Here is a 53,588-nt window from a genome sequence, read left to right on the forward strand (position 1 = left end):
CCAAGACTATAGCACGATTTTTGCAGATTGCGCAACTGGCTTTTGCCTGATTTGCTGCAATCCTTGCAATAACCGCTGGGCTCTAACTTCTGAACCCTATCGCGGCAGGCTTGGCTGAGTGTCCGTTGGGTTGCCCCGGGATGCCCTTGCTTTGCCTGTTGTGCTTGCTTGGCCCCGCTGTTCAAAAAACTGCCTGAACTGCGAAGGAGCGAGACTATAGCACAGAAAAATCGCTGTTCCTGGCAAGCATGACGCCCGCGTTGCAGAAACATGAATTTTTTAGGGACACACCCGAGCCAAGGGCGGCGGACGCTCTATATATAGAGCGTCCGCCGCATACCTATGCCGGGCCACCCCGTGTTGTCAGGACCGCGTGGGGGTAACAACTCCTTCCTTCCTATATAGAGACCGCCCTATCAGATCCGCAGCTCCGTGGTTTCCTTGATCTGCTGGAGGGCGAAGAACGATCGCATGTCGATGACCGCGGGGTGGCGCATCAGCGTGTCCATGGCGAAACGGGAAAAGTGAGCAAGGTCGGCCACCTGAATCCGCAGCAGGTAGTCCATGTCGCCGGACATGGCATAGCACTCGACCACTTCCGGCCAAAGCTGCACGTCGCGGGCGAAGTCGCTCATTGGGGCATGGCTCGACCCGCTGTGCTTATTCAGGCGGATGTTCACGTAGGCCAGCAGCCCCAAGCCCACCTTTTCGGCGTCGATCAGCGCAACGTACTTCTTGATGAAACCTTTTTCTTCCAACCGCCGAACCCGGCGCAGGCAAGGGCTAGGCGACAGGGAGACGCGGTCTGCCAATTCCTGGTTACTGAGGCGTCCATCACGCTGCAATTCAGCCAGAATCCTGAGATCTGTCCGATCTAGCTCTATATCCGACATTTTTAGCCCTTATATTTTCCAATACGGCAATATTATTGCCCAGAACACCCGGTTTCACGACATGTTTGCAATTGTCTGCCTGACGTTCCTTCCTACAATGTCTGCCTAGACTTGAACAACAAGTCGTCCTGAAAAATGATGCAAGGGAGCAAACACATGAGCAGCGCTTTCCAACCCTGGGACAACCCGATGGGCACCGCCGGGTTCGAGTTCATCGAGTACGCCGCGCCGGATCCCGCCGCGCTGCGCAAAGTATTCGAACTGTTGGGCTTCAAAGCCATCGCAAAACACCGCCACAAGGATGTGACCCTGTACCGTCAAGGCGGCGTCAACTTCCTGATCAATGCCGAACCCGATTCCTTCGCCCAACGTTTCGCTCGCCTGCACGGCCCGTCGATCTGTGCGATTGGCTTCCGCGTTCAGGACGCTAATGCCGCCTACAAGCGCGCGCTGGAATTGGGCGCCTGGGGTTTCGACTCCCACAGCGGCCCGATGGAATTGAACATTCCGGCCATCAAGGGAATCGGGGACTCGCTGATTTATCTGGTTGACCGCTGGACGGGCAAGGAAGGCCACGGCGGCATTGGCGACATCAGCATCTATGACGTGGACTTCGTGCCGGTCGATCCGGGCAACGCGCAAGCCGACCTGAATCACCGCGGCGCCGGCCTGACGCTGGTGGATCACCTGACGCACAACGTGCACAAGGGCCGCATGGCGGAGTGGTCGGAATTCTACGAACGCCTCTTCAACTTCCGCGAAGTGCGCTACTTCGATATCGAAGGCAAGGTGACGGGCGTGAAGTCCAAGGCGATGACCTCGCCCTGCGGCAATATCCGCATTCCCATCAATGAGGAAGGTACGGAGGAAAAGGGCCAGATCCAGGAATACCTGGACCTGTACCGCGGCGAGGGCATCCAGCACATCGCCATGGCCACCGAAGACATCTACAGCACGATCGAAGCGCTGCGGGAATCGGGCGTAGTGTTCCTGGACACCCCGGAAACCTACTACGAACTGCTGGACCGCCGCCTGCCCAACCACGGTGAAGACGTCGCGCGCCTGCAGAAGAACCGCATCCTGCTTGACGGCGCCCCCGGCGGCGGCCTGCTCTTGCAGATATTCACCGAAAACCAGATCGGACCGATCTTCTTCGAGATCATCCAGCGCAAAGGCAACGATGGTTTTGGCGAAGGCAATTTCAAGGCTCTGTTCGAATCGATCGAACTGGACCAGATGCGCCGTGGCGTGGTGAAGAACGTCGACTAACTGCTTCCCCCGCCGGCGTTCGGTGCCTGGCACTGGCGCCGGCTTTGAAGCCTCACCTGGTGGTGAGGTTTTTTTTGTCCAAAAAAAAGCCCCCTTGCGGGGGCCAGCGAGCATGCGCGCCATGGGCGCTTTTTTTCCGTCGGGCCGCTGGGATTCAGCGCTGCAGGCGGTCCTGGAACTGCTTGCGGAACTTGGTCACCTTGGGCGCGATCACGAACTGGCAGTAGCCTTGTTCGGGATGCAGGGCGAAATAATTGCTGTGGTAGTCCTCTGCCTGCCAGAACTTGACGGGGGCCAACAGCTTGGTGACGATCGGCGCGTCATAGACCTTCTGGGCCTGGACTTCGGCGATCACGGCCTCGGCTTGTTCACGTTGGGACTCGTTCTGCCAGAAGATCGCCGACTCGTACTGCGGGCCGACATCATTGCCTTGGCGCCCCGGGGTGGTGGGATCGTGAGTGGCGAAGAAGACGCGGAGCAGGTCGCTGTACGAAAGTACCGAGGGGTCGAATTCCACACGCGCGACCTCGATGTGGCCGGTGTCTTTGCCACACACTTGCTCGTAGGTGGGATTGTCCACGTGGCCTCCGCTATAGCCGGGCAGCACGCTTTTGACGCCCTTCAATTCGGTGAAAACCGCTTCGACGCACCAGAAGCAGCCGCCGCCAAGAACGGCGACTTCATTGCCCGGAGATGCTTGTTCTGCCATGACGATTCCTTTCTGTAGACGGCCGCTTGCCTGCGGCCGGCACCCCCGGCTTCATGCGCGGGGCATAGACAATAAGACTACTGCTTGGGCGGCGCCAGCGACAAGATCCATTCGGCCAGCAGACGGGCGTCTTCCTGGCTGACATGCGTTTGCGCTGGCATGGGCACGGCGCCCCAGGCGCCGCGGCCGCCCCCGCGGATCTTGCCGGCCAGGTAATCCACCATGGCGTCGCCCTGCCCCGCATAGCGTTCGGCCACGCTCTTCAAGGGTGGGCCGACGCGTTTGGCCTCCACTTGATGGCAGGCCATACAGGCTTTGCTCTTGGCCAGGTCCAGACCAGTGGTTTGCGCCTGAACCACGCCAGCGCCCAAGACGCCGGCCATAGCCACCCACAGACTAATCTTCAAATGCATCGGTTACTGCCCCACGGCTCGCGGTGCTGGCGAGCTTGCCGAACTTGGCGAGCACACCGCGTGTATAACGCGGCTTGGGTTGAACCCAGGCCTGTCGACGAGCCGCCAGGTCTTCGTCGCTGATATTGAGCTGCAACAGCAGCTTGTGGGCATCGATGGTAACCGAATCGCCTTCCTGTATCAGCGCGATCGGACCGCCCACGAAGGCCTCTGGCGCGACGTGGCCGACGACCATGCCCCAGGTGCCGCCGGAGAAGCGACCGTCAGTGATCAGGCCCACGGTTTCACCCAGGCCCTGCCCGACCAGCGCGGAGGTGGGCGCCAGCATTTCGCGCATGCCCGGACCGCCTTTGGGGCCTTCGTAGCGGATGACCACCACGTCGCCGTCCTTGATCTGGCGCGCCATGATGGCCGTCATGGCGTCGTCTTCGGAATCGAAAACGCGCGCAGGGCCGGTCATGACGGGATTCTTCAGGCCGGTGATCTTGGCCACGCAGCCTTCCGGCGACAGATTGCCTTTCAGGATGGCCAGATGCCCTTGGGGATACAGCGCGCGGTCCAGCGGCATGATGACGTCTTGATCCGCGCGGGGCGCATCCGGCACATCCGCCAAGGTTTCCGCGATCGTCTTGCCGCTGATGGTGATGCAGTCGCCATGCAGCAGCCCGGCGTTGAGCAGCACCTTCATGACCTGGGGGATGCCGCCCGCGCGGTGGAGATCGGTCGCGACATATTTGCCGGATGGCTTCAGGTCGCACAGTACGGGGACACGCCTGCGGATGCATTCGAAATCATCGATGGTCCACGGCACTTCGGCGGCATGCGCAATGGCCAGGAAATGCAGCACGGCATTGGTGGAACCGCCGGTAGCCATGATGACGGAGACCGCGTTTTCAATGGACTCACGCGTGATGATGTCGCGCGGGCGCAGGTTGCGCCGGACCGCGTCCACCAACACCCGCGCCGATTCCGCAGCCGAGACGACTTTCTCGTCGTCTTCGTTGGCCATCGTGCTGGAGTACGGCAGGCTCATGCCCATGGCCTCGAACGCCGAGCTCATGGTGTTGGCCGTGTACATGCCGCCGCAAGAGCCGGAGCCGGGAATGGCGCATTTCTCGATCTGCTTGAAATCCGCTTCGGGCATGCGGCCCATCGTGTATTCGCCCACGGCTTCGAAGACCGAAACGATGGTGAGATCGTTGCCCTTGTAATGGCCCGGCTTGATCGTGCCGCCATAGACGTAGATGCCTGGCACATTGGTGCGCGCCAGCGCGATCATGCCGCCCGGCATGTTCTTGTCGCAGCCCCCGATCACCACCACGCCATCCATCCACTGGCCCTGCGCGGCGGTTTCAATACAGTCTGCGATGACCTCGCGGGAGACCAGCGAGTACTTCATGCCCTCGGTGCCCATCGACATGCCGTCGGAAATGGTGGGTGTGCCGAATACCTGGGGATTGGCCCGCGAGGCCCGGATGGCATCGATGGCCGCGTCCGCCAGACGCTGCAGGCCGCTGTTGCACGGCGTGATGGTCGAATGGCCGTTGGCCACGCCGATCATGGGGTTTTCGAAATCGGCTTCCTGATAACCCAGCGCGTAATACATGGCGCGATTGGGCGCGCGCGCGACGCCGTGGGTGATATGGCGGGAACGTTCGTTGTTCGGCATGGTCTGTCTCTCCTATCGGCCGTCGGGGCGCGGACATGGCGAACGCGCCCAAGGAAGCTGGCTCGCTTGCCTGCATGCGAATCTTCAGTGCTCGCCGGTTATTATCATTCAACTTTATTGTGTCGGGCAGAACATGCTGCAATATCCAAAATTCGACCCCATCGCCTTGCAGATCGGGCCGCTTGCCATCCACTGGTACGGCCTGATGTACCTGGCGGGCTTTGCCCTGGTGTATTTGCTTGGCCGACGCCGCATCACCAGCGGCCACACTACGTCGCTGAACGTGCGGGACCTGGAAGACCTGATCTTCTATAGCGTGCTGGGCGTGGTGCTGGGCGGCCGGTTGGGATATGTGCTGTTCTACAAACCCGGGTACTACCTGGCCCACCCGCTGGAAGTCGCGTATCTGTGGCAAGGCGGCATGTCGTTCCATGGCGGCTTGATCGGCGTGATCTTGGTCATGCTGCTGTTCGCGCGCAAGAAGAAGCTGCCATTTTTCGCGGTCAGCGACTTCATCGCCCCGCTGATTCCGCTGGGCCTGGGTTTCGGCCGGCTGGGCAACTTCATCAATGGTGAACTGTGGGGCCGGCCGACCGACGTGCCTTGGGCCATGGTGTTCCCCGACAGCGGCGACGGCTTGGCGCGCCACCCCTCCCAGCTGTACGAACTGGGCCTGGAAGGCATCGTGCTGTTTGCACTGCTGTGGTGGTTTTCGAGCAAGCCGCGTCCACTTGGACAGGTGAGCGGGCTTTTCCTGATGGGTTACGGAACGTTCCGCTTCCTGGTGGAGTTCACCCGCGAGCCAGACAACTTCCTGGGCCTGCTCGCGGGTGGATTGAGCATGGGACAGTGGCTGTCCCTGCCGATGGTCGCCTTGGGCGCCATCATGTTCGGCCTTACTGCAAAACGATCGTCCCGTTGACGGCGATGCTGACCGTGACGTCTCCCGCTTCCAGCGGGACGTCCGGGTTGTAGCCGCCAGAGGCATCTTTGGCCATGGCCGCGGCGCCCAGCATGCGCGGCATCGGCACCGGGCCGCCCGAACCGCCCAATTCCAGCTTGGACAGACGATAGCCCGAGAAGCCGAACGCATTGGCCGCCGCCAGTGCACGGTCTTTGAAAGCTTGCGCTGCTTCTTTCAGCAACTTGCGTTCTTCGGCGTCGCGCGCTTCGCGCGACAACGAGAAGCTGATGTTGGAAATGGCAGTCTTGTCCGACAGTTTGGATGCCAACGCGGCTGCGGCCTCGAAGTCTTTCGACTCAAGCACCACTTCGCCCTGGCCACGCCAGGTGCCGATCTTTCCCTTGCTGTTGGTGTTGGGCCAGACGTTGTAGCCGCCGGTGCGGACTTCCACGCCCTTGGTATCGCGCGCGCGTTTGACGACATCGTCCAGCGCCGCGGTCAACTTCTTGCCGGCGGCTGGCTGATCCGGCGCTTCAACTTCCGCAGACAACGAAATACGAACCGTGTCCTGCTTGACCTCGGAAGACGCGGTAGCCTGCAACGTCATTTCCGGAGAGCGATTCGCGGACGATTCCGTGGCAACGGGCGCGGCGGGCGCTTGCGCATACACGGGTTGAACGGCAGCGATGGCGGCCACGGCTGCGCACGCTGCGCCGAGTTTCGTCAGCGAAAAAACAGGGTGTTTGAACATGGACGGGTCCTAGGAGGGAGGACAAAGGAAAGGACTGGGAGGGGCAAGGGGGGATGGTGAAGCACCCGACGCGGACCTGCGCTTAGGGCAGGCCCGCTGGGATAAATGCCCCGCCTGTGCCGTCAAGGCCGGCATCTCGAACCCTAAGGTAAGAGGTGGTCGCGTTCCGCAGAGCGTCGGGTTCGTCTACGAGAGACGATCACTCCAGCTCTACACTCCCGCAACCATATGCCGAAAGCATAGGTTCAGAGAATGTATGGCCTAGTCACGGACACGGCAGGGACAAACTGAAAATTCTTGAATACTGCTTATGAACAGTTAGAGCAGTTTTTCCTGACCCGATAAGGCGTCATCGAGTACTGCGTTCATGTCCTCAATTCTACGCTTGAAGTCGCCAACTGCCAAACCACCTAGCGGACCATCCGGCGCTTTCATGGCGAGAAGCTCGCCCGCGACTTGCAAAGCAGCCATCACGGCGATGCGCTCGTTGCTGGAAATCTTGCCCGACCCCTGGATGCGCAGCATCAGTTGATCGACGTGGCGCACCGCGGCCATGAGCGTGGGCTTCTCTTCAGCGGAGCAGGCCAGGGAGTAGTCGCGTCCCAATATGGTGACATCTACGCGTTCCATCAGTGTTGCTCTCCAGACGGTGCGCCCGGCAATCGGGCGAGCACGGCGTCGATGCGCTCACGGGCCGCGGCGGCGGCCACGCGCAAGCGCTGTAGTTCAGTGTCGCGGGTTTGCAGGTTGCCCTGCAGTTCGGTTTCCCGGGCAGAGAAACGCGATTCAAGCGACTGGCGTTCGGTGGACTCACGGGCGAGCTGCTCACGCAAGGCGGCTTCGGCCTGCTGGGCCTGCTCGAGCATCGCAGTGACCGCGCCATCGTGATCCTGAAGCTTGCTTTGCAGCGTGACGATCTCGGCTTCGCGCTCGGCGGCGCGCTGCTTCAGCACACGCTGTTCAGCTTCGAAGTCATTCAGGCGGAGGCGCAACGCGTCACGCTCTGCGTGGAGTTGGCGGGTGCGTTGCACCAGTTGCCCGATTCGGGCGGCGAGTTGGTCTAGATCTTGCAGCATGGGCGCTATCGTAAACCATCCTGAGTTCAATCGGGCCTCTTCACGCGCGTTGAGAAACCCGGCAATATTCGGTAGGAAATAGGCGCGTGATTCTGGCGGTGCAATGCCGGCCGATGACAACCGCGGAAATGTCGTCCCCCTCGTCCAAATTCCCTGCATCCGGCCGATCCGGCTTTCGCATTTCTTTCTATAAACTTTCACTTAGCTTTCAAAAAGCCCTCAATCTTCCCTTGCCGTTACATCTGGGGATCGGGAGTACCCGAATTCTAGGGAAAACCCCAGGCTTTCACCGAGCTTACAGGGTTTGCAGCGTGGCAGGCGTCCATTACCATTCGCCCTTTCAAGAATCCACGCCGTCGCTTTCAGAAGAACTAATGGCACCCCGAAGTGCCTTTTTTGTGCCTGTCACTCGCCTTTCGGCGGGTCCCATCCGGCTACAAACTTTTTATCTACATGCTGTAAATAGGAGCCAACCAATCATGCAGCTACGCAATCGACAGGACTTCTGGTCTGGGGTGATGTTCATCGCCCTCGGACTGGGATTCGCCTGGCAAGCCAGCAGCTACCAAATGGGTACTGCAGCCCGAATGGGCCCCGGGTACTTTCCTTTCTGGCTAGGCATTGTTCTGGCTTTGCTGGGCGCCATCGTGCTGCTTGGCTCGCTTTCCAAGAAAGCGCACGAAACGCACATCGACAAGTTCGACTGGCGCATCGTTTTTCTGGTCGTGGGGTCGGTGGTCTTGTACGGCTTCATTCTGAAGCCGCTGGGCATCTACCTTTCGGTATTCATCCTGGTTGTCGTAAGCAGCCTGGCCAGCCATGAGTTCAGCTTGAAGGTCGCCGTCGCCAACGCGATCTTCCTGGTGCTGTTCTCGTATCTGGCATTCGTCAAGGGGCTGGGGCTGATCTTCCCGCTGTGGCCGTCCTTTCTGGGCATGAACTAAGGAGCAACCGGTCATGGAATTGTTTGACAACCTGATGTTGGGCTTCTCGGTGGCGTTCACGCCCGAGAACCTGGCCTATGCACTGCTGGGCTGCATTCTGGGCACGCTGATTGGCGTGTTGCCGGGTATTGGCCCGGTCCCGACCATCGCGATGCTGCTCCCGATCACGTATGTGTTGCCCCCGATTGCTGGCTTGATCATGCTTGCGGGCATCTATTACGGCGCGCAGTACGGCGGTTCGACCACGGCGATCCTTGTGGCGCTGCCAGGGGAAACGTCCGCGGTGGTCACCGTGCTGGACGGTCACCAGATGGCCCGCAACGGCCGTGCAGGCGCCGCGCTGGCCATTGCCGCGCTGGGCTCGTTCTTTGCCGGTTGCGTGGCCACGCTGCTGTTGGCCGCCTTCGCGCCCCCGTTGGCTGAAGTGGCCTTCAAGTTCGGCCCGGCCGAGTACTTCTCGCTGATGTGCCTGGGTCTGGTCGGCGCTGTGGTGCTGGCTTCGGGCTCGTTGCCCAAGGCGATCTCGATGATCATCCTGGGCTTGCTGCTGGGCATGGTCGGCACCGACGTCAACTCGGGCGTTGCCCGCTTCGACTTCGGCATTCCGGAACTGCAAGACGGTATCGACTTCGCCATCGTGGCCATGGGTGTGTTCGGCTTCGCCGAAATCATGACCAACCTGGAACAGAAGGAAAACCGCGTCGACATCACCGACAAGATCGGCTCGCTGTACCCGAACAAGCAGGAATTCAAGGAAGCTGCTCCCGCCGTGCTGCGCGGAACGGCCCTGGGTTCGGCCCTGGGTATCTTGCCGGGCGGTGGCGCCGTGCTCTCGTCCTTCGCGTCCTACACGCTGGAAAAGAAGATCTCGAAGAATCCGGAACGCTTCGGCAAGGGCCACCCGGCCGGCCTGGCGGGCCCGGAATCGGCGAACAACGCCGCAGCCCAGACCTCGTTCATCCCGCTGCTGACGCTGGGTATTCCCGGTAATGCCGTGATGGCGCTGATGGTCGGCGCAATGACGATTCACAACATTCAGCCCGGCCCGCAAGTCATGACGAGCCACCCGGAGCTGTTCTGGGGCCTGATCGCCTCGATGTGGATCGGCAACCTGATGCTGGTGGTGCTGAACCTGCCGCTGATTGGCCTGTGGGTCAAGCTGCTGAAGGTGCCCTATCGCATCCTGTTCCCGGCGATTCTGGTGTTCTGCACGATCGGTGTGTATTCGTTGAACTACAACTCGTTCGACATCTTCACCACGGCGATCTTCGGTGTCATCGGCTACGTGTGGTCGAAGCTGAAGTGCGAAGGCGCACCGCTGCTGCTGGGTCTGGTTCTGGGCCCCATGATGGAAGAGAACTTCCGCCGTGCACTGCTGCTGTCGCGTGGCGATTTCAGCACCTTCGTAACGCGCCCGCTGTCGGCTTCGCTGCTGGCCGTGGCGGCGTTCCTGGTGATCCTGGTTGCGCTGCCGGCCATTCGCAAGAAGCGCGAAGAGACCTTCGTCGAAGAAGAGTAAAGCTTGGGCCGCTGCCTTGCGGCGGCGGTCTTTCTTTTCTAAAACCCCTGGGGCTTGCCCCGGGGGTTTTTTCTTTGCGCGGGGCAGAAGCCATTCCTGGAAAAAGCTACCAATGACTACAACACACTACTAAGCGTAGGGTGTTCCCGGCATCTACGTTAAGCTACGGGTTTACCCCACGCGATGATTCGGCATGAATTTCGACTGGAAGAATCCCTACCCCACCACCCGGATTCCGGTGTTCGCTCGTAATGTGGTCGCCACGTCGCAACCGCTCGCCGCTCAAGCGGGCCTGCGGATCCTGGCCCTTGGCGGTAACGCCGTGGATGCCGCCATTGCCGCGGCCGCCACGCTGGCGCTGACCGAGCCGGTCAGCAACGGCTTGGGTTCCGACTGTTTCGCCATTGTCTGGGACGGTTCCAGGCTGCATGGTTTGAACGCATCTGGAACGGCGCCGTCCGCGTGGAACGTGGACTACTTTCGCCGCAAGCATCAAGGCGTGATCCCGATGCGCGGCTGGGACAGCGTGACCGTGCCCGGCTGCGTGGCCGGATGGGCCGCCCTACATGAAAAACTGGGCGGCCTGGCCTTTGCCGATGTGCTGGCGCCTGCCATCGAATACGCGGAACGCGGCTATGCCGTGTCGCCGATCGTGCAGGAAAAATGGGCGGCGCAGGCCGACATCCTGCAGCCGCAGCCCGGATTCGCGGAACATTTCCTGCCCCGCGGCCGCCCGCCCCACATCGGCGAGCACTTCGTGCTGCCAAGTGCCGCGGCAACACTCAAGCGCATCGCCGCTACCGGCGGCCGCGACTTCTATGAAGGCGAGACCGCCCACAAGCTGGTGGCGCATGCGCAAGCGCACGACGCCGCGCTGACGCTGGCGGACCTGCGCGACTACGCGCCCGAATGGGTGACGCCCATCAGCCAGCCGTACCGCGGCCATACGCTCCATCAGATCCCGCCCAACGGGCAAGGCATTGCGGCATTGATCGCACTGGGCATCTTGCAGAATTTCGACTTGGCGTCCCGTCCCGTCGACCATCCCGACACCCAGCACTTGCTGATAGAGGCCATGAAACTGGCGTTCGCGGATGTCTACGCCCATGTGGCCGATGCGCGCCACATGCGGATGACGCCCGAACAGATGCTGCGGCCAGACTACCTGGCGGAACGCGCGCGGATGATCGACCCCCGCGTGGCTCAGGCTTTCGCCGCCGGCCATGCGCCCCAAGGCGGCACCGTCTACCTGACCGCCGCGGACAAGAACGGCATGATGGTCAGCTTCATCCAGTCGAACTACATGGGCTTCGGCTCCGGCGTGGTGGTGCCGGGCACGGGCGTCAGCCTGCAGAATCGCGGGCATTGTTTCAGCACCCAGCCCGACCACCCCAACGTGGTAGCGGGCGGCAAGCGCCCGTTCCATACCATCATCCCCGGTTTCCTGATGCGCGACGGCGCCCCCGTCATGAGTTTCGGCGTCATGGGCGGCAATATGCAGCCCCAGGGACAAGTGCAGACGCTGGTGCGCATGCTGGACTACGGCCAGCAGCCGCAGGCCGCCTGCGACGCGCCGCGCTGGAAGTGGAACCAGGGGCTGGCAGTGGATGTGGAGGCCGGCCTTGCCCCGGCCGTGGCGCAGGGCCTGCGCGCGCGCGGCCATGTGCTGGAAGGCATCGACGACCCTTATATGGACTTTGGTTCGGGTCAATTCATCTGGCGGCTGGGCGACCCGGCCGTGGACGGTTATGTCAGCGCCAGCGACAGTCGGCGGGATGGACTCGCCGCCGGCTTTTGATTGCGTTAAGGTTGATGTCCTGAGACTGACCTTACCCACATAGAGCGGAGTTCCCTGCATGGCAACGATCGGTACCAAGAGCTACGACACGGTCGTAGCCCAGAAAGTCGCTTTCCTCGGATTGGGCGTCATGGGCCTGCCCATGGCCGGTCACCTGGCCCGTGCCGGACACGACGTGACCGTCTATAACCGCACCCCCGCCAAGGCGCAGGCCTGGGCGGCCGAATTCCACGGCCGCCATGCCCCCACGCCGCGCGAAGCCGTTGCGGGCGCCCAGATCGTCTTCGCCTGCGTGGGCAATGACGACGATCTGCGCAGCATCGTGCTGGGCCCGGACGGCGCGTTCTCGGGCATGGCGCCTGGCGCCGTGTTTGTCGACCACACGACCGCCTCGGCCGATGTGGCGCGCGAGCTCTACGCGCAAGCCAAGGAACTGGGCCTGAACTTCGTAGACGCGCCGGTTTCGGGCGGACAAGCGGGCGCCGTCAATGGCGTGTTGACCGTCATGTGCGGTGGCGAGCCAGCCGTTTTCGACGCGATCAAGCCGGTGGCGCAGAGCTTTGGCCGCGCCGTCACGCTGGTGGGCGCGCCGGGCGCGGGCCAACTGGCCAAGATGGTCAACCAGATCTGCATCGCCGGCATCGTGCAAGGCTTGTCGGAAGCGGTGGCCTTCGGCCAAGCGGCCGATCTGGACATGAAACTTGTGCTGGACGTGATCAGCAAGGGCGCCGCGCAAAGCTGGCAGATGGAGAACCGCGGCGGCACCATGGTCGACGACAAGTTCGAGTTCGGCTTTGCGGTGGACTGGATGCGCAAGGACTTGGGCCTGGTGCTGGCCGAGGCGCGCAACAACGGCGCCCGCGTGCCGGTGACGGCGCTGGTGGATCAGTTCTATGGCGACGTCCAGAAAATGGGCGGCGGCCGCTGGGACACATCCAGCCTGGTAAAGCGCCTGCGCGACTGAACGGCCATCGCCCTGCCCTATGACGAGGCAGCGGCGCAAGACAAAAAGGCGAGCCTGAAGGGCTCGCCTTTTTTTGCCTTTGCCGTTACGCGGCCAGGCTGGCCTGCGCCGTTTCCCGCACCAGCGCATCGATGCGCTGCTTGGCCAGCGTCACGCCTTCCAGCGCGGCCACTTCACCCATCGCCATGCCCTCGGCCGCGACGAACGTGACGTCGTTCATGCCCAGGAAGCCCAGCATCTGACGCAGATACGGCGTCATGGTGTCAGACGGTGTGCCCTCGGCCTTGCCGCCGCGCGCCGTCAGCACGAACACCTGCTTACCCTTGACGAGGCCCTCCGGCACGCCTTCCGGCGTATAACGGAACGTGACGCCGGCCCGGGCCAGATAGTCCAGATAGCTCTTGAACTGCGCGGGCAGATTGAAGTTGTACACCGGCACGGCGAATACGATGCGGTCCGCTTCCATGAGTTCGGCGACCAGCGTATCGCTGAGTTCGACGATGCGTTGCTGCTCCACGCTACGGGCATCGGCCGGGGTAAACAGCGCGCCGGCGGTGTTGCCGTCGAAGTACGGAATGGGCTGCGCGCCGATGTCGCGTACCTTGACTGCGGCAGCGGGGTTGGCTTCTTTGACGCGCGCAATCAGGTGATCGGCCAATTGCTTACTGTTGGAACGGTCGCCGAGAATCGAGGAAAGAATAACGAGGGTCTTCATTGCAAATATCTCCAGGGGTGGCCCGCTATCCGCGGGCAGCCGGGACCTGTCAGCGCCACGCCCGGCGCTTGAAGCGGCCGGGCTGGAGCTTGCCGCCGGATGGCGTTGGCAGATTCCGAATACATGGACTCACTGTAGACGGGTTCATTGTTCACATAAACCGGGGTATGATGAACTGTTCGTTCCAGGTGTAGAACAATCATGCAAGATCTTAATGACCTCTATTATTTTTCCCAAGTCGTCGAGCAAGGCGGCTTTAGCGCCGCGGCCAGGGCGCTGGATATCCCGAAATCCCGCTTGTCGCGTCGGATCTCGCACCTGGAGGAAAGCCTGGGCGTCAGGTTGCTGCAACGCACGACGCGCCGGCTGCGGCTGACCTCGGCCGGCGAACGCTACCTGCACTATTGCCGCGAGATGGCTGCCTCGGCGCGAGCGGCCGACGACGCCATGCGGCAATTGCAGTCAGAGCCGGCCGGCCCGGTAATCGTGAGCTGCCCCGTGTCTATCGCGCAGGATGTGCTGGCGCCGATCCTGCCCGAGTTCCTGGATGCGTGGCCGGCGATTTCCGTGCAGTTGCTGGTGACCAACCGGCGCGTGGACCTGATCCGCGAAGGGGTTGACCTGGCGTTACGCGTGCGCACCAAGCTGGATACCGACGCGGAACTGGTGGTTCGCCACCTGGGATCCGCGCGCGGCACGCTGGTGGCCAGTCCCGGCTATCTGCAACGCCACGGCGTGCCCGACACGCCGCAGGACCTGGCATCCCATACGACCTTGAGCTTTTCCGACCCGCAGCACGAGGTGCGATGGCCGCTGGTCAACGATAAGGGCGAAGAAGTCCAAGTCGAGCTGAAACCGCAGCTGTCCTGCAACGACTTCATCGTGCTGACCGAAGCCGCGGTGCGTGGGCGGGGTATCGCACTGCTGCCGTCGATCGCGACACAGGAAGAACTGCGCCGCGGCCAGCTGGTGCCGGTGCTGCCGCAATGGCAATCGCCGGAAGGCATCGTGCATTGCATTTATCCGTCGCGGCGGGGCATGATGCCCGCCGTCCGGACGTTACTGGATTTCCTGTCGCAACGACTGCCTGCGATGTATCAACGGCTGGAAAAAGCCGTCGCGCCCGTGGCTCAGTAGCCGCGCGTGCGCTCGACGACGCCGGTGATGGGTTCACCGCGCATCAACTGGGCGACCTTGCCCGCGATCTGTTCGATGCTTTCGTCGCGCAGCGTGCGCGCCGCGATGTGCGGCGTGACGTGGACGCGTGGATCGCGCCAGAACGGATGGTCGCCGGGTAAAGGCTCGGTATGGAACACGTCCAGCGTGGCGCCCGCGATCTCGCCTTCTTCCAGCATCTGCACGAGGTCTTCTTCCACCAGGTGCTCGCCGCGGCCGACGTTGACCAGATGCGCATCCGGCAGCAATTGCGACAGCGTGCCGCGGTTGAGGATGCCACGCGTGTCCGGCGTGAGCGGCAGCACATTCACGAGAAAACGCGTGCGGGCCAGGAACGCAGGCAATGCGGCTTCTCCGGCAAAGGACTCCACGCCAGGGATCTCGCGCGGCGTGCGGGACCAACCCGCCACGGGATAGCCGAAGTCGGCCAGCGTTTGCGCCACGCGCGCGCCCACCTGCCCCAGCCCCAGCACGCCGACGGGCCAATCCGCCTGGCGCGTGCCTTCGCGAGTATCCCAGTGCTGACGCGCCTGCGCTTGATCGAAAGCTTCGAAATCGCGCGAGACGCGCAGCAGCGCGTACAAGGCATATTCCGCCATCTGCACCGACATGCCGGCGTCTTCCAGGCGAACGATGCGCACATGCGCGGGGATCTCGGGCATCTTCAGCAGCGCGTCGACACCCGCGCCCAGATTGAACAGCGTCGTGATGCCGGTCTCGTGCTTGAACAATTCCACGGGCGGGCGCCATACCAGCGCCACCTCGGCGCCAGACGGCGGACCGTCGGGATTCCACACGGAAATGCGGCAGCTGGGCATGGAGGCTTCCAGGAGCGGCACCCAGACGTCGGAATCATGGAGAGGGCAGGCAAAGAGAATGTGCATGGTGGCGGTTCTGCAAGGCTTTTCGGAAGCCTCAAGCATGCAGGATGGCGCCTCACAAATCAAACGGCCCGGCAGATCGCCGGGCCGTTCGACCGCGTTGGGAAAGAACGCTTACGCCGTTTGCGGAACTTCAGGCTTGCCCTTGCCTTTGCCTTTGCCGCGGCGCGCAAAAGCCCAGACCTGCAGCAGGATCAGCAAGGCGCTGGCGCCGATGAACCAGGCGCTGATCGGGCGCTGGACAAATACGGCCAGGTCGCCGCGCGACAACAGCAGCGCGCGGCGGAAGTTCTCTTCCACCATCGGCCCCAGCACGAAACCGAGCAAGATCGGCGCCACGGAGAATTCCAGCGTCATCAGGATCGCGCCAATCACACCGAAGGCAAGCACTTCCCATATCTGGAAAAGGCTGTTCTGCGTGCTGAACACGCCCACCGCGATGAAGAACAGCGCGGACGGGAACAGATAGCGGTACGGCACCTGCAGCAGCTTGACCCACACGCCGATCAGCGGCACGTTCAGCACCATCAACAGCACGTTACCCACCCAGAAACTGGCGATCAGCCCCCAGAAGATGTCCGGGTGCTCGGTGATCAGCTGCGGACCGGGCTGAATGCCCTGGATCAGCAAGGCGCCCAGGATCAGCGCCATCACGGCGTCGCCGGGAATGCCCAGGCTCATCGTCGGGATGAAGTCGACCTGCGTCTTCGAATGCGACGACGCTTCGGGCGACGCCACGCCGGCGATCATGCCGGTGCCGAACTTCTCGGGCGTGCGCGAGATTTTGCGTTCCAGCGCATAGGCCACGAACGTTGTGATGGTTGGGCCGGTGCCGGGCATGGCGCCGAACAGCGTGCCGACCGCCGTGCCCCGAACCATCGGCCAGAAGGCGGTCTTCAATTCCTGCTTGGTGGGCCGCATATCGCGGATACGCAGTTTGGCGCCGCTGCCGATGATGGTCATGCGGTTGACGCTCATCAGGAAGTCGGCCACGCCAAACAGGCCCATCGAGATCGCCACCAGCTCCAGGCCGTCCGACAGGTCCAGCAAGCCGAACGAGAAACGGATCGTGCCCGTGTTCACGTCGGTGCCCACCACGCCGCACATCAGGCCGAACAGCGTCATCGCAACGCCCTTCAGCGGCGAACCGCGCGACATCGTTGCGCCGGCCAGCAGGCCCAGCAACATGATCGAGAAGATTTCCGTGGGGCCGAACTTGAACGCCACTTCGACCAGCAGCGGAGACGCGAAGATCATGACGATGATGCCGACCGACGCCGCGAAGAAAGAGCAGATCATCGTAATGCCTAGCGCGGTTCCGCCCTTGCCTTGTTTGGTCAGGGGATAACCGTCAAGACAGGTGACCGCGTGCGGCGGGTGCGAAGGCAAATTGAGCAGGATGGCGCCGATGGCGCCGCCGTACTGCGAACCGTAGAAAATGCCGGCCAGCATCAGGATCGCGGGCACGGGCTGCATCACGTAGGTCAGTGGCAGCAGAATGGAAATCGCCGACAAGGCGCCCATGCCGGGCAGCACGCCGATGAGGTTGCCCACCAGCACGCCGAAGAACGACCACATCAGGTTGTGCCATTGGAACGCGACGCCGAAGCCGTACCAAAGGTCCATCAAAGATTGAGAGATCATGGCGCTTCAACCCCAACGAAACAGCGGCAGCTGCAGTTGCAGCGCCCACCAGAACACGACGACCGCGATCGCGGACATCGCGAGCGACAGCAGGATGGCTTGCTTGATGGTGTTCTTGCGATCACCCAGCGCCGAGATGAAAACGATGGCGAACGTGGCGGGCAGCAGGCCGCCGTAGTGGCCCAGCAGCAGGAAGGCCAATATGCCCAGCAAGATGCACGCGCTGCCGCGGAAATCGGGCAGCCCATGCGCATGGCCATCGCCTGGCGCGGGCGGCGTGGCCTCGCCCGAACGCGCGGACATGGCGATCAGCACGCCGGTCAGGGCCAGCAGGCCGCCGAGCGCGGCCGGGAAGAAGCCCGGCCCCATGTGGCTCAAGGTGCCGATGTGGTAATCGGTGCCCCCGTATATCGCCCCCAACCCGATCAGGACCATCAGCGCGCCGCCGTAGTAGTCCTTTCTGTTGATATTCTTTTGCACTTCCATCCTCCTTCTGGTGCAGGACCGTGCCGGCCCTGGATGCGCGGCTCGAAACGAGCCGCGCCCGGCCCTTAACAGCGGGCCGGTGCGCAGATTACGGAGGGAAGCTGCTAATCCGCTTTCTATGCGCTGTCGTCATCCTGAATCCGGGGGTTATCCCTGAGAGGAAGCGATGCGGCGTAGCGGGGGAAGCGGGAAAAAAAATTGAAAGCCTGCCGGCGTTATTGGTCGCCCGTGAGTTCGACATCGGCAGGGCGTGGGTACTGCGAAACGGTGGCGCCAAGCGGCAGCCACAGCACGGAAGCCAGACCCACGCCGCCCTGCGCGTTGGGTTCGCCATCGCGCAATTCGATATCGCCGTCGTTGCGACGAGCATAGGCGCGGGCAATTGCCAGGCCCAAGCCAGAGCCCGACGAGGCAACGGGCTTGTCCGTGCCGACCCGTTCGAAACGCGCGAACGCGCGGCCCCGCAGTTCGGGATCCAGTCCGGGACCGTTGTCCGACACCGCGACCTCTGCCCGGTTTTCCAGCCGACAGACCGACACGGTGATTCGCGCGCCGACGGCTGCGTAATGGATGGCGTTGTGCACCAGGTTGGATAAGGCTTCGTGGAGTTCGGCTTCGCTGCCCAACACCGGCACGGGCGTATCCAGCCCTTCTTCGGAACCCGCCTGGACCCAGCCCAGGTCTTGCTGCTTTTCATGCGCCAGCGGCAGGTACTGCAAGACGACTTCGCGCGAGACCGCGTTCATGTCCAGCAGCTGGCGCGGCAACTGATCGGCCTGGTTGGCGTGCGCCAGGGACAGCAGCTGCTCGGTCAGGCGGCGCGTGCGCCCCAACTGGTCGACGATGGCGCGCAGGCCTTCGCGCGTGCGGGCCGGGTCGCGCTCGCGCAAGGCGTACTGCGCCTGCGTCAGCATGATGGCCAGCGGCGTGCGCAACTGATGCGAGGCGTCGGCCAGGAAGTGCGACTGCTCGTCCAGCACGCGGCGGTAACGGGCAATATGGTGGTTGACGGCGTCGACCAGCGGCGACACTTCGTTGGGCACGCGCGAGGCGTCCAGCGGGGTCAGGTCGTCGGGGCGGCGGTTGCGGATATCGACCCGCAGGCGGCGCAGGGGCTTCAGGGCCCACGACACGCCCCACCAGACCAGCAGCACCACCAGCGCCAGCATGCGCGTGTCGCGCAGGATTTCCTGGCGTCGCGCATTGTTTTCGGCTTCGATCCGCTTGCCCGTGCTTTCCGCCACGACGACCAGGACCTGGCGGTGCAGTCCCTGGTAATAGAGATCGCGCACGACCGCGACCACGCGCACCGGGTCATTGCGGTAGACGCCATCATAGAAGACGGGCTGGCCGTTCGAGCGCGGCCAGCTTGGCGGGCGCGGCATTTCGGGCATGCCCAGCAGCGTCTTGCCCTGGTCGGTGGGCACGGGCGCGCCATCCGGTAGCGGCGGGTCGATCTGCTCGATGCGGAAATACTTGCGCAGCCCCGCACGGGACTCGAGCATCACCTGCGCATACAGCGGCGTGGCCACCTGGAGGTTGCCGTCAGGGGTGAATTCCAGGCTGCTTTCCAGCACGCGGGCAGGCTCCACCAGCGCGCTGTCATAGGCCTCGTTGGTGATTTCCGACAGCGTGCGGTAGTCGTTCAGGCTGTCGATGACCAGCAGCACCACCACGCCGGGCAACAGCAGGATGATCAGCAGCGCGCGGATGCCGACGCGCGGCAACCCGGGGATCCGCAGGCTCACTCAGGATTCCGATGCCGCGGGCTCGCTGGTGACGCTTTCCAGCATGTAGCCCAGCCCGCGCACGGTGACGATACGCACGTCGCTGCCGGCCAGCTTCTTGCGCAGCCGGTGCAGCACGACCTCGATGGCGTCGGGATTGGCTTCGCTGTCGTGAGTGAACACCTTGCCGAACAATTGCGACTTGTCCACCGGGTAGCCGCTGCGGGTCAGCAGCGCCGCCAGCGCGGCATGTTCGCGCGGCGTCAGGAACAGCAAGGAGCCGTCCAACGTGAAGGCGCGGCTTTCGCTGTCGTAGGACAGGGAGCCGCATTGCAGGCGCGGATGCTGGCGGCCGCGGCTGCGGCGCACCAGCGCGGTCAGGCGCGCTTCCAGCTCTTCCAGCGCAAAGGGCTTGGTCAGGAAATCGTCCGCGCCCAGGTTCAGGCCGCGCACGCGGTCCTGCAACGCGCCTTGGGCGGTCAGCAGCAAGACGGGGGTGCGGTCGTCGCGGTTGCGCATCTCGCGCAGGACGACCAGGCCGTGCTTGTCGGGCAGGCGCAGGTCCATGACGATGGCGTCATATTCCGTGCCCGCCATGAATGCCTCGGCCGTGCGGGCGTCCGCCGCGTGGTCCGGCACGAACCCGCTCTGGGCCAGCGCGCGCATCAACCAGGACGCCATGTCCCGCTCGTCTTCAACCAACAATATGCGCATGACCGTCCGTTCCTTCGGGCAAATTCTCTGCTGCCCGCTGCCCATGCACACGTTGGCGCAGATAGCGGGTTTCGTGATGACGCCGAAAGAGGATCGCCGACAACTCGTTCAACGCCTGGGTATAGACATCGCGCTTGAACTCGATCACGGCGTCCAGGGGTACCCAATACTGGCTCCAGCGCCAGGCATCGAATTCCGGATGCTGCGTCGCGCGCAGGCACACATCGCTGTCACGTCCCATCAGGCGCAACAAGAACCAAATCTGTTTTTGTCCTTTATAGTGGCCACGCCACTCACGCCGGACGAAGTGATCGGGCACGTTATAACGTAACCAATCGCGTGTACGCCCCAAAATACGGACATGCTCGGGCTTCAAGCCCACCTCTTCATGGAGTTCGCGATACATGGCCTGCACCGGGCTTTCGCCATATTTGATGCCGCCCTGGGGGAACTGCCATGCATGTTCCCTGATACGCTTGCCCCAAAAGACCTCGTTTCGACTGTTGACGAGAATGATGCCGACATTGGGGCGGTAGCCTTCGCGGTCAAGCATGGGCCACCCCCACCGAATTCAATACAATTACAGTCGATTATACGTATCTGCTGCCACCTTTAAACATGCGCGCATCCAACTACCACATCAACACCCTCAAAGAAGCCCCTTCCGAAGCCGAAGTCGCCAGCCATCAGCTGATGACCCGGGCCGGGATGATCCGCAAACTCGCGGGCGGCATCTACACCTACATGCCCCTGGGCCTGAAGATCATCCGCAAGGTCGAGGCGATCGTCCGGGAGGAAATGAACGCCTCGGGCGCCATCGAGCTGCTGATGCCGGTGGTGCAACCCGCCGAGCTGTGGCAGGAATCGGGCCGCTGGGAGCAATACGGCGCCGAGCTGCTGCGCATCAAGGACCGCCACCAGCGCGATTTCGTGCTGCAGCCGACGTCCGAGGAAGTCATCACCGACATCGCGCGCAATGAAATCCACAGCTACCGCCAGCTGCCGCTGAATTTCTATCACATCCAGACCAAGTTCCGGGACGAACGCCGCCCCCGCTTCGGCCTGATGCGCGGCCGCGAATTCACCATGAAGGACGCCTATTCCTTCGACCGCGATGAAGCCAGCGCGCTGAAAAGCTACGACACCATGTACGCCGCTTACATGCGCATTTTCGGCCGCCTGGGCCTGGAATTCCGCGCGGTAGCGGCCGACACCGGCTCGATCGGCGGCACCCGCAGCCATGAATTCCAGGTTATCGCCGATACCGGCGAGGACCTGCTGGTCTATAACGCCGACACCGACTACGCCGCCAACATCGAACTGGCCGAAGCCATTTCGCTGTACCCGGTGCGTGGTGAAGCCACTCAGGCCATGGCCGACGTGCCCACCCCGGGCGCGGCCAAGTGCGAAGACGTGGCCAAGCTGCTGGGCCTGCCGCTGGAAAAGACGATCAAGTCGATCGTCCTGGCCACCGACGGCGACAAGGGCCGCGTCGACATCTGGCTGCTGCTCTTGCGCGGCGACCACGAACTGAACGAAATCAAGGCGAGCAAGGTGCCGGGCCTGGCGGGCTTCCGCTTTGCCACGGAAACCGAGATCGTCGAGCATTTCGGCTGCAAGCCCGGCTATCTGGGCCCGGTCAAGACGGCCAAGCCGGTGCGCGTGATTGCCGACCGCACGGTCGCGAACATGGCCGATTTCGTCTGCGGCGCGAACAAGGAAGATTTCCACACCCAGGGAGTAAACTGGGGCCGCGACCTGCCCGAGCCCGAGCTCGTGGCCGATCTGCGCAACGTGGTCGCGGGTGACCCGTCGCCGGATGGCAAGGGCACGCTCTCCATCCAGCGCGGCATCGAAGTGGGACACGTTTTCTACCTGGGCAAGAAGTACTCCGAAGCCCTGAAAGCCACCTTCCTGGACGAAACCGGCAAACCGGCCGTCCTGGAAATGGGTTGCTACGGCATTGGCGTGACCCGTATCGTGGGCGCCGCCATCGAGCAAAACCACGACGCCCGCGGCATCATCTGGCCCCGCGCGATCGCCCCCTTCGAAGTGGTGATCTGCCCGGTGGGCTGGGGCAAAAGTGAAACCGTGCGTGACACCGCCCAGAAGCTCTATGAATCGTTGCTGGCACGGGGCGTGGACGTCATTCTGGACGACCGCGATGCGCGCCCCGGCGTGATGTTCGCTGAATGGGAATTGATCGGCGCGCCGCTGCGTGTAACAGTTGGAGAACGCGGCCTGAACGATGGTGTGGTGGAATTGCAGGCCCGTCGGGAAACCGAAGCGGCCAAGATTCCGGTAGAGTCCGCGCTGGAAACGGTGCTGGCGAAGCTGGACACCCTCTAACCTTATAGCTACTACGGACTTCCCGCGTCCCGACCCGCATCACTCCCTATCCGTATCGTGACCGACCCGAAGTCCGCCGAATCCCTCCTGCATGTCCGTGTCTACTACGAAGACACGGATGCGGGCGGGGTCGTTTTCTACGCTAACTACTTGAAATTCCTGGAACGCGCACGCACTGAATGGCTGCGTGACCTGGGAGTCAACCAGTCCGGGCTGGCCGCCAGCGAGCAACGTTTATTCGTTGTCCGCTCCTTGGACATGTCCTACCGGAAGCCGGCCAAACTGGACGATTTGCTTACCATACGCAGCCGAGTCACCAAACTGGGCCGCGCTTCGATACACTTCGCGCAGCGCGCGGAACGTGACGGGGAACTGCTTGCCGAAGGCAACATCCAAGTCTGTTGCGTCGATGCCGTCAACATGCGGCCGACGGAACTGCCGACCGATCTCCGCGCCAAACTGGAATCAATTCAGGAATAACCATGCAAGCCACCAGCGACATGTCGTTGCTTTCGTTGATTTCGCACGCCAGCGTGCCGGTCCAACTGATCATGCTGATGCTGTTGGGCATCTCGATCATGTCCTGGACCTATATTTTCGCCAAGCGGCTTGCGATCAAGCGCGCCCACACCCAGACCCGCCGCTTTGAAGATGATTTCTGGTCGGGCGGCGACCTGTCCATGCTGCAACAGGCCGTGGCCTCGCGCCGCGACGAACAGGGCGCGCTGGCACGCATCTTCGATGCCGGCATGACCGAATTCCTGAAGGCCCGCCGCGGCAACTCGGCAGGCGACGCCACCGCCCTGCTGGACGGCCCGCGCCGCGCCATGCGCGCCGCCTACCAGCGCGAAATGGATTCGCTGGAATCGCACCTGAACTTCCTGGCATCCGCCGGTTCGGTATCGCCCTACATCGGCCTGCTGGGCACGGTCTGGGGGATCATGCACGCCTTCATCGGCCTGTCGAACATGCAGCAGGCCACGCTGGCCTCGGTGGCTCCCGGTATCGCGGAAGCGCTGATCGCCACCGCGATCGGCCTGTTCGCCGCCATCCCGGCCGTGGTCGCCTACAACCGCTTCACGAATGACATCGATCGCATCTCGATCCGTTTCGACAGCTTCGTCGACGAATTCCTGAACATTCTGCAACGGCAGGTGCGCTAATGCCCTCGGTAAGCTCACGCGGCAGGTCTGGCCGCCGCATGAAGGCCGACATCAACGTGGTGCCGTACATCGACGTGATGCTGGTGCTGCTGGTTATCTTCATGGTGACCGCGCCCCTGATCACGCCCGGGCTGATCCAGCTGCCTTCGGTCGGGGCGGCATCGGATGTGCCCGTGAAACCGCTGGAAGTCCAAATTTCGGAAGACGGCAAGATCGCCCTGCGCATGCGCGAACCCGGCGCCACGATGCAGGACATTGCACGTCCCGAGCTGGTGGCGCAAGTGCGCTCGCGCATTACCGCGGAAACGCCGGTGGTCATCGCCGCCGACGGCAAGGTGCCCTACGAGACGGTCGTGAAGGTGATGGACGAATTGCGCACCAACGGCATCACCCGCCTGGGCCTGCTGGTGGACCAGTCCGCCGCCGGCGCTTCCCAGCCCGCATCCGCGAAAAAACGCTAACGCGACGCCTTCCGCCGGCTTGCCCGGCATGCAACGCCCATGACGCCACCCATAATTCGACACCGCAGCGGCCCGCCGGCCACCCCGCCCAACAACGACAACCGGAATGCGCTCATTCTGGCTGTGGCGGTGCACTTGCTGCTGCTGGTCGCCCTGATTTTCGGCGTGAGCTGGCGCACGGAGGCCCCCGGCCCCGTCGAAGTCCAGCTTTGGGCCGACGGCAATTCGCCTGTCTCCCCGCCGCCCACGCCCCAGCCTGAACAACCCAAGCCGGCCCCCAAGCCCGAGCCCAAGCCGGAACCTGAAAAAGCGCCCGAGCCGCCGCCTCCGCCCCCCCCTCCGCCCAAGCCCGAACCCGAGGTTCAGCCCAAGACCGAGGAAGTGGACCCCGAGATCGCTATCCAGGAAGCGAAGAAGAAGCGCGAGCAGGAAGAGAAGGCACGCCAGGCCGCTGAAGCGGCCAAGGAAAAGGCGCGCCTGGAAGAAGAGCGCAAGCAGGCTGAATTGAAGGAAAAGAAGCGCCTGGAGCAGGAACGCCAGGCTGCCGAGAAGGCGGCGGCTGAAAAAGCCGCGGCTGACAAGGCTGCAGAGAAAGCCGCCGCCGACAAGGCTGCCGCCGAAAAGAAGGCCAAGGACGACGCTGCCAAGAAGGCCGCCGAGAAGGCCGCTGCCGACAAGGCTGCCGCCGAAAAAGCGGCCGCCGACAAGGCCGCGGCGGAAAAGGCCGCTGCCGAGAAGGCTGCGGCTGCCAAGAAGGCCGCGGCGGACAAAGCCTTGAAGGATGCGTTCCGCAATGATGCGCTGGGCGCCGCGGGCATTCCCGGCGGCACGGCGGACCGCAACCAGGCTGGCGGCGGGCGCGATAACGGCTATGCCGCCAAGGTGCGCGCCTGCATCCTTCCGGGCGTGGCTTATCAGCCTCCGCCGCGCAGCGGATCCGGGAATCCGACCGCACAATACCGGGTACAGTTAGGTACTGACGGGAAGGTTAACGGCGTGTCGCTGACCCAATCATCCGGCAATCCGGCGTTCGACCGCGCGGTCGAGACCGGCATCCGCCGCTGCAACCCATTCCCGAAGCCCTCCACGGGCGGCTACGACAAGTTCATTGACGTAGTGCACAAAATGTATGATTGACAGGAGATTGATGAATATGACTCCCGCTTATAGCCGACGAGGTTCCCTCCTCGCTCTCTGGCGATCGTATGGGCTCGGTTTGCTGATGCTTACACTGGCCTGCCTGATGGCGATGAAACCGGTCCACGCCCAATTGCGCGTTGATATTTCCGGCACGGGTGCGACGCAGTATCCGGTCGCCATTGCCGATTTCGCGGTGGACGACACCCACGGCCGCGCGCTGGCTGAAGTGATTCGCGCCGACCTGACCCGCACGGGCCAGTTCCGCCTGATCAATGCCGCCGGTTCCGGCCTGAACGTCGACTCGCCCATCGCCCATGACGACTGGCGCGGCAAAGGCGCCGACTTCCTGGCTTATGGCAGCATCACCCGCGGGGCCGATGGCCGCTACGACGTGCGCTACCGCCTGGCCGACACGGTCAAGAAGGGGCAATTGGACGGCGTGGCGTTCTCGGGCACCGAGCAGGAATTGCGCCGCGTGGCCCACCAGATCGCCGACCGCATCTATGAAAAGATCACCGGCGTTCGCGGCGTGTTCTCGACCCGTATCGCCTATGTGCTGAAAAAGGGCGCCACCTACGAACTGCAAGTGGCCGATGCCGACGGGCAGAACCCGCAAGTGGCCCTGCGTTCGCGCGAGCCCATCATTTCGCCGTCGTGGTCGCCCGATGGCGCCAAGCTGGCTTACGTGAGCTTCGAGTCCGGCAAGCCGGTCGTGTACGTGCACACCCTGGCCACCAGCGCCCGCGTGCCCGTTGCCAACTTCAAGGGCAACAACAGCGCACCGGCCTGGTCGCCCGACGGTTCCAAGCTGGCGGTGGCGTTGACACGTGACGGTTTGTCGCAAATTTACATCGTTGGCGCGTCCGACGGGTCGAATCCCAGCCGAGTTACGCGTTCTCCCGGGATTGACACCGAACCGACCTTTACGCCAGACGGTGCTTCCATTATCTTTACGAGTGACCGCAGCGGCGGGCCGCAAATCTATCAGACCGGCTCGACAGGTGGCGAAGCACGCCGCCTCACGTTTAATGGTGGTTACAACATATCACCCCGAATTTCCCCCGATGGATCGACGCTACTGTACGTTGCAAGACGCGACGGCGCGTTTCGAATCGCGTCGTTGAACCTGTCCTCAGGCTCCGAATCCTTGATCACTGATGGTCGTGACGATCAGTCGCCAAGTTTCGCGCCGAATGGCATGCAAGTCCTTTACGCCGCCATCCAAAACGGACGTAGCGTACTTGCGGGTGTTTCGAGCGATGGCCGCGTACGGCAGACGCTTTCGGTACTGAACGGGGAAATACGTGAACCGACTTGGGGCCCATTTACCCGATAACACGTGTGACTCTCTTTGCAAAGGAACTATCATGAAGTCGCGCATTGCCAAAAGCCTGACCATTGCCGCTCTGGCTGCCACTCTGGCAGCTTGCAGCTCCGTCCCTCTCGACGATAAAGCGGGTCAGGGCGGAGGCGCTGGCCAAGGATCTTCGGCCTCTGGCCAAATCCTTGATCCCTTTAACCCCCAAAGCATCCTGGCGCAACAGCGCTCGGTGTACTTTGATTTCGACAGCTACACCGTGTCGGACCAGTACCGCGGCTTGGTCGAAACCCACGCCCGCTACCTGGCTTCGCACCAGCAGCAGAAGGTCAAGATCGAAGGCAACACCGACGAACGCGGCGGTGCTGAGTACAACTTGGCCCTGGGCCAGCGTCGTGCGGACGCCGTGCGTCGCATGATGACCCTGCTGGGCGTCAGCGACAACCAGATCGAGACCATCAGCTTCGGCAAAGAAAAGCCGAAGTCGACGGGAACGTCGGAAGCCGACTTTGCTGAAAACCGCCGCGCCGATATCAACTATCTGCGTTAAGCTTTTCGTATAGTCAAAGAGCCCTACCACGCGTCGGGACGGTCAGCCGGCCGTCCCGACGTTTGTTTTTATACCCGGGAATATTCATGCGCGATAACGTTCTGTCCCTGCGTCCTCTGATTGTGGCCACTGGCCTGGTGCTTGCGGCCCTGACGGCGCCCGCTCACGCTTTTTCCGATGACGAAGCCCGTAAGGCCATTCTGGATTTGCGCCAGCAGGTTCAGCAGCAGAACGAGCAAAGCCAACGCGCCAAGCTGCAATTGGCCGACCAGATTCAATCCCTGCAGCAGGAAGTGGCGCAACTGCGCGACCAGCTGGAACTGGTGTCTCGCCAGCAGCCCAGCGCCAAGCCGGGCGCCCCCAGCGGCACGAATCCCCCGGGTACCGCCGCTGGCGACCCGCAAGAGCAAGCCGCCTATGACGGCGCGATGGATCTGTTCCGCAAGGGCCAGTACAAGGACGCCGCGGAATCGCTGGCCGCCTTCACCGCGCTCTACCCGAACAGCCAACTGGCCCCCAGCGCGCAGTTCTACCTGGGCAGCAGCCGCTACGGCATGAAAGACTTCAAGGGCGCTATCGAGCAACTGACCAGCATGGTCCAGAAATCGCCCGACAACGCCCGCGCGCCGGACGCCCTGCTGATCATCGCCGGCGGCCAGATCGAACTGAACAACCGCGCCGGCGCCAAAGCGACGCTGCAGCGCATTGTTCGCGATTACCCGACCGCGCCGGCCGCCGCCACGGCCAAGAGCCGCCTGCAACTGCTGCAGTAATGCTGCCCGCCGCAAGCGCGGTCAGCGCCTACCGGCACATCCTGCGCCGCCGCGCAGGGCTTATCGCCCTGCTGCTGGCGGCGATTTTCATTGCGCTGCTGATCGACTTCACGGTGGGGCCGTCCGGCCTGCCGTGGCGCGACCTGTGGCGGACCCTGACCTCGCCCGCCTCGGCGGATGCGACCTACCGCGTGATCGTGTGGGACATCCGGCTGCCCTCCGCCCTGATGGCCGCGCTGGTCGGCATGGCGCTGGGATTGGCGGGCGCCGAAATGCAGACCATCCTGAACAACCCGCTGGCCAGTCCCTTTACGTTGGGGGTTTCGTCCGCCGCCGCATTCGGCGCGTCGCTGGCGATCGTGCTGCAACTGGGGTTGCCCGGTGTTCCCGGCAGTTGGCTGATCGCTGGCAACGCGTTCCTGTTCGCCGTGCTTGCGGCGCTGATGCTGGACGCCGTGGCCCGCTGGAGCGGCATGAATACGTCCGGCGTCGTGCTGTTCGGCATCGCCATGGTGTTCACGTTCAATTCGCTGGTGTCGCTGGTGCAATTCCTGGCCAGCGCGGAAGCGCTGCAGAACCTGGTGTTCTGGACGATGGGCAGCCTGTCGCGGTCCAGCTGGACGACGGTAGGCGTGCTGGCGCTGGCCGTTGCGCTGGCCTTGCCGCTGGCGATGCTTCAATCGTGGAAGCTGACCGCACTGCGCCTGGGCGAAGAGCGCGCCGCCAGCTTTGGCGTGGACGTGCGTCGGCTGCGCGTCGCGGCGCTGGCGCGGGTCAGCCTGCTATCGGCGTTGGCCGTTGCCTTTGTCGGCACCATCGGTTTCATCGGGCTGGTGGCGCCGCACATCGCGCGCCGGCTGTTCGGCGAGGACCACCGCTTTTACCTGCCCGGCAGCGCGCTGGTAGGCGCGCTGATCCTGTCGCTGGCGTCAGTCGTTTCCAAGAACCTGCTGCCCGGCGTCGTTGTACCCGTCGGCATCGTGACGGCGCTGGTGGGCATCCCCTTCTTCGTGTCGGTGCTGTTGCGCCGGCAATTGCCATGACACGCGACGCCGTATTGGACATCCACGGGCTCACCGCCGGCTATGGCCGGGGCGACGTGCTGCACGCGCTGTCGATTCCGACGCTGGCCGCAGGCCAGGTGACCGCCCTGCTGGGCCCGAATGGCAGCGGCAAATCCACGTTGCTGAAGGCGCTGGCCGGACTGGTCCGCGCACGCAACGGCAGCGTCTTGCTGGACGGACAGGACCTGACCCAGCTGGGCGTAGGCGCGCGTGCCCGCCATATGGTCTACCTGCCCCAGAGCCTGCCTGCCGCCGTGCATCTGCGGGTCTTCGAGTCGGTGCTGGTCGCCGCGAACGCCAGCGGCGACGGGCTTTCTGCCGGCTCGGAAATGGCCGACATCGAACGCCTCCTGGACCGATTGGGCATCGGACATCTGGCGCTGCATTACCTGGATGCCTTGTCGGGCGGACAGAAGCAACTGGTGGGCCTGGCGCAAGCGCTGATCCGCCATCCCCGCGTGCTGTTGCTGGACGAACCCTTATCGGCGCTGGACCTGAATTACCAGTTTCATGTGATGCGGTTGCTTAGGCAGGAGACGCGCGAACACGGCCTGATCAGCATCATCGTGCTGCACGACCTGAACGTGGCGTTGCAGCATGCGGACCGCGCCGTCATGATCCAGAACGGCCGCCTGCACGCTGAAGGCGCGCCGGCGGCCGTGATCACGCCGGCATCGCTGGCTGCGGTCTATGGCGTGCAAGGGCGGGTGGAAGCCTGCTCACGCGGCCGGCGGCAGGTGCTGATCGACGGGCTGGACGAACACCCGCGCTGAACGACAGCCCCGCCTCGGATGCCGGGATGCGGGATCTTGGATGCGACCGTTCAGGCGCGCAGGGCCACGTCCACGACCGGCGCACCGGTCATGTCCGCCAATTGCCGGGGCGTCAAGTTGAACACGGCATGTGGGTGGCCGGCGGCCGCCCAGAGGCTGTCGTAGTTGAACAAGTCCGCGTCCAGCAGCATGACCGGCTTGACGGCGTGCCCGATGGGGCAGACGCCGCCGATGGCATAGCCAGTCATGTCGCGCACGAACTTGGCGTCGGCCTTGGCCAAGGCGCCGACCTCTCCTGCCACCTTGGCCTCGTCTACCCGATTCGCGCCGCTGGCGATGACCAGCACGGGTGCATCGTCGGACACCCGGCGGAAGATGATCGACTTGGCGATCTGCGCCACCTCGCACCCCAGGCCCGCCGCCGCTTCCGCCGACGTCTTGCCCGATTGCGGCAGGACGACGACAGGTTTGTCATGCCCGATTTCGAGCAGCAGGCGGGCGACGCGTTGGGCGGATTCCGGCAAAGCGGCGAGAGACTCGGGGGACATCGTGGCGGGCTCCGTGAATGATTGCGAACGAGTTTATCAGCGGCGGCGGGCGCTGGGCCCCGGTAGTGCCGGGCTAGAATGCGGACCTGGCTTTCCCCTTTCCGACCTCCATGCGTTCCGAACCCGTACTGCCCCTGCAAACCGCATTGATCAACGGCTATGCCATGTCCTACACCGAGTACGGCAGCGGCACGCCGCTGGTGCTGGTGCACGGTTCACTGTCGGACTGCCGTTACTGGAAGTCGCAGATGGCGCCGCTGGGCAAGTCGTTCCGGGTACTGGCGGTTTGCCTGCGCCGGTACTGGCCGGAAGCCTGGGACGGCGAAGGCGACGGATTTTCCATCGAGCAGCATGCCAGCGACGTGCTGGAATTCATCGATACCGTTGGCGGCGGGCCCGCCCATCTGGTGGGCCATTCCCGCGGCGGCCGCGTGGCGCTGGAAGCCGCGTTGCGCCAACCCGACGCGCTTCGCAGCCTGACGCTGGCCGATCCGGGCTTGCCGTTGCCCGGCGGGGACGATTCGCGCGGCGGCTTTCGCCAGCGCGCCTTGGCGCTGATCCGCCAGGGCGACATCGAAGAAGGCCTGGCGCTGTTCGTGGACACGGTGACGGGCCCGGACACCTGGCAACGCATGGTGCCGTGGTTCAAGGAAATGGTGCGCGACAACGTCGGCACGCTTTTCGGCCAGGCGGACGAAAAGCCCGAAGCGCTGACGCCCCGGCAAATCGGCACGCTGAAGCTGCCGACGCTGCTGATTGGCGGCGCGCTAAGCCCCGCCCCCTATCCCGCCGTGCTGGATGCCCTGTCGCAATGGCTGCCGCACGCGCACCGTGTGACGGTGGTGGGGTCGTCGCACGGCATGAACCTGGGAAATCCGCGCGCCTTCAACGGCGCCATCGACGCGTTCATCGGGGGCTAGCCCTGGCTCCTTACGGCTCGACCGAAGGCGTGTGCTTGAGCCGCCGCAGGACGAACGTGGAACGGCTGTGGCGCACGCCGCGCAGCTTATACAAGCGTTTGCGCAGGAATTCCTCGTAGCCCTCGGTGCCCGCCACGGCGACCTTGATCAGATAGTCGTATTCGCCCGTGACCAAAAAGGCTTCGACCACTTCCGGCAGCCGAGTGATCTCTTCGCCAAAACGCGCCAGAGACTCGTCGTCGTGGTGTTCCAGCGTCACCTCGATCATGACAGTGTCCGGCAGGCCCAACGCCTTTTGATTCAGCAAGGCTGCATAACCCTCGATCACCCCCGCGTCTTCCAGCGCCTTGACGCGATTCCAGCAAGGCGTGGGCGACAGGCCGACTTGCTCGGCCAGTTTCAAGTTGGTCAGGCGGCCGTCGGTGCGCAATGCCCGGAGGATCTTGCGGTCGGTTTCGTCGATTTTCGGGGTGGCGGACATGGCTGGCGAACCCATAAAGAGAATATCCCTGTGAATATGAATTCTACAAGATAGATATTCTTTCAAAAGCGCCAAATTGGCGTGAATCAGGAAACCTATTTTGTTTCCCCAGCCGTAGACTTTCCAGCAAGACGAGCCCTATCCCGCCCGTCGGATTTCGACGCCTGCGCCGTGGCACAACCCGGTGCGCGCGCCGGTAGTTCCCACGCAGCAACCCGCGCGCCGATCCGCGCGGCTGGAAACCATGTCACACGCAGCAGCAGTATCCGCAAGAACCGGCCTGGGCCTGTCCGGGACCATCATGCTTCTGACCGCCCCGGCGTTGTTCGCCTCGAATATGGTTGCGGCCCGCTGGGCCCACGATGCCAGCCTTCCCCCTGTTTTCCTGGCCTTTGGCCGCTGGCTGCTGGCCTTGCTGATCTTGCTGCCGCTGGCGGCCCCCGCCCTGCGGCAGCATCGCCGCGCATTGTGGCGCGGCCTGCCCGCTCTGCTGCCGCTTGCCGTGCTGGGCATGGGCGTGGCCGTGGCGCCGCAGTACATCGGCGCGCAGACCACCAGCGCCACCAACATCGCCTTGATCTTTTCGTGCAGCCCCATTCTGGTGGCGCTGCTGGAAGCGCTGATCTGGCGCAAGCCGCTGTCGGCGCTTCGCGCGGCCGGCCTGGGCCTGGCCTTGGGCGGCGTGCTGGTGGTGCTGTCGCGCGGCGACCTCCAGGCGCTGGCCCGGCTGGCGTTCGGCCAGGGCGACCTATGGGTGTTGCTGGCCGCCACGGGCTGGGCGCTCTATACCGTGCTGCAGAAGCGCCTGACCTTGCCTGCCGTGCCGGACCACGCCCGGCTGGCAACGATGATGCTGGGCGGCGTGCTGGCGCTGGCACCCTTTGCCGGCATCGAAGCCGCGGCCGGCGCCACGCCCCCGTGGACCGATCCGCGCCTGGCGGCCGTGCTGCTGTTCCTGGCGGTTGTGCCCAGTCTGGGTGCCTATTACGTCTATGGCCGGCTGATCAGCCAGGCCGGCCCCGCCACTGCGGGGTTGTCGATGTTCCTGGTGCCCGTGTATGCCGCGCTGCTGGCCTGGCCCCTGCTGGGCGAGACCCCGCAGTTGTTCCATGCCTACGGCTTCGTGATGATACTGATGGGTGTGAAGATGGCGTCTACGCGCATGCGAACCGGGGCAGCCACTGCGGCCGCCCCGGCCTGACCGCGCCACGCAAGTTCAGCGGCCCGCGACTTGGGCCGCGATGACTTCCTGCGCCACCTGACGCGGCGCTTCGGCGTAGTGCTTGAACTCCATCGTGTAGGTCGCGCGGCCTTGGGTCAGCGACCGCAGCGATGTGGAATAGCCGAACATCTCGGCCAGCGGCACTTCAGCGCGCACCACCTTGCCGCCGCCGCCCGCGATGTCTTCCATGCCCTGCACCATGCCGCGCCGCGACGACAAGTCGCCCATCACGTTGCCCGTGAAGTCTTCGGGCGTTTCAACTTCAACCTGCATCATCGGTTCCAGCAAGACCGGATCGGCGCGCCGCATGCCTTCCTTGAACGCCATCGAGCCGGCCATCTTGAATGCGTTTTCGTTCGAGTCGACGTCGTGGTACGACCCGAAGAACAAGGTGGCCTTCACATCCACGACGGGGTAGCCCGCCAGCACGCCAGCGTTCAGCGATTCGCGGATGCCCTTATCGACCGCCGGGATGAATTCGCGCGGCACCACGCCGCCCTTGATGGCGTCGACGAATTCGTAGCCCTTGCCCGGCTCTTGCGGTTCCAGCTTCAGCACCACATGGCCATACTGGCCGCGCCCGCCCGACTGCTTGACGAACTTGCCTTCGACTTCGTTGCAGGCCTTGCGAATGGTCTCGCGGTAGGCCACTTGCGGCTTACCCACCGTGGCCTCGACGTTGAACTCGCGCTTCATGCGGTCGACCAGGATCTCTAGATGCAGCTCACCCATGCCCGAGATGATGGTCTGCCCGGATTCTTCGTCGGTGCGCACGCGGAAGGACGGGTCCTCTTGCGCCAGCCGGTTCAGCGCGATGCCCATTTTTTCCTGGTCGGCCTTGGTCTTCGGTTCCACGGCCTGCGAAATCACGGGCTCGGGGAAGACCATCCGTTCAAGGATGATGACGTGCGCCGGATCCGATAGCGTGTCGCCGGTGGTGACGTCCTTGATGCCGACCGCCGCGGCGATATCGCCCGCATACACCTCGGTGATTTCCCGGCGTTCGTTTGCGTGCATCTGGAGGATGCGGCCCAGCCGTTCCTTCTTGCCCTTGATCGGGTTGAAAACAGAATCGCCGGATTTCACCACGCCGGAGTACACCCGGAAGAACACGAGCTGGCCAACGAACGGATCCGTCATGATCTTGAAGGCCAGCGCCGAGAACGGTTCGTTGTCGGCGGGATGGCGCTCGATTTCACGGTCGCGCTCGTCGTGCCCCTTGATGGCGGGCACGTCGAGCGGCGACGGCATGTAGTCGATGACGGCGTCCAGCATGGCCTGCACGCCCTTGTTCTTGAAGGCGCTGCCGCACAGCATGGGCACGATCTCGTTGGCGACGGTGCGCGCGCGCAAGCCCTGCTTGATTTCGTCTTCCGTCAGGGTTTCGCCCGACAGGTACTTTTCAAGCAGCGTCTCGTTGGCCTCGGCGGCCTTTTCCACCATCTTGTCGTGCCATTCCTGCGCCTGCTCCAGCATGGACGCGGGAATCTCTTCATACTTGAACTTCACGCCCTGGCTGGCGTCGTCCCAGATGATGGCCTTCATTTTGACCAGGTCGATCACGCCTTCGAAATGGTCTTCGGCGCCCACCGGCAGCTGGATCGGCACGGCATCGCCTTTCAGCCGTTCGGCGATCTGGCGCTGCACGCGCAGGAAGTCCGCGCCCACGCGATCCATTTTGTTGACGAAGGCCAGGCGCGGCACCTTGTATTTGTTGGCCTGCCGCCAGACGGTCTCGGACTGCGGCTGCACGCCGCCCACCGCGTCATAGACCATGACCGCGCCGTCCAGCACGCGCATGGACCGTTCGACTTCGATGGTGAAGTCCACGTGCCCGGGGGTGTCGATGATGTTGATGCGGTGTTCGGGGTAATTGCCCGCCATGCCCTTCCAGAAGGCGGTGGTGGCGGCCGACGTGATGGTGATGCCACGTTCCTGCTCTTGCTCCATCCAGTCCATCACGGCAGCGCCGTCATGGACTTCGCCGATCTTGTGGGTGATGCCGGTGTAGAAGAGGATGCGCTCGGTGGTCGTCGTTTTGCCCGCGTCGATATGGGCGCTGATGCCGATATTGCGGTAAAGCTCGATACGCGTCTTGCGAGTCATGGCCTCTTCCTTGCAGTGAACCACTATGCATATACGGCAAGCCCGACCGGGCGCTGCCGCGGCGGGCGCCATGCCGCGTGTGGTACCTGAGGAATGCGGAACCGCGCCCGCGCTGATGCGTAAATATTACGCGCCGCGCGGCAAGATACAAGGACCAATCGGCGGCGTGCGGTGAAAAATATCTTCATGGCCGCGATAGGGAAAACAAGCCCCCACGCCGCGCACGTGGCACGTGCTTGCTGGCCCGGGTGGCGTTTTTGTCTTGATAGGGCCTAAGACAAAAAAAGCCCCTCGCGATGGAGGGGCTTTGCGGCGCATGCGCCGGTCTGGCGCGGGGCCGGGTGCTTACTTCTTTTCTTCCTTGACGCGGTAGACCAGCACGGCGGTACTGGCCAGCGACAGCACCTTGGCCGTGACGCTGCCCAGCAGCAGGCGCGACAGGCCGCTGCGGCCGTGGCTGCCGATGAAGATAAGGTCGCACCCGGCATCGGTTGCGGCCTGCACGATGCCGTCGGCCACGTTGAAGTTGGACACGGCGCGCGCCTCGGACTTGACGCCGGCGGTGTCGGCGCGATCGGTGATCTGCTTCAGGTATTTGTCGGCTTGCTCGGCCGAGGCCTTTTCGTAGTCCTCGTCGGTGATGGCGTAGGCGGCGGCCATGCCGTCAAAGCCGATCGTGGCCGCAAAGGGCTGCGTCACGTACAGGGCGACAACTTCGGCGCCAACCGAACGCGCGAAGGAAATGCCCGCGTTGGCAGCTTGGGCCGACAGCGGCGAACCGTCGGTGGGAATCAGGATCTTCTTGAACATCTTGCCTGCTCCTGTTTGGGAGGAATCTTTATGCTACCGGAAAGCCGCCAGGTTCACATCAAGGGAACCGGGCGGTGTTGACCTGCGTCAAGCGCCGTGTCAGCCCAGTTGCTGAGCGGCGGCGAAGAGATTGGTGCAGCGGGTGCCGGTGCGGCAATACGCCAGCACGGGGCCCGGCAGGGTCTTGAGCAGTTCGGCGAAGCGCACCACGTCGGACACGGTCATGGCGCTGCCCACCACGGGCTGGTATTCCACCGCCAGGCCGGCGGCGGCGGCGGCCTTGGACACGTCGGCGGCGGTGGGCTGGTCGGGGCCGCCTTCAAAGTCGGGGCGGTTGATGATGACGCTCTTGTAGCCGGCGGCGGCAACATCGGCCATGTCGTCGGGACCCAATTGAGGCGCGACGGCAAAGTTTTCGGTCAGGGGCTTGATGGGTGCGGACATGGCGGTTCCTTCAGATAGATAGCTGCATATTATTGATTGTAGGAGCCGTTTTGCGCGAAGAGTTTTTCCAATTCTGTCCAGACGCCGCGATCATCCGCGATGGAAACCGAGAACCGCAGCATGGTCGAGGGCGCCTGCGACGGTGAAAACAGCGTGCCCGGCGCCAGCAGCGTGCCCCGGTCGGCGGCCTCGCGCGCCAGCACTTCGGTGTCGCGCCCGCAGTCAGCCCATACAAACATCCCGGCGTTGGGCTCATGGGGCACCGTCAGCCCCAGCTTCAGCAGCCCCCGCATGCACCGCTGGCGGGCGTCGTCCACCCGCGCGCGCACGCGCTCGATGTGACGCCGATATTGCCCTTCCATCAGCACGCGGTGCACCACGCGTTCACCCAGTTCGGGCGAGGTCAGCCCGGCCAGCATTTTCAGGTCGGCCAGCTTTTGCAGGATGTCGGGGTTGGCCGCCACGTAGCCCACGCGCAGGCTGGCGGCCAGCATCTTGGAATAGCCGCCGACGAGGATCACGCGGTTCAAGCGGTCCAGCACCGCCAGCTTCATGGCGCCCCCGGGATGCAGCTCGCCGTAGGTGTCGTCTTCAACCACCATGAAATCGTGGCGTTCGGCGATCCGCAGGATATCGTAGGCCACGCCGGCCGACAACGTGTGCCCGGTGGGGTTATGCACGGCGCTGTTGATGATGAAGAGTTTCGGTTTGTGCTCGGCCGCCAGCTGCTCCAGCATGGCGATGTCCGGGCCGTCCGGCCCGCGCGGCACGCCGATCAGCCGCGCGCCAAACGCCACCAGCCGGCCGAAGATGACGAACCATGCCGGGTCTTCGACCAGTACGGTGTCGCCAGGCTTGACCAAGTGGCGCGCGATCAGGTCCAGCCCGTGCGTGACACCATTGGTGGTCAGCAGGTTCAATTCCGGGTGCGCCGGCACGCCGTCGTTCTGTAAAGACGCGGCGATTTGCTGGCGCAAGGGCGCAAAACCTTGCGGGTGGCCATAGCTGACCAGATTGGCGCGCACCGAGCGCCCCACCGCGCGCACCGCCCCTGCCACCATATCGGGGTCCAGCCACTCGGCCGGCAGCAGGCCGGCCCCGCCCGGCATGCCCGGCGCGCTGGTTTCGCGGAACATGCTGCGCAGCAGCCAGGCAATGTCCACCCGCGCCGGCGGCGCCAGTGTCGTGGCGGGCGCCGTAGCCACCGCGGCTAGCGGGCCGCTGCGCGCGCGGACGAAAAAGCCCGCGCCACGGCGCGATTGCACCAGGCCACGAGCCACCAGCCGGTCGTAGGCTTCGACGACCGTGAAGCGGCTGACGCCCGACTGTTCAGCCATTTTGCGGATGGAGGGCAGCCGGGTGCCGGGCCGCAGCCCTTGTTCGTCGATGCGGCGGGCCAGGCCATCGGCCAGTTGCGTCACCAGGGAAGCATCGGCCTGGCGCACGGGCTGCCAGGGCATGGAGGGTGCGGAAGCAGGAGCAACTGTCATGGGAATTCGACCAGGCCAGTGATTAAAGTGATATGCCTAAGTGTACCGGTACTGTACCGATAACTATGCGTAGAGTGACAGCAATACGGAAAGCCCGCAACTGCCGGCATCCCGATTCCGGCCTCCCGTCGCCCCACGTGTTCCCTGGCAACTGTCATGACCCGATCCACGCTCTATCCGTCCCCCCAGACGGCACCCATCGCGCCTCCCTCCGTCTGGGAGGGTTATGGCTACGGCTTCCTGGGCGTGCTGGTCTTTTCGTTGACGCTGCCGATGACGCGGCTGGCGGTATCCGAACTGGCGCCATTGCTGGTGGGCCTGGGACGCGCCCTGGTCGCCGCGGTGCCGGCCATCGTCCTGCTGTGGCTGACACGCAGCCGGCGGCCGACCCGCCAGGAGTGGCACGGCGTCATCCTGGCCGCGCTGGGCATCGTCGTGGGCTGGCCGCTGGCCTCTACCCTGGCGATGCAAAGCGTGTCGTCTTCGCACGGCGCGGTGTTCAACGGCTTGTTGCCGCTGTCGACGGCCGCCTTTGCGGCGTTGCGCAGCGGTGAACGTCCGTCGGCTTCGTTCTGGGGCTGGGCGGTGGTGGGCGCCGCGCTGGTCACGACCTTTGCCTTGCGCCAAGGCCACGGCACACTGTCCACGGGCGACCTGTGGCTGTTGGTGGCCGTGGTGCTGGGCGGCATGGGTTATGCCGAAGGCGCCCGTGCGGCGCGCACGCTGGGCGGTTGGCGCACAATATGCTGGGCGCTGGCAATCAGCGCGCCAATAGTGCTGGCGCCGGTTGGCTGGATGGCCGCGCAAGCTCAGTGGCCCAGCGCCACGGTGGTTTCCGCCTGCGCCTACCTGGCGTTCGGCTCGATGTTCCTGGGTTTTTTCGCCTGGTATCGCGGCCTGGCCGTGGGCGGGATCGCCAGGGTAGGTCAAGTGCAGTTGCTGCAACCGTTTCTGACGGTCGTGGCGGCGGCATGGTTGTTTGGCGAATCCGTGGAGCCGTCGACATTTTTGTTCGCCGCTGCCGTGATCGCCGTTATCGCCGGCGGACGCCGTGCCATTGTCAGGACCAAAAAATGAATCTGCTTCCCACTAACTGGGCCGACGTGCCCCTGGCTTCGGCCTCCTTGCTGGGTCCGCTGGCGCTATTCGCGCTGGTCAGCTCGATTACGCCGGGGCCCAACAACGTCATGCTGGCATCGTCCGGCCTGAACTTCGGCTTCCGCCGCAGCATGCCGCACCTGCTGGGCGTGAACCTGGGCTTCACGCTGATGATTTTCCTGGTGGGCATCGGCCTGGGTTCGGTGTTCCAGCAAGTGCCCGCGCTGTACACCATCCTGAAATACGCCGGCGCCGCGTACCTGCTCTACCTGGCCTGGAAGATCGCCAATTCCGGCGGCATGGAAGACGGCGAAGCGCGCGGCAAGCCGTTCACCTTCCTGCAAGCCGCGGCGTTCCAGTGGGTCAATCCGAAAGCATGGGTCATGGCGGTGGGCGTGGTGGCGACCTACACGCCGCAAAACGGGTTCTTCGCCAATCTCGTCATCGCCACGCTGGTGTGCGGCATCGTCAACCTGCCCAGCATCGGCGTTTGGGTGACGTTCGGCACCGCGCTGCGCCGGGTGCTGCACAAACCCTGGGCCATCCGCGCATTCAATGTGGGCATGGCGCTGCTGCTGGTGGCATCCCTATACCCGGTGGCGCTGGACCTGGTGCACTGACGCATCGCGTCAGGCCAGCAGGCCGACGACGACGGCGGGCGTGACCAACACGTTGAACAGACCTGCCATCACCATCACCAGGCCCGCGACGGCGCCCTCTTCGGCCGCCAATTCGCGGGCCTTCGCCGTTCCGGCGCCGTGCGCGCCCATGCCGAACAGCGCACCCCGCGCCAGCGCGGAGCGCAGCGGCAACCAACGACGCATCAGTTGGCCGATGGCCGCGCCAAACACGCCCGTCACGATCACGAAGACCGCCGTCAGATCCGGCACGCCACCCACGTGGGACGAGACCGCCACCGCGAACGGCGTGGCGACCGAACGCGGCAGCAGGCTAAGCCGCAGGTCTGGCGGCAAGTCGAGCAGGCTGCCCAACATCCACGCGCTGACGCCGGCGATCAGGCTGCCCACCGCCACCCCGGCCGCCAACACCGGCCAGTAGCGCCGGATCAGCGCGCGCTGCTCGTAGAGCGGCAGCGCGAAGGCCACGATGACCGGCCCCAGCATCGCCATCAGCCAATGCGAGCCGGACATGTAATCGCGATAGCCGGTGTGCAGCACGATGGCCAAACCCAGCAGCAGCGCAGGCGCCACCACCAGGGTCGACGTCCACCAGTAGGCGTGGCGGCGATAGAACAGCCGCGCGCAAACATAGGCTGCGATGGTGGCCGCCGGCCAGAAAAGTTGATTGAATTCAGGCGGCATGGCGGTTCATCCAGCGATAGCAGAGGTCGATGGTCAGCGCAGTGCCGGCCATGACCATCGCGGTGCCCAACAGGATGACGACCAACAGTTTGACGCCCAGCATCCCCAAGAATTCGCGGTGGTCCAACAACGACATGACCGCCGGCACGAAGAACAGCAGCATTTCGGCCAGCAGCCAGCTGGCGCCGCGGTGCACGTTGCGCACCCGCAGACGCCGTGTGGCCAGCAGCGCCAGCACCAGCGCCATTCCGATGACGCCGCCCGGCACAGGCAGGCCAAGGGCATTGGCCAACGCCTGGCCCAATAAGGCGAACAAAACGATCAGGGCGATTTGCAGCACGCGGCTGCGGCGTAGCGCAAGGCGCAACACCAGAGCAATGCGGGGAAGTAAACGAAAAGACGGGCGAGACATATGAGGCGGTGTTCCAGCGGCAAGCTTCTGTTTTACGCCTGGCCGCCCCATAGATAAAATGAATTCGATGAATCCAACCTATTCCAGACAGGCATAACCATGGACCTACGCCCGTTGCGCGCCCTGGTGGCGGTGGTCCGCCAAGGCGGCTTTTCGCAGGCCGCCAAGACCATCCACGCCACGCAGCCCACGGTCAGCAAGGCGGTGCGCCAATTGGAGGACGAGCTGGGCCTGCCATTGCTGGACCGCCAGGCGCAACCCATCCGGCTGACGGACGCGGGGGAAATCGTCTATCGGCGCGCCCTGGCGATGTTGGCGGAGCGCGATGACCTGTACGCGGAACTGGACGATCTGAAGGGGCTTAAGCGCGGCGTGCTGCGCCTGGGTTTGCCGCCGCTGGGCAGTTCGCTTTTTGCGCCGATGTTCGCGCGCTTTCGCAGCCGCTACCCCCAAATCGAGATCAGCCTGGTCGAGCACGGCAGCCGCCGGCTGGAAGAGATGGTGATGACGGGCGAGATCGAGCTGGCGGCATCGCTACAGCCCGTGCCCGACAACGTGGAATGGCAGCCAGTGGCGCGCGAGCCCTTGATCGCGTTACTGCCGGCCGACCACCCGAGCGCGCGCGCCGCCTCGGTGGCGCTGCATGAACTACGCGAGTCTCCGTTCATCCTGTTCGAGACGGGCTTCGCCCTGAACCGCATCATCCACGACGCCTGCCAACGCGCGGGCTTCACGCCGGCCATCGCGGCGCGCAGCGGCCAGATCGATTTCATCGTGGCGCTGGTGGCGGCGGGGTTGGGCGTGGCCTTTCTGCCACGGCTGAAGGCGGACGAGGCCTTGCCTGCCGGCGTCTGCCGCGTGCCCCTGCGCGACCCGGGCACCGATTGGGAAATGGTGCTGGTGTGGCGGCGCGGCGGTTACCTGTCGCACGCGGCGCAGGCGTGGCTGGCACTGACGCAAGAGGCGCATCCCGGAGTATCCTGATGCCGGAACCCAACCGGCCCGACAGGGTCATAGCTTTCATGCCCGCCCTGCCCCGATTCTCCGTCCGCCGGCTTTTCGCCGCCGCCCTGCTTGCCGCCGCCGGCGTCGTGGGCTGCTCGCAACTGGACTCCTGGCAGCGCCAGACGATCTTTTCCCCTCAGTCCGAACCGCAAACGTGGTGGCGCGAGCCCGCCGATGGCACCGAGGTCTACGACCTGCCGCTGGCCAATGGCGACAAGGTGCGCGCCTGGTATTGGCAAAGCCCCAAGACCGGCGCGCCCACGGTGCTGTACCTGCATGGCGCGCGCTGGAACCTCAACGGCAGCGCCTTCCGCATCAATGGCTGGACGCGCATGGGGTATTCCGTCCTGGCCATCGACTACCGCGGCTTCGGCGCGTCCACGCCGCGCCTGCCTTCCGAGGAAAGCGCGTTGGAAGACGCGATGGCCGGGTTGAAAGAGCTGGCACGGCTTCAGCCCGACGCCGCCCGCCGCTTCGTGTATGGGCACAGCCTGGGCGGCGCCATCGCCATCGACCTGGCCGCGCGGCCCGAACAGCCGGATTTCGCGGGCCTGATCGTGGAATCCAGCTTCACCAGCATCGGGGCCATGCTGGGCACCCTGCGCTGGGGCAAGGTGCCGGGCGCGGGCCTGCTGGTCACGCAGCCTTTCGATTCGGTGGACAAGCTGGCCCGCATGCACACGCCCATGCTGTTCATGCACGGCACTGCCGACCGCGTGGTGCCGCACACCATGAGCGACGAGCTGTTCGCCGCCGCGCGCAACGTGGCGCCAGACCTGAAGCGGCTGGTGAAGATTGAAGGCGCGTCCCACTCGGGCGCCTTCCGCAGCGGCCCGCAGTACGACGCCGCGGTCAGGACATTCATGCAGGACGCCACCCAAGCCTACAAGCGCAAGGCCGGCTGACGGCCCGATTGCGCTGCCGCCGCCCCGCCGCTGCGCGGGGCTTTTTGTTGCCCCCTGCCCGCCGAAAACCGGGAAAACCCGATCTCGGGAAACTCCCATATAAAAATATCTATTAAATATATTTAACGAATATTAGACTTTAATTCAGCTCGCCGCTCCGCCATTGAAGCGACGGCATCCTGAGGAGAAGCCAGTTGAGTAACGTGCGTTGGCAGGGCGTATTTCCTGCCGTAACCAGTAAGTTCCATGCCGACGAATCCCTCGACTTCGACGCAATGCGCAAGCATTTCGGCTTTCTGATCGACAACGGGGTCCACGGCCTGGTCACCTGCGGCTCGCTAGGCGAAGCCAGCACCCTGACGCTGGAAGAAAAGCTCGACGTCACCCGCTGCGCCGTGGAAGTCAGCGCCGGCCGCATCCCCGTGCTGGCCAATGTGTCGGAAACCAGCACCCGCGAAGCGCTGCGTTTCATCAAGGCCGCCGTCGAACTTGGCGTGGACGGCTTCATGCTGATGCCGTCGCTGATCTACGTGGCGGATGCGCGCGAAGCGATGCAAAGCATCCGCACCATGGCGGAAGCGGCGCAAAAGCCCTGCATGATCTACAACAATCCGGTTGCCTACCGGGTGGACCTGAAGACCGAGCACATGGCCGAACTGGCCGATTGCCCCTGGTTGGTCGCCATCAAGGAAAGCAGCGACGACATCCGCCGCCTGACCGACCTGCGCAATGCGCTGGGCACGCGCTACCAGCTGTTCATCGGCGTGGACGACCTGTCGTTCGAAGCGCTGGCGCTGGGCGCGGACGGGTTGCTGGCCGGGCTGGTTACCGCCTTTCCGCGTGAAACCGTAGCGCTATACGACCTGATGAAGGCCGGCAAGTGGCAAGACGCGCTGGCGCTTTACCAGTGGTTCACGCCGCTGCTGCATCTGGACGTGTCGACCAAGCTGGTACAGAACATCAAGCTGGCCGAGGCCCTGGCCGGCGTCGGCAACGAGCATGTGCGCCGCCCCCGCCTGCCGCTGGTTGGTGCGGAACGCGAACGCTGCACCACCATCATCCAGGCCGCGATGGCCAAGCGCCCCAAGCAATACCAGTCGACGTAAGCGCCCCTTCCGGACGCGACTCCCCGCAGCACGATCCCTCCGCCGAGCGCGGGGGGGCCTGTCCCCCTGCACGCCTATCGGACACCATGCACAGCGACGACATCATCCTTCAGACCCGGGGCTTGACCAAGGAATTCCGCGGATTCGTGGCGGTCCACAACGTCGACCTGAACGTGCGGCGTGGCGCCATCCACGCGCTGATCGGCCCGAATGGCGCAGGCAAGACGACGTTTTTCAATCTGCTGACCAAGTTCCACATTCCGACGCGCGGTCAGATCGTGTATGACGGTGTAGACATCACGCAAGAGCGCCCCGCGCAGACGGCGCGGCGCGGCATCGTGCGTTCGTTCCAGATATCGGCCGTGTTCCCGCAGTTGTCGGTGCGCGAGAACGTGCGCGTGGCCCTGCAACGCAAACTGGGCGTGGACTATTGCTTCTGGCGGTCGGAAAGCACACTGGAAAGCCTGCACCACCGCGTCGAGGAACTGCTGGACCAGGTTGGCTTGCGCACCCATCTGGATGTGGCGGCGGGCGACCTGCCCTATGGCCGCAAGCGCACGCTGGAAATCGCCACCACGCTGGCGCTGGAACCCGAGTTGCTGCTGCTGGACGAACCCACGCAAGGCATGGGCCACGAGGACGTGGACCGGGTCAAGCACCTGATCAAGCAGGTGTCGGCGGGACGCACGATCCTGATGGTCGAACACAACATGAAAGTAGTGGCGGACATCTCCGACACCATCACCGTTTTGCAACGAGGCGAAATCCTGGCCGAAGGCCCCTACGCGACGGTGTCGGAAGACCCCGCCGTGCGCGAAGCCTACATGGGAGCCGAAGATGAATGAAGCCGTGGCCGGCGCCGCCGCGAACATGCTGGAAATCCGCGACCTGCACGCCTGGTACGGCGAATCGCACATCCTGCACGGCATCGACCTGGACGTAAGACCGGGCGAATGCGTGACGCTGCTGGGCCGCAACGGCGCGGGCCGCAGTTCGACGCTGAAAGCCATCCTGGGCCTGGTGGGCCGGCGCAGCGGCTCGATCAAAGTCCAGGGGCAGGAAACGGTGGGGATGCCCACTCACAAGATCGCGCGCCGGGGCATCGGCTATTGCCCCGAAGAACGCGGCATCTACGCGTCGCTGACCGCCGAGGAAAACCTCATGCTGCTGCCCTCGGTCGGGCCGGGCGGGATGTCGGTGGAAGAAATCTACGCGATGTTCCCCAACCTGAAAGAACGCGCCCACAGCCCGGGCACCCGGTTGTCGGGCGGCGAACAGCAGATGCTGGCGATGGCCCGCATCCTGCGCACCGGGGCGCGCCTGCTGTTGCTGGACGAAATCACCGAAGGCCTGGCCCCCGTCATCGTGCAATCGCTGGGCCGCGTGATCCGGCAATTGAAAGCGCGCGGCTACACGACGGTGCTGGTCGAACAGAATTTCCGCTTCGCCCAGCATCTGGCGGACCGCCATTACGTCATCGAGCACGGCCAGGTGGTTGCCGTGATCGACCGCGCCGAAGTCCAACAATCGCAAGACAAGCTGAACGCCTTGCTTGGCATTTGATGTCCCGCTGTATTCCTTCCGACCGCAGTCCCCCCATTCCTACACGGAGCGTAGTCAGATGAAATTGAATCGAATCGCAGCAGCGCTGCTTACCCTGGGCGCGGCCGGCGCGGTCCACGCACAAGCCAAGATCAGCGACGACGTCGTCAAGGTTGGCGTGCTGACCGATCTGTCGGGCGTCTATTCCGACCTGGCCGGCAATGGCTCCGTGATTGCCGCCCGGCTGGCTGCCGAAGAGATGGGCAACAAGGTGCTGGGCAAACCCGTGGAAGTGGTGGCCGCCGATCACCAGAACAAGCCCGACGTGGCCGCCAACCTGGCCCGCGAATGGTTCGACCAAGGCAAGGTCGACATGATCACCGACTTCCCCACTGCGTCCACCGCGCTGGCCGTGATGGAAATCGCCAAGCAGAAGAACCGCGTGACGATGCCGTCGGCAGGTCTGTCCACGGCAATCCTGGGCGAAAAATGCTCGCCGCTGAATGCGCAATGGACCACCAACACCTACGCGCTGGCGGCTGGCACGGCGCGCGCGCTGGTCCAGGAAGGCAAGAAAACCTGGTACTTCATCACCGCCGACTACACCTTCGGCCACTCGCTGGAAAAGGACGCCACCGAAGTCATCAAGGAAAACGGCGGCAGCGTCGTCGGCGTGTCGCGCCACCCGTTCCCGGGCAACGACTTTTCGTCGTTCCTGCTGAAGGCGCAAGCCTCGAAGGCCGACGTGATCGCGCTGGCCAACGCCGGCAACGACACCGTCAACGCCGTCAAGCAGGCCAACGAATTCGGCATCAACAAGAAGCAGATCGTGGCGCCGCTGCTGACGTATATCTCGGACGTGCACAGCATGGGCCTGGCCAAGGCGCAGGGCATGTATCTGACCGAAGCGTTCTACTGGGACTACGACGACGCGTCGCGGGCCTGGGCCAAGAAGTTCTTCGAGAAGGCCAAGAAGATGCCGACGGCGTCGCAGGCCGGCGTGTATTCCGCCACGCTGTCGTACCTGAAGGCGATCGAAGCCGCAGGCACGGACGACGCGCCGGCCGTGATGGCCAAGCTGCGTGAAATGACCATCAACGACGCCGTGATCCGAAACGGCAAACTGCGCGCGGACGGCGCCCTGGTGCACGACATGCTGCTGTTGCAGGTGAAGACGCCGGCGCAATCCAAGGCCCCGTGGGACTACTACAACGTGAAATCGGTGCTGAAGGGCGAGGACGTGTTCCCCAAGCCGCAGGCCGCCTGCCCGTTGAACAAGTCGTAACGCCACCCTCGCCGCCCGCTACCCGCCATGTTCGACATCTCCCTTCCCGCCCTGCTCGCCCAATTGCTGGTGGGGCTGATCAACGGCTGCTTCTACGCCATCCTGAGCATGGGGCTGGCCATCATCTTCGGCCTGCTCAACATCGTCAATTTCACGCACGGCGCCCAGTTCATGATGGCGGCGTTCCTGGCGTGGATCGGTTTCACGCAGCTGCCGCAGTTACTGGGGCCCGGGGTGCAGATCAACTTCTGGGCCGCGCTGATCCTGGCGCCGCTATTAGTGGGCGCGGTCGGCGTCGTGATCGAAAAGACGCTGCTTAAACGGCTGTATCACCTGGACCACCTGTACGGGCTGCTGCTGACCTTTGGCATCGCGCTGATGATGGAGGGCGGGTTCCGCTACTTCTACGGCATCTCGGGGGTGGGCTACGAGCCGCCCGAGATCCTGCAGGGCGGCTTCGACCTGGGCTTCATGTTTCTACCGGCGTACCGGGGGTTCGTGGTGGTGGCGTCGCTGACGCTGTGCATCGCAACCTGGTACCTGTTCGAACGCACCCGGCTGGGGGCCATGCTGCGGGCCGGCACCGAGAACCCGAAGCTGCTGCAGGCCTTCGGCGTGAACGTGCCGGTGATGATCACACTGACCTACGGCTTCGGCGTGGCGCTGGCCGGCGTGGCGGGCGTGCTGGCGGCGCCCGTCATGCAGATCAATCCGCTGATGGGCTCCAACTTGCTGAACATCGTGTTTGCCGTGGTGGTGATCGGCGGCCTGGGCTCCATCATGGGCGCCATCGTCACCGGCCTGGCGCTGGGGCTGCTGGAAGGCCTGACCAAAGTGTTCTATCCCGAAGCGTCCACGGTGGTCGTGTTCATCGTGATGGCCGTCGTGCTGCTGATGCGCCCCGCCGGGCTGTTCGGCAAGGAGAAATAAGGTGCCGCGCATTCCCCTTTCGATCCGCATCCTGGCGCTGCTGCTGGTGCCCGCGCTGCTGGTGCCCTTCTTTCCGCAGATTGTCTACCCCGTGTTCGTCATGAAGGTGCTGTGCTTTGCGCTGTTTGCGCTGGCCTTCAACCTGCTGACGGGATTCACCGGCCTGGTGTCCTTCGGGCATGCGGCGTTCTTCGGCTGGGCCGGCTACGCCGCCGGTGAAATGATGATCCTTTTCGGCGCGCGCGGCCTGCCGCCCGAAATCGCCATGCTGTGCGGCGTGGCGATGGCCGCGGCTATCGGCTATGCGATCGGGTGGCTGGCCATCCGGCGCACCGGCATCTATTTCGCGATGATCACGCTGGCGCTGTCGCAGGTCGCCTACTTCATGGCGGTGCAGGTGGGCTGGACCCGCGGCGAGGACGGCATGCAGGGCATCCCCCGCGGCAAGTTCCTGGGCCTGGTGGACCTGAGCGTCGATACGAACATGTATTACTTCGCGCTGGCGGTGTTCGTGCTGGGCTTCCTGTTCGTTTACCGGGTGATCCATTCGCCGTTCGGCCAGGTGCTCAAGACCATCCGGGACAACGCGCCGCGCGCCATTTCGCTAGGTTACGATACGGATCGGTGCAAGCTGCTGGCCTTCGTGCTGTCCGCGGCGGTCGCCGGCCTGGCCGGGTCGCTCAAGGCGCTGGTGCTTCAATTGGTGGCGTTGAACGACGTGTCGCTGGCCACCTCCACCGAAGTGCTGCTGATGACACTGCTGGGCGGCATCGGCACGGTATGGGGCCCGGTGGTCGGCGCGACGCTGGTCGTCAGCCTGCAGAATTACCTTGCCACCCTGGGCGATGTCGTCACGATCGTCATCGGGTTGATTTTCGTGTTGTGCGTGTCGTTCTTCCGACGCGGGTTCGTCGGCGAATGGCTGGCCTACACGCAGTGGCGCAAAACGAAGGAAAACAATAATTGATGGCAGGAGCAGAACCCAAACGGCGCGCCGCGGATGTCGCCTACGACCAGATCGAGAGCATGATCGCCACGCTGCAGTTGCAGCCTGGCAGCGCGGTCGTGGAAGCGGATCTGGTGGAAAAGACCGGCCTGGGGCGCACGCCGCTGCGCGAAGCGCTGCTGCGCATGGTGGCGGCCGGGCTGATCCGCCAGGAGCCCCGGCGCGGCCTGCGCGTGTCGATGATCCAGCTGGCGGACCACATGGACCTGATCCAGACCCGCCGCGCGCTGGAACAATTGATCGCCGCCAGCGCGGCGCGGCGCGCCACGCCCGCGCAGCGCACCCAGATCGTGGACTGCGCGGCGCAAATGATCCGCGCCTCGGAAGGCGGCAATCTTGACGACTACATGCACGCCGACCAGTTGCTGGACTACGTCTGCCACGAGGCCTGCCGCAACGTGTCCGCCGTGAACGCCGTGGAACCGTTGATCATCCAGTGCCGGCGCTTCTGGTACGCCTATCAGCACGAGGGCGATATCGCCGAGGGCGCCCGCCGGCACATGCTGATGGCCCAGGGCATCGCCACCGGCAACGAAGCCGCGGCCATCACGGGCGCGGATTCCTTGATGGACTACCTGGAGATGTTCACGCGCAAGGTCATTGACGCGTAGCGGCCGGCACCGCAACCGGGGACACGGCGCCCGCCTTGCCCCGGTTCAGCCATTGCATGACGCGCGGACGCGACCGGTCGTAGGCCAGGTTGTACAGAAACGCATAGGGCAAGTAGAACAGCACCAACGCGATATCCAGCACGAAGGCTTCCCAGAGGCTGATGCTAAGCCACCAGGCCGCCAGAGGGATCACGATCAGGATCAGGCCCAGTTCGAATCCGAAGGCGTGCACGATGCGCACGCGCAGGTTGCGGGTCCAGCCGAAGCGGTTTTCGACGCGGTCGAAACCGGCGTTGTAGATCATGTTCCAGACCAGCGCGATCCAGGCGATGACCGCGGTCAGTACGCCCATTTCAAACAAGGATTTGCCCATGGCCCAGGCGGCCGCCGGCGCGCACAGGCCGATGGCCAGGATTTCAAATAGAAAAGCGTGGAAGAAACGTTCTTTTAGGGTTTTCGTGGCTTGCGTCATGACCCACCTGAGGTCGGTTGCTACAGAGTGGGAGCGATTTTCGACGATATTTCCGGTACGATAAAGATTGAATCCATCGGAAAAACCGATAGCCTGCCTGCCCCATGCGCCACTCCCTTGAATCCCTGGCCACGTTCGCCCAAGTCGCGTCGGAAGGCTCGTTTTCCGCCGCCGCCCGGAAAATGGGCAAAAGCCAGTCCACCATCAGCGAAACCATCGCCAACCTGGAAGTGGATCTGAACGTCACGCTGTTCGACCGCAGCCAACGCCAGCCCGCGCTGACCGAAGCCGGCCAGGTGCTGCTGGGCCAGGCCCTGCAAGTGCTGGCCGCGAACGACCGCTTCAACCGTAGCGCCAGTCAGTTGGCCGACGGGCTGGAGCCCCGCTTGACCGTGGTGCTGTCCGACACGTTCCAGTCCGAAACGTTCGAGACCATGCTCAGTCAGATCGACCGGCGCTACCCCACGCTGCGCTTCGAATGCCTGATTGCGGAATACGAAGACGTGGTGGCGCTGGTGCTGCAAGGCCGCGCGCACGTGGGCCTGATGGCGGCGCAGGACAGCTACCCGCCCGACGTCGCGCACGCCACGTTGACGGAACTATCTGAAATCGTCCTGTGCGTGGGGCGCAACCATCCCCTGGCGGGCCGGGCGCGAGTCACGCGGGGCGACCTTGATGCCGAACGCGAACTCCGCCTTAGCACCTTCGAGCTGGATGACAAGGATGCCGCGCCGCCGAACTCGACCTGGTCCGCGCCGGGCTATCTGATGCTGTTGGAAATGGCCAGCCTGGGCTTCGGCTGGGCGGAATTGCCGCGCTGGATGATCCAGCGCTTCGGGCGCAATCAATTGGTGGAACTGACCGTGCCGGGCTGGCCGCGCCATATCCGCGTGGATGTCGTGTGGTCCACGCGCCGCCCCCTGGGGCCTGCGGGCGCCTGGCTGCTGGATAGCCTGACGCGCGGATAGCCGGCGCCAAGAAGCCCGGTCAGCGCGCGGCGAACGGCAAGCGCGCGATGCGCACGCCGTTTTCGCTCAGCCAGTCGCCCAGCTTGGGGCAGGCCAGTACATCGAATTCGGCGCGGCGCTGGCGCGACATGGGGCTGCCTTCCTTGCAGTCCATCGCGGGATGGCACATCAGCAAATCGCCGTCATGCGCGTTGAATAGCCAGTGCTGCAGCAAGTCCGCATAGCGCCGCTTGCCGCCGTCGAACCCATACACGCCCAGCAGACGGCGATTGGTGCGCAGGCCCTCCTGCCGGGCCTGGCGGGCCAACGCCGCGGCGCCCAAGGCGCCGATGATGCGGGCCTTGATCGATTCCTTGAACGGAATGCCGCACAGCGCGCCCGGCGCCGTCTGCCGCAGCCAGGGCCGCTTATCGCCGTAGCGGCGCTTCAATTGCGATAGCACCTGGTCGCGGATGCCGGGCAGTTGATGCACGTGCTGATGGCCATCCACATAGTCGGGTGCGCGCCCGAAGGCGGCTTCGAACGCGTCGAATTGGCGGTTCAGGCACGCGTCGATCCAGGCGCGGTCCAGCCGGCCGGCATACGCGCGCAGAATCAACCTGCCTAAGGACGGCATGGGGTCGGCCTTGCCCAGGGATTCCGAGAAATTCACATGCAGGCCGATATCAACGTCATGCGCCGACAGGCGGGCTGCATTGCGGGCAAACGTGGGCCCCTGCGACAGACAACTGACCGCACTGACGCGGCCCATGCCCGCCAGCGCGATCATGCCTTCATCGATGTCGGTATTCATGCCAAAATCGTCACCGCAGACGACGATTCGTTTGCTCATTGCATCACCTCGAATTTCCATTTCACCACGGCTTCCATGCGCGCCTTGCTTCAGCAGATCAGCCTTTTCGTCGTCGTCGGCTGCGCTGCCGCCGCCACGCACTGGGCCATTGCCGTCGGCTGCGTAGAGGTCTTCCACTTGCCGCCACTGGCCGCCAACCTGGTCGGCTGGCTGGTCGCTTTCGTGGTTTCGTTCTTCGGACACTACCGACTTACCTTCCGACATACCCGCACATCCTGGACCGTAGCAGCCCGTCGTTTCTTCTTGATTTCAGCCATTGGGTTCGTCATCAACGAATCCACCTACGCCGTGCTGCTGCACACCACGGCCATTCCCTATGACGCGCTGTTGGCCCTGATTCTGATCGGGCTGGCGTTCGCCACGTTCGCCGCCAGCCGGCTTTGGGCATTCCGCCACAAACCCGCCGCCTGAAAGGCGTTGGACGCCATGCGCGGCCACGGCAAGCTAGAGCCGGCAACGGCGCCGCAGACGATCCGTTGGATTGCCTGTTCCGCGCGATGCCTGCGTAACGGCCTTCGCCAACGGCGGTCAGCTTGGCGCCTTGTCCGCGCGCGAGGCCACGCCCTGGCGCCGGCGCACGACGTATAGCGGCCGGCCCTTCACCTCGTCGAAGATGCGGGCGACGTATTCGCCCACCACGCCCAGGGAAATCAGGTTGACGCCGGCAAAGAACAGCACGGCGGTGACGATCGTGGTCCAGCCAGACACCGGGTTGCCCGACAGCAGATATTCGCCGACGAGGTACGCGGCATACGACATCCCCAGCATGGCGAAGACGACACCGACCAGGCTGACCAGCCGCAAGGGCCAGGTGGTGAACGCGGTCAGGCCATCCAGCGCCAGGCGGAACAGGCGCATGCCGCTGAACCGGCTATCGCCATGCAGGCGTTCGTCGGGGGTGTACGGCAGCGCTTCACCCTTGAAACCGACCCAGGCATACAAGCCCTTCATGAAGCGCGTGCGTTCGGGCAAGGCGATCAGCGCGTCGACCACGCCGCGGTCCATCAAGCGGAAATCGCCCGCGTGCGCCGGCACGTCCACGCCGCGCGCGCTGCTCAGCAGTTTGTAGAACCAGCGTGCGCCTGAGCGCTTCACCCAGGATTCATCGGCGCGGGTTTCGCGCACGGCATAGACCATTTCGGCGCCGGCGGCCCAACGCGCCAACATCTGCTCGATCAATGCGGGCGGATGCTGAAGGTCCGCATCCAGGCAGATCACGGCATTGCCCGTGGCGGCTTCCAGGCCCGCGCTCAGTGCAGCTTCCTTGCCGAAATTGCGCGACAGCTGCACATAGCGAAAGCCGCTGTGCTGCGTCCATTCGGCCATCAGCGCTTCGGTGCCGTCCGTACTGCCGTCATCGGCCACGATGATCTCCCAGCTGGTGCACAAGGCCGACAGGCGGCTGCGCAACAGCGGCAACAGGATGCGCAGGTTCTCGGCCTCGTTCAGGCACGGGATGACGCAGGTCACGCAAGTGTCATAGGGCACGGCCGCCGCCTTGGAAGACCAGAGCGAATCCAGGGGATACGTTTTGGCCAACACTTGCTGCGGGATCGGATCGGACCGGAATTGGATGTGCATAAGACGCTTGACTCGAAATACAGGACGCTATGGCGAGCAGTATGCGTAGGGCGTCGTCGAATTTTCATGAAATGCGGCGTACCCCTGCTTGCCGGAACTCGAGACGATTCTAGGGATCCGCGCCGCCAAAACTATGAAGTCGCGTGCAAGCCTCGTTAACCTATGTCCCTGATTTGTGAAACCTCGTAAAGCAGGGGCGGTTCGGACGCCGGTAAAATGCGCCGGCTTTGTTGTTTTCACAGGTTGTCATGCAATACCGAGTCCGCCCTATGCTGGCCAGCGACGTGGACGGCATTTTGGATGCCCAGACCCTGGCCTACCCCGGCTTTCTGCTTGAAAGCGCCGCTTTCTTCCTCAATCGCCTGACGCTTGCGCCTGCCTATTGCTGGGTGGCGCGCGCGGTCGTCGACGACGCCTTGCTGGGCTATCTGGTCTCGTATCCCTGGGATGACGGTCTGCCTCCCGCGTTGGACGTGACGCTGGCCGCGCTGCCGCCCCAGGCCGACCACTGGTTCCTGCATGACTGCGCCGTGGTGCCGTCGGCGCAAGGGCTGCGCGTGGGCCAGACGCTGCTTCGCGCGGCGGCCAGCCAGGCGATGGACAGCGGGATGCGGCGCGCCAGCCTCGT

58 protein-coding genes and 1 other RNA gene (1 of these 59 running past the window's edge) are annotated in these 53,588 nt (G+C 64.0%); 33 read left to right on the forward strand and 26 right to left on the reverse strand.

Going from position 1 to position 53,588, the window contains the following annotated elements:
* Positions 1 to 416: 416 nt before the first annotated feature.
* Complete coding sequence (locus tag ACI0FO_RS26870; protein WP_105560471.1) at positions 417 to 893, reverse strand: Lrp/AsnC family transcriptional regulator; 477 nt, start codon at positions 891 to 893, stop codon at positions 417 to 419.
* 156 nt (positions 894 to 1,049) lie between these two features.
* On the opposite strand from ACI0FO_RS26870, the gene hppD reads away from it, so the two are divergent.
* Positions 1,050 to 2,162, forward strand: a complete 1,113-nt coding sequence (hppD, locus tag ACI0FO_RS26875) for a 4-hydroxyphenylpyruvate dioxygenase (RefSeq protein ID WP_416031677.1) — start codon at positions 1,050 to 1,052, stop codon at positions 2,160 to 2,162.
* Between the two features lie 154 nt (positions 2,163 to 2,316).
* Here hppD and msrA read toward each other — a convergent pair whose 3' ends face one another.
* The 3 genes from msrA to ilvD form a co-directional block, all read right to left on the reverse strand.
* A complete protein-coding gene (gene msrA / locus ACI0FO_RS26880) occupies positions 2,317 to 2,871 on the reverse strand; it encodes a peptide-methionine (S)-S-oxide reductase MsrA (protein ID WP_416031678.1) in 555 nt (184 codons plus the stop codon).
* Between the two features lie 77 nt (positions 2,872 to 2,948).
* A complete protein-coding gene (locus tag ACI0FO_RS26885; protein WP_416031679.1) occupies positions 2,949 to 3,284 on the reverse strand; it encodes a c-type cytochrome in 336 nt (111 codons plus the stop codon).
* Entirely contained in the window at positions 3,268 to 4,953 is a 1,686-nt protein-coding gene (gene ilvD / locus ACI0FO_RS26890; RefSeq protein ID WP_416031680.1) for a dihydroxy-acid dehydratase, read from the reverse strand. Before ilvD ends, ACI0FO_RS26885 begins: the two co-directional genes overlap by 17 nt.
* A gap of 133 nt (positions 4,954 to 5,086) precedes the next feature.
* Here ilvD and lgt point away from each other — a divergent pair, with 133 nt between their 5' ends.
* Positions 5,087 to 5,875, forward strand: a complete 789-nt coding sequence (gene lgt / locus ACI0FO_RS26895; protein ID WP_105560466.1) for a prolipoprotein diacylglyceryl transferase — start codon at positions 5,087 to 5,089, stop codon at positions 5,873 to 5,875.
* Here the strand turns inward: lgt and ACI0FO_RS26900 are convergent.
* From ACI0FO_RS26900 to ACI0FO_RS26915, 4 genes are all read right to left on the reverse strand, one after another.
* A complete protein-coding gene (locus tag ACI0FO_RS26900; RefSeq protein ID WP_416031681.1) occupies positions 5,850 to 6,608 on the reverse strand; it encodes an SIMPL domain-containing protein in 759 nt (252 codons plus the stop codon). The genes lgt and ACI0FO_RS26900 overlap by 26 nt on opposite strands.
* A 103-nt stretch (positions 6,609 to 6,711) precedes the next feature.
* Positions 6,712 to 6,894, reverse strand: a non-coding RNA gene (gene ssrS, locus ACI0FO_RS26905) — 6S RNA.
* Between the two features lie 32 nt (positions 6,895 to 6,926).
* Positions 6,927 to 7,238, reverse strand: coding sequence for a cell division protein ZapA (locus tag ACI0FO_RS26910; RefSeq protein ID WP_105560464.1), 312 nt, complete (start codon positions 7,236 to 7,238; stop codon positions 6,927 to 6,929).
* A complete protein-coding gene (locus tag ACI0FO_RS26915) occupies positions 7,238 to 7,684 on the reverse strand; it encodes a hypothetical protein (RefSeq protein ID WP_199196963.1) in 447 nt (148 codons plus the stop codon). The genes ACI0FO_RS26910 and ACI0FO_RS26915 overlap by 1 nt, the downstream gene beginning before the upstream one ends.
* 479 nt (positions 7,685 to 8,163) lie before the next feature.
* On the opposite strand from ACI0FO_RS26915, the gene ACI0FO_RS26920 reads away from it, so the two are divergent.
* The 4 genes from ACI0FO_RS26920 to ACI0FO_RS26935 all read left to right on the forward strand — a co-directional run bounded on the left by ACI0FO_RS26920 (position 8,164) and on the right by ACI0FO_RS26935 (position 12,909).
* On the forward strand, positions 8,164 to 8,628 hold the full coding sequence (locus ACI0FO_RS26920; RefSeq protein WP_100853131.1) for a tripartite tricarboxylate transporter TctB family protein: 465 nt from the start codon (positions 8,164 to 8,166) through the stop codon (positions 8,626 to 8,628).
* A gap of 13 nt (positions 8,629 to 8,641) precedes the next feature.
* Positions 8,642 to 10,147 (forward strand): tripartite tricarboxylate transporter permease, encoded by a 1,506-nt coding sequence (locus ACI0FO_RS26925; protein ID WP_104145126.1) that lies wholly within the window; start codon positions 8,642 to 8,644, stop codon positions 10,145 to 10,147.
* Positions 10,148 to 10,340: 193 nt separating this feature from the next.
* On the forward strand, positions 10,341 to 11,945 hold the full coding sequence (locus ACI0FO_RS26930; RefSeq protein WP_416031682.1) for a gamma-glutamyltransferase family protein: 1,605 nt from the start codon (positions 10,341 to 10,343) through the stop codon (positions 11,943 to 11,945).
* 58 nt (positions 11,946 to 12,003) lie between these two features.
* Complete coding sequence (locus ACI0FO_RS26935) at positions 12,004 to 12,909, forward strand: NAD(P)-dependent oxidoreductase (protein ID WP_416031683.1); 906 nt, start codon at positions 12,004 to 12,006, stop codon at positions 12,907 to 12,909.
* Positions 12,910 to 12,994: 85 nt separating this feature from the next.
* Here ACI0FO_RS26935 and ACI0FO_RS26940 read toward each other — a convergent pair whose 3' ends face one another.
* A complete protein-coding gene (locus ACI0FO_RS26940; protein ID WP_416031684.1) occupies positions 12,995 to 13,624 on the reverse strand; it encodes an FMN-dependent NADH-azoreductase in 630 nt (209 codons plus the stop codon).
* Positions 13,625 to 13,825: 201 nt separating this feature from the next.
* Between ACI0FO_RS26940 and ACI0FO_RS26945 the strand changes: the two genes are divergently transcribed.
* Positions 13,826 to 14,761 (forward strand): LysR family transcriptional regulator, encoded by a 936-nt coding sequence (locus ACI0FO_RS26945; RefSeq protein WP_416031685.1) that lies wholly within the window; start codon positions 13,826 to 13,828, stop codon positions 14,759 to 14,761.
* Here the strand turns inward: ACI0FO_RS26945 and ACI0FO_RS26950 are convergent.
* From ACI0FO_RS26950 to ACI0FO_RS26975, 6 genes are all read right to left on the reverse strand, one after another.
* The gene (locus ACI0FO_RS26950; protein ID WP_416031686.1) at positions 14,755 to 15,684 is read right to left on the reverse strand and encodes a 2-hydroxyacid dehydrogenase; all 930 of its coding nucleotides are present in this window, start codon (positions 15,682 to 15,684) and stop codon (positions 14,755 to 14,757) included. The genes ACI0FO_RS26945 and ACI0FO_RS26950 overlap by 7 nt on opposite strands.
* 111 nt (positions 15,685 to 15,795) lie before the next feature.
* Entirely contained in the window at positions 15,796 to 17,325 is a 1,530-nt protein-coding gene (locus ACI0FO_RS26955) for a tripartite tricarboxylate transporter permease (protein WP_416031687.1), read from the reverse strand.
* 6 nt (positions 17,326 to 17,331) lie between these two features.
* Positions 17,332 to 17,811, reverse strand: a complete 480-nt coding sequence (locus tag ACI0FO_RS26960; protein ID WP_416031688.1) for a tripartite tricarboxylate transporter TctB family protein — start codon at positions 17,809 to 17,811, stop codon at positions 17,332 to 17,334.
* A gap of 215 nt (positions 17,812 to 18,026) precedes the next feature.
* Positions 18,027 to 19,559, reverse strand: coding sequence for a sensor histidine kinase (locus tag ACI0FO_RS26965; protein ID WP_416031689.1), 1,533 nt, complete (start codon positions 19,557 to 19,559; stop codon positions 18,027 to 18,029).
* Positions 19,560 to 20,252: a response regulator gene (locus ACI0FO_RS26970; RefSeq protein WP_416031690.1), complete on the reverse strand. Its 693-nt coding sequence runs from the start codon at positions 20,250 to 20,252 to the stop codon at positions 19,560 to 19,562.
* Positions 20,233 to 20,805 carry an RNA pyrophosphohydrolase gene (locus ACI0FO_RS26975; RefSeq protein ID WP_416031691.1) on the reverse strand — a complete coding sequence of 191 codons (573 nt, stop codon included), beginning with the start codon at positions 20,803 to 20,805 and terminating at the stop codon, positions 20,233 to 20,235. The genes ACI0FO_RS26970 and ACI0FO_RS26975 overlap by 20 nt, the downstream gene beginning before the upstream one ends.
* Before the next feature lie 65 nt (positions 20,806 to 20,870).
* Between ACI0FO_RS26975 and ACI0FO_RS26980 the strand changes: the two genes are divergently transcribed.
* From ACI0FO_RS26980 to ACI0FO_RS27025, 10 genes are all read left to right on the forward strand, one after another.
* Entirely contained in the window at positions 20,871 to 22,601 is a 1,731-nt protein-coding gene (locus tag ACI0FO_RS26980) for a proline--tRNA ligase (protein WP_416031692.1), read from the forward strand.
* Between the two features lie 57 nt (positions 22,602 to 22,658).
* Positions 22,659 to 23,081 (forward strand): tol-pal system-associated acyl-CoA thioesterase, encoded by a 423-nt coding sequence (gene ybgC, locus ACI0FO_RS26985; protein WP_416031693.1) that lies wholly within the window; start codon positions 22,659 to 22,661, stop codon positions 23,079 to 23,081.
* A gap of 2 nt (positions 23,082 to 23,083) precedes the next feature.
* Positions 23,084 to 23,764: a protein TolQ gene (gene tolQ / locus ACI0FO_RS26990; RefSeq protein ID WP_006225984.1), complete on the forward strand. Its 681-nt coding sequence runs from the start codon at positions 23,084 to 23,086 to the stop codon at positions 23,762 to 23,764.
* Positions 23,764 to 24,225 carry an ExbD/TolR family protein gene (locus ACI0FO_RS26995; RefSeq protein ID WP_006225983.1) on the forward strand — a complete coding sequence of 154 codons (462 nt, stop codon included), beginning with the start codon at positions 23,764 to 23,766 and terminating at the stop codon, positions 24,223 to 24,225. Before tolQ ends, ACI0FO_RS26995 begins: the two co-directional genes overlap by 1 nt.
* A 39-nt stretch (positions 24,226 to 24,264) precedes the next feature.
* Positions 24,265 to 25,362 (forward strand): cell envelope integrity protein TolA, encoded by a 1,098-nt coding sequence (tolA, locus tag ACI0FO_RS27000; RefSeq protein WP_416031694.1) that lies wholly within the window; start codon positions 24,265 to 24,267, stop codon positions 25,360 to 25,362.
* 16 nt (positions 25,363 to 25,378) lie between these two features.
* Positions 25,379 to 26,701 (forward strand): Tol-Pal system beta propeller repeat protein TolB, encoded by a 1,323-nt coding sequence (tolB, locus tag ACI0FO_RS27005; RefSeq protein ID WP_035213675.1) that lies wholly within the window; start codon positions 25,379 to 25,381, stop codon positions 26,699 to 26,701.
* Between the two features lie 31 nt (positions 26,702 to 26,732).
* The gene (gene pal / locus ACI0FO_RS27010) at positions 26,733 to 27,233 is read left to right on the forward strand and encodes a peptidoglycan-associated lipoprotein Pal (RefSeq protein WP_006217420.1); all 501 of its coding nucleotides are present in this window, start codon (positions 26,733 to 26,735) and stop codon (positions 27,231 to 27,233) included.
* 86 nt (positions 27,234 to 27,319) lie between these two features.
* Complete coding sequence (ybgF, locus tag ACI0FO_RS27015; protein WP_416031695.1) at positions 27,320 to 28,006, forward strand: tol-pal system protein YbgF; 687 nt, start codon at positions 27,320 to 27,322, stop codon at positions 28,004 to 28,006.
* Positions 28,006 to 29,049 (forward strand): FecCD family ABC transporter permease, encoded by a 1,044-nt coding sequence (locus ACI0FO_RS27020; RefSeq protein ID WP_416031696.1) that lies wholly within the window; start codon positions 28,006 to 28,008, stop codon positions 29,047 to 29,049. The genes ybgF and ACI0FO_RS27020 overlap by 1 nt, the downstream gene beginning before the upstream one ends.
* Positions 29,046 to 29,843 carry an ABC transporter ATP-binding protein gene (locus ACI0FO_RS27025; RefSeq protein WP_416031697.1) on the forward strand — a complete coding sequence of 266 codons (798 nt, stop codon included), beginning with the start codon at positions 29,046 to 29,048 and terminating at the stop codon, positions 29,841 to 29,843. Before ACI0FO_RS27020 ends, ACI0FO_RS27025 begins: the two co-directional genes overlap by 4 nt.
* A gap of 50 nt (positions 29,844 to 29,893) precedes the next feature.
* Here the strand turns inward: ACI0FO_RS27025 and ACI0FO_RS27030 are convergent, their stop codons facing one another.
* Positions 29,894 to 30,391, reverse strand: a complete 498-nt coding sequence (locus tag ACI0FO_RS27030) for a YbaK/EbsC family protein (RefSeq protein WP_169274502.1) — start codon at positions 30,389 to 30,391, stop codon at positions 29,894 to 29,896.
* Positions 30,392 to 30,501: 110 nt separating this feature from the next.
* Between ACI0FO_RS27030 and ACI0FO_RS27035 the strand changes: the two genes are divergently transcribed.
* A complete protein-coding gene (locus tag ACI0FO_RS27035; RefSeq protein WP_416031698.1) occupies positions 30,502 to 31,311 on the forward strand; it encodes an alpha/beta fold hydrolase in 810 nt (269 codons plus the stop codon).
* A gap of 10 nt (positions 31,312 to 31,321) precedes the next feature.
* On the opposite strand, the gene ACI0FO_RS27040 is transcribed toward ACI0FO_RS27035, so the two are convergent.
* Positions 31,322 to 31,792, reverse strand: coding sequence for an Lrp/AsnC family transcriptional regulator (locus tag ACI0FO_RS27040; protein ID WP_416031699.1), 471 nt, complete (start codon positions 31,790 to 31,792; stop codon positions 31,322 to 31,324).
* Positions 31,793 to 32,093: 301 nt separating this feature from the next.
* Between ACI0FO_RS27040 and ACI0FO_RS27045 the strand changes: the two genes are divergently transcribed.
* Entirely contained in the window at positions 32,094 to 32,993 is a 900-nt protein-coding gene (locus ACI0FO_RS27045; RefSeq protein WP_416031700.1) for a DMT family transporter, read from the forward strand.
* Positions 32,994 to 33,008: 15 nt separating this feature from the next.
* Here ACI0FO_RS27045 and fusA read toward each other — a convergent pair whose 3' ends face one another.
* From fusA to ACI0FO_RS27065, 4 genes are all read right to left on the reverse strand, one after another.
* Positions 33,009 to 35,120, reverse strand: a complete 2,112-nt coding sequence (fusA, locus tag ACI0FO_RS27050) for an elongation factor G (RefSeq protein ID WP_416031701.1) — start codon at positions 35,118 to 35,120, stop codon at positions 33,009 to 33,011.
* Positions 35,121 to 35,465: 345 nt separating this feature from the next.
* Positions 35,466 to 35,930 carry a universal stress protein gene (locus tag ACI0FO_RS27055; RefSeq protein WP_416031702.1) on the reverse strand — a complete coding sequence of 155 codons (465 nt, stop codon included), beginning with the start codon at positions 35,928 to 35,930 and terminating at the stop codon, positions 35,466 to 35,468.
* A 99-nt stretch (positions 35,931 to 36,029) separates the two neighbouring features.
* Positions 36,030 to 36,374 carry a TIGR01244 family sulfur transferase gene (locus ACI0FO_RS27060; protein WP_006225970.1) on the reverse strand — a complete coding sequence of 115 codons (345 nt, stop codon included), beginning with the start codon at positions 36,372 to 36,374 and terminating at the stop codon, positions 36,030 to 36,032.
* 29 nt (positions 36,375 to 36,403) lie between these two features.
* Complete coding sequence (locus ACI0FO_RS27065) at positions 36,404 to 37,864, reverse strand: PLP-dependent aminotransferase family protein (protein WP_416031703.1); 1,461 nt, start codon at positions 37,862 to 37,864, stop codon at positions 36,404 to 36,406.
* A 156-nt stretch (positions 37,865 to 38,020) separates the two neighbouring features.
* Here ACI0FO_RS27065 and ACI0FO_RS27070 point away from each other — a divergent pair, with 156 nt between their 5' ends.
* Positions 38,021 to 38,941: a DMT family transporter gene (locus ACI0FO_RS27070; RefSeq protein WP_416031704.1), complete on the forward strand. Its 921-nt coding sequence runs from the start codon at positions 38,021 to 38,023 to the stop codon at positions 38,939 to 38,941.
* Positions 38,938 to 39,582 carry a LysE family translocator gene (locus ACI0FO_RS27075; RefSeq protein ID WP_416031705.1) on the forward strand — a complete coding sequence of 215 codons (645 nt, stop codon included), beginning with the start codon at positions 38,938 to 38,940 and terminating at the stop codon, positions 39,580 to 39,582. Before ACI0FO_RS27070 ends, ACI0FO_RS27075 begins: the two co-directional genes overlap by 4 nt.
* A gap of 9 nt (positions 39,583 to 39,591) precedes the next feature.
* On the opposite strand, the gene ACI0FO_RS27080 is transcribed toward ACI0FO_RS27075, so the two are convergent.
* Positions 39,592 to 40,284 carry an LrgB family protein gene (locus tag ACI0FO_RS27080; protein ID WP_416031706.1) on the reverse strand — a complete coding sequence of 231 codons (693 nt, stop codon included), beginning with the start codon at positions 40,282 to 40,284 and terminating at the stop codon, positions 39,592 to 39,594.
* Positions 40,274 to 40,696 (reverse strand): CidA/LrgA family protein, encoded by a 423-nt coding sequence (locus ACI0FO_RS27085; RefSeq protein ID WP_416031707.1) that lies wholly within the window; start codon positions 40,694 to 40,696, stop codon positions 40,274 to 40,276. The genes ACI0FO_RS27080 and ACI0FO_RS27085 overlap by 11 nt, the downstream gene beginning before the upstream one ends.
* Before the next feature lie 99 nt (positions 40,697 to 40,795).
* On the opposite strand from ACI0FO_RS27085, the gene ACI0FO_RS27090 reads away from it, so the two are divergent.
* The 9 genes from ACI0FO_RS27090 (at position 40,796) to ACI0FO_RS27130 (ending at position 49,086) form a co-directional block, all read left to right on the forward strand.
* A complete protein-coding gene (locus tag ACI0FO_RS27090; protein WP_416031708.1) occupies positions 40,796 to 41,680 on the forward strand; it encodes a LysR family transcriptional regulator in 885 nt (294 codons plus the stop codon).
* A 38-nt stretch (positions 41,681 to 41,718) separates the two neighbouring features.
* A complete protein-coding gene (locus ACI0FO_RS27095; RefSeq protein WP_416031709.1) occupies positions 41,719 to 42,606 on the forward strand; it encodes an alpha/beta hydrolase in 888 nt (295 codons plus the stop codon).
* A gap of 194 nt (positions 42,607 to 42,800) precedes the next feature.
* A complete protein-coding gene (locus tag ACI0FO_RS27100; RefSeq protein ID WP_416031710.1) occupies positions 42,801 to 43,712 on the forward strand; it encodes a dihydrodipicolinate synthase family protein in 912 nt (303 codons plus the stop codon).
* Between the two features lie 86 nt (positions 43,713 to 43,798).
* On the forward strand, positions 43,799 to 44,557 hold the full coding sequence (locus ACI0FO_RS27105) for an ABC transporter ATP-binding protein (protein ID WP_416031711.1): 759 nt from the start codon (positions 43,799 to 43,801) through the stop codon (positions 44,555 to 44,557).
* Positions 44,550 to 45,275 (forward strand): ABC transporter ATP-binding protein, encoded by a 726-nt coding sequence (locus ACI0FO_RS27110; RefSeq protein WP_416031712.1) that lies wholly within the window; start codon positions 44,550 to 44,552, stop codon positions 45,273 to 45,275. The genes ACI0FO_RS27105 and ACI0FO_RS27110 overlap by 8 nt, the downstream gene beginning before the upstream one ends.
* Before the next feature lie 58 nt (positions 45,276 to 45,333).
* Positions 45,334 to 46,539 carry an ABC transporter substrate-binding protein gene (locus ACI0FO_RS27115; protein ID WP_416031713.1) on the forward strand — a complete coding sequence of 402 codons (1,206 nt, stop codon included), beginning with the start codon at positions 45,334 to 45,336 and terminating at the stop codon, positions 46,537 to 46,539.
* A 27-nt stretch (positions 46,540 to 46,566) separates the two neighbouring features.
* Positions 46,567 to 47,469 (forward strand): branched-chain amino acid ABC transporter permease, encoded by a 903-nt coding sequence (locus ACI0FO_RS27120; RefSeq protein WP_006217401.1) that lies wholly within the window; start codon positions 46,567 to 46,569, stop codon positions 47,467 to 47,469.
* A 1-nt stretch (position 47,470) separates the two neighbouring features.
* Positions 47,471 to 48,436 carry a branched-chain amino acid ABC transporter permease gene (locus ACI0FO_RS27125; RefSeq protein ID WP_416031714.1) on the forward strand — a complete coding sequence of 322 codons (966 nt, stop codon included), beginning with the start codon at positions 47,471 to 47,473 and terminating at the stop codon, positions 48,434 to 48,436.
* The gene (locus ACI0FO_RS27130; protein ID WP_416031715.1) at positions 48,436 to 49,086 is read left to right on the forward strand and encodes a GntR family transcriptional regulator; all 651 of its coding nucleotides are present in this window, start codon (positions 48,436 to 48,438) and stop codon (positions 49,084 to 49,086) included. The genes ACI0FO_RS27125 and ACI0FO_RS27130 overlap by 1 nt, the downstream gene beginning before the upstream one ends.
* Here ACI0FO_RS27130 and ACI0FO_RS27135 read toward each other — a convergent pair.
* The gene (locus tag ACI0FO_RS27135; protein WP_416031716.1) at positions 49,073 to 49,558 is read right to left on the reverse strand and encodes a multidrug/biocide efflux PACE transporter; all 486 of its coding nucleotides are present in this window, start codon (positions 49,556 to 49,558) and stop codon (positions 49,073 to 49,075) included. The two genes, ACI0FO_RS27130 and ACI0FO_RS27135, sit on opposite strands and share 14 nt — an antisense overlap.
* A gap of 104 nt (positions 49,559 to 49,662) precedes the next feature.
* Between ACI0FO_RS27135 and ACI0FO_RS27140 the strand changes: the two genes are divergently transcribed.
* The gene (locus ACI0FO_RS27140; RefSeq protein WP_416031717.1) at positions 49,663 to 50,526 is read left to right on the forward strand and encodes a LysR family transcriptional regulator; all 864 of its coding nucleotides are present in this window, start codon (positions 49,663 to 49,665) and stop codon (positions 50,524 to 50,526) included.
* A gap of 19 nt (positions 50,527 to 50,545) precedes the next feature.
* Here ACI0FO_RS27140 and ACI0FO_RS27145 read toward each other — a convergent pair whose 3' ends face one another.
* Complete coding sequence (locus ACI0FO_RS27145) at positions 50,546 to 51,358, reverse strand: ChbG/HpnK family deacetylase (protein WP_416031718.1); 813 nt, start codon at positions 51,356 to 51,358, stop codon at positions 50,546 to 50,548.
* Between the two features lie 36 nt (positions 51,359 to 51,394).
* Here ACI0FO_RS27145 and ACI0FO_RS27150 point away from each other — a divergent pair, with 36 nt between their 5' ends.
* Entirely contained in the window at positions 51,395 to 51,790 is a 396-nt protein-coding gene (locus ACI0FO_RS27150; RefSeq protein ID WP_416031719.1) for a GtrA family protein, read from the forward strand.
* A gap of 117 nt (positions 51,791 to 51,907) precedes the next feature.
* Here the strand turns inward: ACI0FO_RS27150 and ACI0FO_RS27155 are convergent, their stop codons facing one another.
* Positions 51,908 to 52,960 (reverse strand): glycosyltransferase family 2 protein, encoded by a 1,053-nt coding sequence (locus ACI0FO_RS27155; RefSeq protein ID WP_416031720.1) that lies wholly within the window; start codon positions 52,958 to 52,960, stop codon positions 51,908 to 51,910.
* Between the two features lie 269 nt (positions 52,961 to 53,229).
* On the opposite strand from ACI0FO_RS27155, the gene ACI0FO_RS27160 reads away from it, so the two are divergent.
* On the forward strand, positions 53,230 to 53,588 hold the 5' portion of the coding sequence (locus tag ACI0FO_RS27160) for a GNAT family N-acetyltransferase (protein ID WP_416031787.1). The gene runs 148 nt beyond the window's last position; 359 of the gene's 507 nt are visible here — the first part of the coding sequence; its start codon is at positions 53,230 to 53,232; the stop codon falls past the right edge of the window.

Source organism: Achromobacter marplatensis (genome assembly GCF_049060505.1).
Classification (GTDB): Bacteria; Pseudomonadota; Gammaproteobacteria; order Burkholderiales; family Burkholderiaceae_B; genus Achromobacter; species Achromobacter marplatensis_A.

What these genes read in the sequence shown, in the direction of transcription:
- ACI0FO_RS26870 (WP_105560471.1), bottom strand. Translation starts at nt 893, where the DNA reads ATGTCGGATATAGAGCTAGATCGGACAGATCTCAGGATTCTGGCTGAA.
- hppD (WP_416031677.1), top strand. Translation starts at nt 1,050, where the DNA reads ATGAGCAGCGCTTTCCAACCCTGGGACAACCCGATGGGCACCGCCGGG.
- msrA (WP_416031678.1), bottom strand. Translation starts at nt 2,871, where the DNA reads ATGGCAGAACAAGCATCTCCGGGCAATGAAGTCGCCGTTCTTGGCGGC.
- ACI0FO_RS26885 (WP_416031679.1), bottom strand. Translation starts at nt 3,284, where the DNA reads ATGCATTTGAAGATTAGTCTGTGGGTGGCTATGGCCGGCGTCTTGGGC.
- ilvD (WP_416031680.1), bottom strand. Translation starts at nt 4,953, where the DNA reads ATGCCGAACAACGAACGTTCCCGCCATATCACCCACGGCGTCGCGCGC.
- lgt (WP_105560466.1), top strand. Translation starts at nt 5,087, where the DNA reads ATGCTGCAATATCCAAAATTCGACCCCATCGCCTTGCAGATCGGGCCG.
- ACI0FO_RS26900 (WP_416031681.1), bottom strand. Translation starts at nt 6,608, where the DNA reads ATGTTCAAACACCCTGTTTTTTCGCTGACGAAACTCGGCGCAGCGTGC.
- ACI0FO_RS26910 (WP_105560464.1), bottom strand. Translation starts at nt 7,238, where the DNA reads ATGGAACGCGTAGATGTCACCATATTGGGACGCGACTACTCCCTGGCC.
- ACI0FO_RS26915 (WP_199196963.1), bottom strand. Translation starts at nt 7,684, where the DNA reads ATGCTGCAAGATCTAGACCAACTCGCCGCCCGAATCGGGCAACTGGTG.
- ACI0FO_RS26920 (WP_100853131.1), top strand. Translation starts at nt 8,164, where the DNA reads ATGCAGCTACGCAATCGACAGGACTTCTGGTCTGGGGTGATGTTCATC.
- ACI0FO_RS26925 (WP_104145126.1), top strand. Translation starts at nt 8,642, where the DNA reads ATGGAATTGTTTGACAACCTGATGTTGGGCTTCTCGGTGGCGTTCACG.
- ACI0FO_RS26930 (WP_416031682.1), top strand. Translation starts at nt 10,341, where the DNA reads ATGAATTTCGACTGGAAGAATCCCTACCCCACCACCCGGATTCCGGTG.
- ACI0FO_RS26935 (WP_416031683.1), top strand. Translation starts at nt 12,004, where the DNA reads ATGGCAACGATCGGTACCAAGAGCTACGACACGGTCGTAGCCCAGAAA.
- ACI0FO_RS26940 (WP_416031684.1), bottom strand. Translation starts at nt 13,624, where the DNA reads ATGAAGACCCTCGTTATTCTTTCCTCGATTCTCGGCGACCGTTCCAAC.
- ACI0FO_RS26945 (WP_416031685.1), top strand. Translation starts at nt 13,826, where the DNA reads ATGCAAGATCTTAATGACCTCTATTATTTTTCCCAAGTCGTCGAGCAA.
- ACI0FO_RS26950 (WP_416031686.1), bottom strand. Translation starts at nt 15,684, where the DNA reads ATGCACATTCTCTTTGCCTGCCCTCTCCATGATTCCGACGTCTGGGTG.
- ACI0FO_RS26955 (WP_416031687.1), bottom strand. Translation starts at nt 17,325, where the DNA reads ATGATCTCTCAATCTTTGATGGACCTTTGGTACGGCTTCGGCGTCGCG.
- ACI0FO_RS26960 (WP_416031688.1), bottom strand. Translation starts at nt 17,811, where the DNA reads ATGGAAGTGCAAAAGAATATCAACAGAAAGGACTACTACGGCGGCGCG.
- ACI0FO_RS26970 (WP_416031690.1), bottom strand. Translation starts at nt 20,252, where the DNA reads ATGCGCATATTGTTGGTTGAAGACGAGCGGGACATGGCGTCCTGGTTG.
- ACI0FO_RS26975 (WP_416031691.1), bottom strand. Translation starts at nt 20,805, where the DNA reads ATGCTTGACCGCGAAGGCTACCGCCCCAATGTCGGCATCATTCTCGTC.
- ACI0FO_RS26980 (WP_416031692.1), top strand. Translation starts at nt 20,871, where the DNA reads ATGCGCGCATCCAACTACCACATCAACACCCTCAAAGAAGCCCCTTCC.
- tolQ (WP_006225984.1), top strand. Translation starts at nt 23,084, where the DNA reads ATGCAAGCCACCAGCGACATGTCGTTGCTTTCGTTGATTTCGCACGCC.
- ACI0FO_RS26995 (WP_006225983.1), top strand. Translation starts at nt 23,764, where the DNA reads ATGCCCTCGGTAAGCTCACGCGGCAGGTCTGGCCGCCGCATGAAGGCC.
- tolA (WP_416031694.1), top strand. Translation starts at nt 24,265, where the DNA reads ATGACGCCACCCATAATTCGACACCGCAGCGGCCCGCCGGCCACCCCG.
- tolB (WP_035213675.1), top strand. Translation starts at nt 25,379, where the DNA reads ATGACTCCCGCTTATAGCCGACGAGGTTCCCTCCTCGCTCTCTGGCGA.
- pal (WP_006217420.1), top strand. Translation starts at nt 26,733, where the DNA reads ATGAAGTCGCGCATTGCCAAAAGCCTGACCATTGCCGCTCTGGCTGCC.
- ybgF (WP_416031695.1), top strand. Translation starts at nt 27,320, where the DNA reads ATGCGCGATAACGTTCTGTCCCTGCGTCCTCTGATTGTGGCCACTGGC.
- ACI0FO_RS27020 (WP_416031696.1), top strand. Translation starts at nt 28,006, where the DNA reads ATGCTGCCCGCCGCAAGCGCGGTCAGCGCCTACCGGCACATCCTGCGC.
- ACI0FO_RS27025 (WP_416031697.1), top strand. Translation starts at nt 29,046, where the DNA reads ATGACACGCGACGCCGTATTGGACATCCACGGGCTCACCGCCGGCTAT.
- ACI0FO_RS27030 (WP_169274502.1), bottom strand. Translation starts at nt 30,391, where the DNA reads ATGTCCCCCGAGTCTCTCGCCGCTTTGCCGGAATCCGCCCAACGCGTC.
- ACI0FO_RS27035 (WP_416031698.1), top strand. Translation starts at nt 30,502, where the DNA reads ATGCGTTCCGAACCCGTACTGCCCCTGCAAACCGCATTGATCAACGGC.
- ACI0FO_RS27040 (WP_416031699.1), bottom strand. Translation starts at nt 31,792, where the DNA reads ATGTCCGCCACCCCGAAAATCGACGAAACCGACCGCAAGATCCTCCGG.
- ACI0FO_RS27045 (WP_416031700.1), top strand. Translation starts at nt 32,094, where the DNA reads ATGCTTCTGACCGCCCCGGCGTTGTTCGCCTCGAATATGGTTGCGGCC.
- fusA (WP_416031701.1), bottom strand. Translation starts at nt 35,120, where the DNA reads ATGACTCGCAAGACGCGTATCGAGCTTTACCGCAATATCGGCATCAGC.
- ACI0FO_RS27055 (WP_416031702.1), bottom strand. Translation starts at nt 35,930, where the DNA reads ATGTTCAAGAAGATCCTGATTCCCACCGACGGTTCGCCGCTGTCGGCC.
- ACI0FO_RS27060 (WP_006225970.1), bottom strand. Translation starts at nt 36,374, where the DNA reads ATGTCCGCACCCATCAAGCCCCTGACCGAAAACTTTGCCGTCGCGCCT.
- ACI0FO_RS27065 (WP_416031703.1), bottom strand. Translation starts at nt 37,864, where the DNA reads ATGACAGTTGCTCCTGCTTCCGCACCCTCCATGCCCTGGCAGCCCGTG.
- ACI0FO_RS27070 (WP_416031704.1), top strand. Translation starts at nt 38,021, where the DNA reads ATGACCCGATCCACGCTCTATCCGTCCCCCCAGACGGCACCCATCGCG.
- ACI0FO_RS27075 (WP_416031705.1), top strand. Translation starts at nt 38,938, where the DNA reads ATGAATCTGCTTCCCACTAACTGGGCCGACGTGCCCCTGGCTTCGGCC.
- ACI0FO_RS27080 (WP_416031706.1), bottom strand. Translation starts at nt 40,284, where the DNA reads ATGCCGCCTGAATTCAATCAACTTTTCTGGCCGGCGGCCACCATCGCA.
- ACI0FO_RS27085 (WP_416031707.1), bottom strand. Translation starts at nt 40,696, where the DNA reads ATGTCTCGCCCGTCTTTTCGTTTACTTCCCCGCATTGCTCTGGTGTTG.
- ACI0FO_RS27090 (WP_416031708.1), top strand. Translation starts at nt 40,796, where the DNA reads ATGGACCTACGCCCGTTGCGCGCCCTGGTGGCGGTGGTCCGCCAAGGC.
- ACI0FO_RS27095 (WP_416031709.1), top strand. Translation starts at nt 41,719, where the DNA reads ATGCCCGCCCTGCCCCGATTCTCCGTCCGCCGGCTTTTCGCCGCCGCC.
- ACI0FO_RS27105 (WP_416031711.1), top strand. Translation starts at nt 43,799, where the DNA reads ATGCACAGCGACGACATCATCCTTCAGACCCGGGGCTTGACCAAGGAA.
- ACI0FO_RS27110 (WP_416031712.1), top strand. Translation starts at nt 44,550, where the DNA reads ATGAATGAAGCCGTGGCCGGCGCCGCCGCGAACATGCTGGAAATCCGC.
- ACI0FO_RS27115 (WP_416031713.1), top strand. Translation starts at nt 45,334, where the DNA reads ATGAAATTGAATCGAATCGCAGCAGCGCTGCTTACCCTGGGCGCGGCC.
- ACI0FO_RS27120 (WP_006217401.1), top strand. Translation starts at nt 46,567, where the DNA reads ATGTTCGACATCTCCCTTCCCGCCCTGCTCGCCCAATTGCTGGTGGGG.
- ACI0FO_RS27130 (WP_416031715.1), top strand. Translation starts at nt 48,436, where the DNA reads ATGGCAGGAGCAGAACCCAAACGGCGCGCCGCGGATGTCGCCTACGAC.
- ACI0FO_RS27135 (WP_416031716.1), bottom strand. Translation starts at nt 49,558, where the DNA reads ATGACGCAAGCCACGAAAACCCTAAAAGAACGTTTCTTCCACGCTTTT.
- ACI0FO_RS27140 (WP_416031717.1), top strand. Translation starts at nt 49,663, where the DNA reads ATGCGCCACTCCCTTGAATCCCTGGCCACGTTCGCCCAAGTCGCGTCG.
- ACI0FO_RS27145 (WP_416031718.1), bottom strand. Translation starts at nt 51,358, where the DNA reads ATGAGCAAACGAATCGTCGTCTGCGGTGACGATTTTGGCATGAATACC.
- ACI0FO_RS27150 (WP_416031719.1), top strand. Translation starts at nt 51,395, where the DNA reads ATGCGCGCCTTGCTTCAGCAGATCAGCCTTTTCGTCGTCGTCGGCTGC.
- ACI0FO_RS27155 (WP_416031720.1), bottom strand. Translation starts at nt 52,960, where the DNA reads ATGCACATCCAATTCCGGTCCGATCCGATCCCGCAGCAAGTGTTGGCC.